The sequence below is a fragment of the Microbulbifer sp. ABF4_143 genome, from assembly GCF_056160225.1.
The window spans coordinates 170,655-228,160 of record NZ_JBSWWT010000003.1 but is presented as its reverse complement, the minus strand read 5'-3'; the positions used below and the strand labels follow the sequence as shown (position 1 = coordinate 228,160).

The 57,506-nt window shown below is 63.9% G+C and carries 53 protein-coding genes (2 of these 53 cut by a window edge); 24 read left to right on the top strand and 29 right to left on the bottom strand.

Annotation, left to right across the window (positions count from 1 at the left end; all coding sequences use genetic code 11):
* A protein-coding gene (locus ACXAF3_RS04035) for an HlyC/CorC family transporter (RefSeq protein ID WP_475111002.1) crosses the window boundary here: on the top strand, positions 1-419 show its end. It extends 853 nt beyond the left edge of the window; 419 of the gene's 1,272 nt are visible here — the last part of the coding sequence; its start codon lies off the left edge, out of view; its stop codon occupies positions 417-419.
* Positions 420-427: 8 nt separating this feature from the next.
* On the opposite strand, the gene rnhB is transcribed toward ACXAF3_RS04035, so the two are convergent.
* The 15 genes from rnhB to rpsB form a co-directional block, all read right to left on the bottom strand.
* Positions 428-1,039: a ribonuclease HII gene (rnhB, locus tag ACXAF3_RS04030; protein ID WP_475111001.1), complete on the bottom strand. Its 612-nt coding sequence runs from the start codon at positions 1,037-1,039 to the stop codon at positions 428-430.
* Positions 1,040-1,041: 2 nt separating this feature from the next.
* Complete coding sequence (lpxB, locus tag ACXAF3_RS04025) at positions 1,042-2,223, bottom strand: lipid-A-disaccharide synthase (protein WP_475111000.1); 1,182 nt, start codon at positions 2,221-2,223, stop codon at positions 1,042-1,044.
* Between the two features lie 67 nt (positions 2,224-2,290).
* On the bottom strand, positions 2,291-3,070 hold the full coding sequence (gene lpxA, locus ACXAF3_RS04020) for an acyl-ACP--UDP-N-acetylglucosamine O-acyltransferase (protein WP_475110999.1): 780 nt from the start codon (positions 3,068-3,070) through the stop codon (positions 2,291-2,293).
* A 125-nt stretch (positions 3,071-3,195) separates the two neighbouring features.
* On the bottom strand, positions 3,196-3,633 hold the full coding sequence (gene fabZ / locus ACXAF3_RS04015; protein WP_475110998.1) for a 3-hydroxyacyl-ACP dehydratase FabZ: 438 nt from the start codon (positions 3,631-3,633) through the stop codon (positions 3,196-3,198).
* 97 nt (positions 3,634-3,730) lie between these two features.
* Positions 3,731-4,792: a UDP-3-O-(3-hydroxymyristoyl)glucosamine N-acyltransferase gene (gene lpxD, locus ACXAF3_RS04010; RefSeq protein WP_475110997.1), complete on the bottom strand. Its 1,062-nt coding sequence runs from the start codon at positions 4,790-4,792 to the stop codon at positions 3,731-3,733.
* A 15-nt stretch (positions 4,793-4,807) separates the two neighbouring features.
* Positions 4,808-5,278, bottom strand: a complete 471-nt coding sequence (locus tag ACXAF3_RS04005; RefSeq protein WP_475110996.1) for an OmpH/Skp family outer membrane protein — start codon at positions 5,276-5,278, stop codon at positions 4,808-4,810.
* Positions 5,279-5,393: 115 nt separating this feature from the next.
* Positions 5,394-7,970, bottom strand: a complete 2,577-nt coding sequence (bamA, locus tag ACXAF3_RS04000) for an outer membrane protein assembly factor BamA (protein WP_475110995.1) — start codon at positions 7,968-7,970, stop codon at positions 5,394-5,396.
* Positions 7,971-8,027: 57 nt separating this feature from the next.
* Entirely contained in the window at positions 8,028-9,383 is a 1,356-nt protein-coding gene (gene rseP / locus ACXAF3_RS03995) for an RIP metalloprotease RseP (protein ID WP_475110994.1), read from the bottom strand.
* Positions 9,384-9,507: 124 nt separating this feature from the next.
* A complete protein-coding gene (ispC, locus tag ACXAF3_RS03990; RefSeq protein WP_475110993.1) occupies positions 9,508-10,710 on the bottom strand; it encodes a 1-deoxy-D-xylulose-5-phosphate reductoisomerase in 1,203 nt (400 codons plus the stop codon).
* Positions 10,711-10,819: 109 nt separating this feature from the next.
* Positions 10,820-11,665, bottom strand: a complete 846-nt coding sequence (locus ACXAF3_RS03985; protein ID WP_475110992.1) for a phosphatidate cytidylyltransferase — start codon at positions 11,663-11,665, stop codon at positions 10,820-10,822.
* Positions 11,666-11,794: 129 nt separating this feature from the next.
* Positions 11,795-12,550: a polyprenyl diphosphate synthase gene (uppS, locus tag ACXAF3_RS03980; RefSeq protein ID WP_475110991.1), complete on the bottom strand. Its 756-nt coding sequence runs from the start codon at positions 12,548-12,550 to the stop codon at positions 11,795-11,797.
* Positions 12,550-13,107 (bottom strand): ribosome recycling factor, encoded by a 558-nt coding sequence (gene frr / locus ACXAF3_RS03975; protein WP_475110990.1) that lies wholly within the window; start codon positions 13,105-13,107, stop codon positions 12,550-12,552. Before frr ends, uppS begins: the two co-directional genes overlap by 1 nt.
* Complete coding sequence (gene pyrH, locus ACXAF3_RS03970) at positions 13,104-13,841, bottom strand: UMP kinase (protein ID WP_475110989.1); 738 nt, start codon at positions 13,839-13,841, stop codon at positions 13,104-13,106. Before pyrH ends, frr begins: the two co-directional genes overlap by 4 nt.
* A 153-nt stretch (positions 13,842-13,994) precedes the next feature.
* The gene (tsf, locus tag ACXAF3_RS03965) at positions 13,995-14,858 is read right to left on the bottom strand and encodes a translation elongation factor Ts (RefSeq protein WP_475110988.1); all 864 of its coding nucleotides are present in this window, start codon (positions 14,856-14,858) and stop codon (positions 13,995-13,997) included.
* Between the two features lie 123 nt (positions 14,859-14,981).
* The gene (gene rpsB, locus ACXAF3_RS03960) at positions 14,982-15,731 is read right to left on the bottom strand and encodes a 30S ribosomal protein S2 (protein WP_475110987.1); all 750 of its coding nucleotides are present in this window, start codon (positions 15,729-15,731) and stop codon (positions 14,982-14,984) included.
* A 354-nt stretch (positions 15,732-16,085) separates the two neighbouring features.
* Here rpsB and map point away from each other — a divergent pair, with 354 nt between their 5' ends.
* The 8 genes from map to ACXAF3_RS03920 all read left to right on the top strand — a co-directional run bounded on the left by map (position 16,086) and on the right by ACXAF3_RS03920 (position 26,934).
* Positions 16,086-16,856, top strand: a complete 771-nt coding sequence (gene map / locus ACXAF3_RS03955) for a type I methionyl aminopeptidase (RefSeq protein ID WP_475110986.1) — start codon at positions 16,086-16,088, stop codon at positions 16,854-16,856.
* 350 nt (positions 16,857-17,206) lie between these two features.
* Entirely contained in the window at positions 17,207-19,927 is a 2,721-nt protein-coding gene (locus ACXAF3_RS03950) for a [protein-PII] uridylyltransferase (protein WP_475110985.1), read from the top strand.
* A 60-nt stretch (positions 19,928-19,987) separates the two neighbouring features.
* Positions 19,988-21,160, top strand: coding sequence for a succinyldiaminopimelate transaminase (gene dapC, locus ACXAF3_RS03945; RefSeq protein ID WP_475110984.1), 1,173 nt, complete (start codon positions 19,988-19,990; stop codon positions 21,158-21,160).
* A gap of 41 nt (positions 21,161-21,201) precedes the next feature.
* On the top strand, positions 21,202-21,870 hold the full coding sequence (gene nth, locus ACXAF3_RS03940; protein WP_475110983.1) for an endonuclease III: 669 nt from the start codon (positions 21,202-21,204) through the stop codon (positions 21,868-21,870).
* 2 nt (positions 21,871-21,872) lie between these two features.
* The gene (locus ACXAF3_RS03935) at positions 21,873-22,214 is read left to right on the top strand and encodes an ArsC family reductase (RefSeq protein WP_475110982.1); all 342 of its coding nucleotides are present in this window, start codon (positions 21,873-21,875) and stop codon (positions 22,212-22,214) included.
* 118 nt (positions 22,215-22,332) lie between these two features.
* Entirely contained in the window at positions 22,333-23,364 is a 1,032-nt protein-coding gene (dapD, locus tag ACXAF3_RS03930; protein ID WP_475110981.1) for a 2,3,4,5-tetrahydropyridine-2,6-dicarboxylate N-succinyltransferase, read from the top strand.
* A gap of 399 nt (positions 23,365-23,763) precedes the next feature.
* Entirely contained in the window at positions 23,764-24,894 is a 1,131-nt protein-coding gene (dapE, locus tag ACXAF3_RS03925) for a succinyl-diaminopimelate desuccinylase (protein WP_475110980.1), read from the top strand.
* Between the two features lie 81 nt (positions 24,895-24,975).
* Complete coding sequence (locus ACXAF3_RS03920; RefSeq protein ID WP_475110979.1) at positions 24,976-26,934, top strand: alpha/beta hydrolase family protein; 1,959 nt, start codon at positions 24,976-24,978, stop codon at positions 26,932-26,934.
* A gap of 36 nt (positions 26,935-26,970) precedes the next feature.
* On the opposite strand, the gene ACXAF3_RS03915 is transcribed toward ACXAF3_RS03920, so the two are convergent.
* From ACXAF3_RS03915 to ACXAF3_RS03905, 3 genes are all read right to left on the bottom strand, one after another.
* Complete coding sequence (locus ACXAF3_RS03915; RefSeq protein WP_475110978.1) at positions 26,971-27,336, bottom strand: hypothetical protein; 366 nt, start codon at positions 27,334-27,336, stop codon at positions 26,971-26,973.
* Between the two features lie 19 nt (positions 27,337-27,355).
* The gene (locus tag ACXAF3_RS03910) at positions 27,356-27,907 is read right to left on the bottom strand and encodes a flavodoxin (protein WP_475110977.1); all 552 of its coding nucleotides are present in this window, start codon (positions 27,905-27,907) and stop codon (positions 27,356-27,358) included.
* Positions 27,908-28,126: 219 nt separating this feature from the next.
* Positions 28,127-28,591, bottom strand: a complete 465-nt coding sequence (locus ACXAF3_RS03905) for a Spy/CpxP family protein refolding chaperone (protein ID WP_475110976.1) — start codon at positions 28,589-28,591, stop codon at positions 28,127-28,129.
* A 168-nt stretch (positions 28,592-28,759) separates the two neighbouring features.
* Between ACXAF3_RS03905 and ACXAF3_RS03900 the strand changes: the two genes are divergently transcribed.
* The 3 genes from ACXAF3_RS03900 to ACXAF3_RS03890 all read left to right on the top strand — a co-directional run bounded on the left by ACXAF3_RS03900 (position 28,760) and on the right by ACXAF3_RS03890 (position 31,719).
* Entirely contained in the window at positions 28,760-29,458 is a 699-nt protein-coding gene (locus ACXAF3_RS03900; protein ID WP_475110975.1) for a response regulator, read from the top strand.
* A 6-nt stretch (positions 29,459-29,464) separates the two neighbouring features.
* The gene (locus tag ACXAF3_RS03895; protein ID WP_475110974.1) at positions 29,465-30,838 is read left to right on the top strand and encodes an ATP-binding protein; all 1,374 of its coding nucleotides are present in this window, start codon (positions 29,465-29,467) and stop codon (positions 30,836-30,838) included.
* A gap of 203 nt (positions 30,839-31,041) precedes the next feature.
* On the top strand, positions 31,042-31,719 hold the full coding sequence (locus tag ACXAF3_RS03890; protein WP_475110973.1) for an SRPBCC family protein: 678 nt from the start codon (positions 31,042-31,044) through the stop codon (positions 31,717-31,719).
* 102 nt (positions 31,720-31,821) lie between these two features.
* Here the strand turns inward: ACXAF3_RS03890 and rluB are convergent, their stop codons facing one another.
* From rluB to ACXAF3_RS03865, 5 genes are all read right to left on the bottom strand, one after another.
* Positions 31,822-32,673, bottom strand: coding sequence for a 23S rRNA pseudouridine(2605) synthase RluB (gene rluB, locus ACXAF3_RS03885; protein ID WP_475110972.1), 852 nt, complete (start codon positions 32,671-32,673; stop codon positions 31,822-31,824).
* A complete protein-coding gene (gene scpB / locus ACXAF3_RS03880; RefSeq protein WP_475110971.1) occupies positions 32,670-33,674 on the bottom strand; it encodes an SMC-Scp complex subunit ScpB in 1,005 nt (334 codons plus the stop codon). Before scpB ends, rluB begins: the two co-directional genes overlap by 4 nt.
* Before the next feature lie 20 nt (positions 33,675-33,694).
* Positions 33,695-34,657, bottom strand: coding sequence for a segregation and condensation protein A (locus tag ACXAF3_RS03875; RefSeq protein WP_475110970.1), 963 nt, complete (start codon positions 34,655-34,657; stop codon positions 33,695-33,697).
* 70 nt (positions 34,658-34,727) lie between these two features.
* Positions 34,728-35,351: an L-threonylcarbamoyladenylate synthase gene (locus tag ACXAF3_RS03870; protein ID WP_475110969.1), complete on the bottom strand. Its 624-nt coding sequence runs from the start codon at positions 35,349-35,351 to the stop codon at positions 34,728-34,730.
* A 147-nt stretch (positions 35,352-35,498) separates the two neighbouring features.
* Positions 35,499-36,380, bottom strand: a complete 882-nt coding sequence (locus ACXAF3_RS03865; protein ID WP_475110968.1) for a PHP domain-containing protein — start codon at positions 36,378-36,380, stop codon at positions 35,499-35,501.
* Positions 36,381-36,627: 247 nt separating this feature from the next.
* Here ACXAF3_RS03865 and ACXAF3_RS03860 point away from each other — a divergent pair, with 247 nt between their 5' ends.
* From ACXAF3_RS03860 to ACXAF3_RS03825, 8 genes are all read left to right on the top strand, one after another.
* Entirely contained in the window at positions 36,628-37,353 is a 726-nt protein-coding gene (locus ACXAF3_RS03860) for a VC0807 family protein (protein ID WP_475110967.1), read from the top strand.
* 72 nt (positions 37,354-37,425) lie between these two features.
* A complete protein-coding gene (locus ACXAF3_RS03855; protein WP_475110966.1) occupies positions 37,426-37,725 on the top strand; it encodes a YciI family protein in 300 nt (99 codons plus the stop codon).
* A gap of 37 nt (positions 37,726-37,762) precedes the next feature.
* Positions 37,763-38,443, top strand: coding sequence for a TIGR04211 family SH3 domain-containing protein (locus ACXAF3_RS03850; protein ID WP_475110965.1), 681 nt, complete (start codon positions 37,763-37,765; stop codon positions 38,441-38,443).
* 350 nt (positions 38,444-38,793) lie between these two features.
* Complete coding sequence (locus ACXAF3_RS03845; protein WP_475110964.1) at positions 38,794-39,381, top strand: peptidylprolyl isomerase; 588 nt, start codon at positions 38,794-38,796, stop codon at positions 39,379-39,381.
* 3 nt (positions 39,382-39,384) lie between these two features.
* Positions 39,385-40,143, top strand: a complete 759-nt coding sequence (locus ACXAF3_RS03840) for a pyridoxine 5'-phosphate synthase (protein ID WP_475110963.1) — start codon at positions 39,385-39,387, stop codon at positions 40,141-40,143.
* Positions 40,143-41,039, top strand: coding sequence for a Rossmann-like and DUF2520 domain-containing protein (locus tag ACXAF3_RS03835; RefSeq protein ID WP_475110962.1), 897 nt, complete (start codon positions 40,143-40,145; stop codon positions 41,037-41,039). Before ACXAF3_RS03840 ends, ACXAF3_RS03835 begins: the two co-directional genes overlap by 1 nt.
* Positions 41,040-41,053: 14 nt before the next feature.
* Positions 41,054-41,839, top strand: coding sequence for a TrmH family RNA methyltransferase (locus ACXAF3_RS03830; protein WP_475110961.1), 786 nt, complete (start codon positions 41,054-41,056; stop codon positions 41,837-41,839).
* 208 nt (positions 41,840-42,047) lie between these two features.
* The gene (locus ACXAF3_RS03825; protein ID WP_475110960.1) at positions 42,048-43,097 is read left to right on the top strand and encodes an OmpA family protein; all 1,050 of its coding nucleotides are present in this window, start codon (positions 42,048-42,050) and stop codon (positions 43,095-43,097) included.
* Between the two features lie 483 nt (positions 43,098-43,580).
* Here the strand turns inward: ACXAF3_RS03825 and guaA are convergent, their stop codons facing one another.
* Together guaA and guaB are read right to left on the bottom strand one after the other, a co-directional pair.
* The gene (gene guaA, locus ACXAF3_RS03820) at positions 43,581-45,158 is read right to left on the bottom strand and encodes a glutamine-hydrolyzing GMP synthase (RefSeq protein WP_475110959.1); all 1,578 of its coding nucleotides are present in this window, start codon (positions 45,156-45,158) and stop codon (positions 43,581-43,583) included.
* A gap of 112 nt (positions 45,159-45,270) precedes the next feature.
* Positions 45,271-46,758, bottom strand: a complete 1,488-nt coding sequence (gene guaB / locus ACXAF3_RS03815) for an IMP dehydrogenase (RefSeq protein ID WP_475110958.1) — start codon at positions 46,756-46,758, stop codon at positions 45,271-45,273.
* A gap of 171 nt (positions 46,759-46,929) precedes the next feature.
* Between guaB and xseA the strand changes: the two genes are divergently transcribed.
* Positions 46,930-48,282: an exodeoxyribonuclease VII large subunit gene (xseA, locus tag ACXAF3_RS03810; protein ID WP_475110957.1), complete on the top strand. Its 1,353-nt coding sequence runs from the start codon at positions 46,930-46,932 to the stop codon at positions 48,280-48,282.
* A 75-nt stretch (positions 48,283-48,357) separates the two neighbouring features.
* Entirely contained in the window at positions 48,358-50,616 is a 2,259-nt protein-coding gene (locus ACXAF3_RS03805) for a transporter substrate-binding domain-containing protein (RefSeq protein WP_475110956.1), read from the top strand.
* Positions 50,617-50,682: 66 nt separating this feature from the next.
* Here the strand turns inward: ACXAF3_RS03805 and ACXAF3_RS03800 are convergent, their stop codons facing one another.
* The 4 genes from ACXAF3_RS03800 to pdxH form a co-directional block, all read right to left on the bottom strand.
* A complete protein-coding gene (locus ACXAF3_RS03800) occupies positions 50,683-51,660 on the bottom strand; it encodes an NAD(P)H-quinone oxidoreductase (RefSeq protein ID WP_475110955.1) in 978 nt (325 codons plus the stop codon).
* Between the two features lie 117 nt (positions 51,661-51,777).
* On the bottom strand, positions 51,778-54,066 hold the full coding sequence (locus ACXAF3_RS03795; protein WP_475110954.1) for a TonB-dependent receptor: 2,289 nt from the start codon (positions 54,064-54,066) through the stop codon (positions 51,778-51,780).
* 436 nt (positions 54,067-54,502) lie between these two features.
* Entirely contained in the window at positions 54,503-54,778 is a 276-nt protein-coding gene (locus ACXAF3_RS03790; protein ID WP_475110953.1) for a cupin domain-containing protein, read from the bottom strand.
* A gap of 23 nt (positions 54,779-54,801) precedes the next feature.
* Positions 54,802-55,440, bottom strand: coding sequence for a pyridoxamine 5'-phosphate oxidase (gene pdxH, locus ACXAF3_RS03785; protein ID WP_475110952.1), 639 nt, complete (start codon positions 55,438-55,440; stop codon positions 54,802-54,804).
* A gap of 219 nt (positions 55,441-55,659) precedes the next feature.
* On the opposite strand from pdxH, the gene ACXAF3_RS03780 reads away from it, so the two are divergent.
* Positions 55,660-57,264, top strand: a complete 1,605-nt coding sequence (locus ACXAF3_RS03780) for a 5-guanidino-2-oxopentanoate decarboxylase (protein WP_475110951.1) — start codon at positions 55,660-55,662, stop codon at positions 57,262-57,264.
* Positions 57,265-57,338: 74 nt separating this feature from the next.
* A protein-coding gene (locus tag ACXAF3_RS03775; RefSeq protein ID WP_475110950.1) for an aldehyde dehydrogenase family protein crosses the window boundary here: on the top strand, positions 57,339-57,506 show its start. The gene runs 1,266 nt beyond the window's last position; 168 of the gene's 1,434 nt are visible here — the first part of the coding sequence; the start codon lies at positions 57,339-57,341; its stop codon lies off the right edge, out of view.

Genomic DNA, 57,506 nt, shown 5'->3' with positions numbered 1-57,506 from the left:
CCGAGGCGACCCCGCTGCCGACCCTGCTGATGAATTTCCAGAAGAAAAAGCGCCGCATGGGCCTGGTGGTGGACGAGTACGGCGAGGTGATGGGCATCGTGACCCTGGAGGACCTGCTGGAGGAGATCGTCGGCGATTTCACCGCCAGCCCGGTGCCCAGTGAGGAGGAGGAGATTGTCGCCCTGGAAGACGGCTGGTACAGGATCGAGGGCGGCACCTCGATTCGCGATATCAACCGCACCCTGCACTGGGAGCTGCCCACCGACGGCCCCAAGACCTTCAACGGCCTGGCGATGGAGCACCTGGAGAGCATTCCGGACGGCAATATCAGTTTCTATATCCTGAACTACCTGGTGGAGATAGAGGAAGTCTCAGACAAGATGATTACCCGCGCGCGGGTCAAGAAGATCGATCGATAACCCCGCCGTCAGGCGAAATCCATCGCCAACTGTTTCACCGGCGCGAAACTCCGCCGGTGGATCGGGCTGGGGCCCAACCGCTCCAGCGCCTGCAGATGGGCTTTGGTCGGGTACCCCTTGTGGCCGGCCAGACCGTAGCCCGGATATTTTTGATCCAGCGCCACCATCTCCCGGTCGCGGGTGACCTTGGCCAGTATCGAGGCCGCGGCTATGGCCTCCACGCGGCCGTCCCCCTTGACCACCGTATCGCAGGGATAGCGCCAGTCCGGTTTTTTGTTGCCGTCCACCAGCACGAATTCCGGCTGAACCGACAGCTGCTCCACCGCGCGGCGCATGGCCAGCAGGCTCGCCTGCAGTATGTTCAACCGGTCTAACTCCTCCACCGTCGCGCGCGCCACCGCGAAGCTCAGGGCCCGCTCGCGTATCAGATCGAACAGCAGATCGCGCTTTTTCTCACTCAGCTTTTTCGAGTCCGCCAACCCCTCGAGCGGCCGCGACGGATCGAGAATCACCGCGGCGGCGACCACGTCACCGGCCAGCGGGCCGCGCCCCACCTCGTCGACACCGGCGAGCAGATCGCCGCCATAGGGGCAGACATAGGGCGGCAACGCTTTTTTCATACTCAGCGGGCCTCCACCAATTTGCACACCGCATCGGCGGCCCGCTCAGAGGCATTCCTGCGCAGCTGCTGGTGGATATCATCGAATTCGCGCTGTAGCTGGTCGCACAGCAGCGGGTCATCGAAGAACTGCAGCAGTGCCGCGCCGAGGTTTTCCGGCGTGGCGTCGTTCTGCAGGATTTCCGGCACCAGCTCCCGCTGCGCCAACAGGTTCGGCAGGGATACCCAGGTGGTGTGCAGCATACGGGAGAAAATCGCGTAGGAGAGTGCCGCCATCTTGTAGGCGACCACCATCGGCTTTTTCAACAGCATCGCTTCCAGCGTCGCAGTACCCGAGGCGATCAGCACATTGTCGGCGGCGGCCAGGGCCCGGTGGGAGTCGCCGTCGAGCAGTGTCACCGGCAGCTCCGGAAACCGCTCGAGCTGGCTTCTCAGCTCCGCGAGCCGCTGCGCATTGGCCGCCGGCAAGACAAACTTGAGTTCCGGGCGCCGCTGGTGGCACCAGCGCGCAGTCTGCAGGAACAGGGGCCCCAGCATTTTCACCTCACCGCCGCGGCTGCCGGGCAGCAGCGCAATCACGCGGTCGTGCTGCGCGAAGCCCAGCTCGCGGCGCGCCTCGGCCATATCCACCTGCAGCGGAATCTCATCCGCCAGCGGGTGGCCGACAAAGGTGACCGGTACCTGGTGTTCGCGGTAGAAGCTCGCTTCGAAGGGCAGAAGTGTCAGCATATGATCCACCGCGCGGGCGATTTTCTTGATGCGCCCGCGGCGCCAGGCCCAGACGGACGGGCTGACGTAGTGCATCGTCGCGATCCCCTGCTCCTTCAGGGATTCCTCCAGGCCGAGATTGAAGTCCGGCGAGTCTATGCCGATAAAGAGGTCGGGGGGATTATCGCTAAAGTGCTGGCGCAGTGTCCGGCGGATACCCAGCAGCTCCGGCAGGCGCTTGAGCGGCTCCACCAAGCCCATGACCGACAGCCGCTCCATCGGAAACAGGGACTCGGCCCCCAGAGCCAGCATGCGCGGGCCGGCAATACCCTCAACCTGCAGCTGCGGACAGCGCTTTTGCAGCGCCGCAGTCAGGCCGGCGCCGAGGATATCGCCGGAAGCCTCACCGGCGACGATTCCGATACGCAGTGGTTTTTCCCGTGATATCACGCGGTAGTGTCCTCTTCTGGGCGCCACTTCGGCGCGCCCTGCCCGGCCCCCACCCGCGGGAGGGGGCCGCATTCGCAAAGTTTTTTCGTTCGGATCAGCGCACTATGCCGCGCGTCGAGGACTGCAGGGAGTCGATCCAGGGCTGTATCACCGGTGACTGCTCGCGCAGTTCGGTCAGCGCCTCCAGCGCTTCCTGCATGGTGAGGCCGCGACGGTAGACGATCTTGTAGGCCTTGTTGATCAGCGCGATTTCGTCCCGTGAGAAACCGCGCCGGCGCAGCCCCTCGGCGTTGATGGTTTTCGCCTCGGCCGGATTGCCCGCGACCATCACGTAGGCGGGCACGTCCTTGCCGATGGCGGCGCCCATGCCGGTAAAGGCGTGTTCGCCGATGGTGCAATACTGATGCACCAGACTGAAGCCGCTGAGGATCGCCCAGTCCCGTACAACCACATGGCCGGCCAGGGCCACGTTGTTGACCAGGATGGTGTTGTTGCAGATGACGCTGTCGTGGCCGACGTGGGCATAGGCCATGATCAGGTTGTCATTGCCGATGGTGGTTTCGCCGCGATCCTGCACCGTGCCGCGGTGGATGGTGACCCCTTCGCGGATCACGTTGTTGTCGCCCACCACCAGGGTAGTGTCCTCGCCGCGATACTTCTTGTCCGGAGTATCCTGACCGACCGAGGAGAACTGGTAGATGCGGTTGTTCTTGCCGAGTTTGGTGGGGCCGCTCAACACCACATGGGAAGCGATTTCGCAGCCGTCACCTATCTCGACACCCGGCCCCACCACCGAATAGGGCCCGATACTCACCCCGGACCCGATAACTGCCGATTTGTCGACAATGGCGGTGGGGTGGATATTCGTCTGCATTCTGCGCCCTACTCCTCGGAAGCTGGAAGGTCCGGGTACTTTAAACTCGAATCAAAAATAGTTGAACCGAATTGGTCACAGAGTTACCGCGCGTATTCCGACCCGGGAGTCGCCGCGGCAACCGATCAAACTTTCTTAACCGCGCAGAGCACGTCGGCGGAAGTGGCGAGCTCGCCGTCCACACTGGCCTTACAGGCGAACTTCCAGATACCGCGACGCTCGGACACCACCTCGGACTCCAGCTGCAGGCGGTCGCCCGGCACCACTTGGCGCTTGAAGCGCACATTGTCGATGCCGCCAAAAAGGTACAGGTAGCCGTCCTCGGGTTTCTGCCCCAGGGTCTTGAAGCCGAGGATACCGGAAACCTGCGCCAGCGCCTCCACGATCATGACGCCGGGAAAAATCGGCACCTCGGGAAAGTGGCCGTTGAACACCTCCTCGTTGACGGAGATATTCTTGTAGCCCTTGATATATTTCCCCTCTTCCAGCTCAACAACGCGATCCACCAGCAGGAACGGATAGCGGTGCGGCAGATATTGGCGAATTTCGCGTACGTCCATCATTTAAAATATCCCCAGAAACCACTTCGGGGCGTAAGCGCACAGCTGCGCGCCTAAGCCCCGAAAAAAAATAAATCCAATATGAGCGACTAAACGTCGGTTAATCTTCCGCCCCGCCCCGGTGCGCCAGTGCATCCAGTTGCTTCTCCAGCTCCTTCAGGCGGCGCGCCATCTGCTCCAGCTGACCGTAACGCACCGCGTTGCGGCGCCAGCTGCGGCTGTCGGAAAAAGGGGTGCCGCTGGAATAGGAGCCGGCGCTGTCAATGGACTTGGTCACCAGTGTCCGCGCGGTAATGTGACTGCCATCCGCCACCGTCACATGCCCCACTACGCCGGCGCCGCCGGCCAAGGTGCAGTGCTTGCCGATAACGGCGCTGCCGGCCACCGCCGAACAGGCGGCCATGGCCGAGTAGTCACCAATGCGCACATTGTGCGCGATTTGCACCTGGTTGTCGATCTTGACCCCGCGGCCAATCACAGTATTGCCCAGCGCACCGCGGTCGATGCAGGAGCAGGCCCCGATCTCCACCTCGTCGCCTATCTCGACACCGCCGAGCTGGTGGATCTTGGTCCACTGGCGCCGGTGGGGCGCGAATCCGAAACCGTCCGCGCCGATCACCGCCTGGCTGTGAATGATACAGTCGCGGCCGATACTACAGCCGTGATACACGATGGCGCCCGGGTACAGGCGGCTGCCGGCGCCTATCTCGCTGCCCTCGCCGACCACGCAATTGGCACCGATGCGGACCCCGGCGCCGATACGCGCGAAAGCCTCGATCACCGCGCCGGCGGCGATGCTGGCCGAGGCGTCCACCTCGGCGTCGGGGTGCACCGTTGCGGCCGGATGGATCCCCGGGCCCGGCTGCGGCGCCATGTCGAAAAGCGCAGTGGCGCGGGCGAAGGCGTGATAAGGGTTTTCCACGACCAGCACCGACACCGGGCACTCGCCGGCGACATCGTCGCTGAGCAGCACCGCGCAGGCGCGCGTACTGGCGAGGAAACGGCGGTAGTTGGCACTGGCCAGGAAGGATACCTGGCCGGAGTCTGCGTCCTGCAACGTATTGAGCCCGGAAACCAACTGTTCGGGATCGGCTCCGGGCGCAAGGCGCAGCTCGGCGCCCAGCTGTTGTGCCAGTTGGGCAAGCGTCGGTTTGTCTGTCATTAACGGTCGACGGCGTTACTTGTCGGCGTTCATGCGCTTGACCACGGCGGCGGTCAGGTCAGTGTTCGGACCGGCGTAGTAGGCGCTGTTGGAGTCCAGAACCAGGTCGAGCTTCTGCTCTTTGATGATCGCCTCCAGGGCGGTCTTGGCCTTGGGCGCCATGGTTTTCTGGATCTCCTGGCCGACCTGTGCCTCCATCGCGCGCAGTTTCTTCACTGTGGTTTCAAAGTCAGAGCGCTTGAAATTCATCTTGCGCTGGTGCTCCGCCTTCTGCTCATCGGACCAGGTGACGCCGTTTTTCTGTGCGTCTTCCGCCAGCTTCTGCACCTCGGCGCGGATGGACTCGGCGCTGCTCTGCAGCTTGGAGTATTCGGAGCTGGTTTTCAGCGCATTGACTTTGGACTTGGCGGCCTCGGTGCTCATGATGGCAGCCTGCAGGTTGAATACCGCCACCTTGGTCTGCGCTACAGCGGCGCCGGACAGCAAGATTCCTGCGAAAAGGACTGCGATGATTTTTACATTTTTAAGCACGTCGGTTTCTCCATATTGCTTTATTTTTACTTCGCGGCGATCACACCCTGAGTGTTTTCTCCAGCCGGACTCAGAAGCTGTTCCCCAGTGAGAACTGGAAGACTTCCACTTCGTCTTCATCGTTCTTCTCCAGCGCCTTGGCCAGACTGAAGGTCAGCGGGCCGAAGCCGGTGATCCAGGTCAGGCCGATACCGGCGGAGACGTTGATGTGATCCAGGTCGACATCGTAGCAGTTGAGCTGTGAAATGCCACAACTGGAATCGAACACATTGCCCGCATCGATAAAGAAGGCGGACTGCATGGAGCGCTGATCCTTGACGAACGGAATCGGGAAAATAATCTCCGCGCTGCCCTCCACCAGGATGTTGCCGCCGAACGGATCCGGATCCCGGGCATCGATAAAGCGGTTGTCTGTCACCAGCGCTCCGGTATCCGGGTCGAGTACATAACAGCTCTTGGAGAAGAGGCCGTCTTCGGTCGCACACACAGTCGTTATATAGGGCTGCGGGGGTGTAGAGCGCGGACCGAGGGTATTGCGCTCGAAGCCGCGCACCGAGCCGAAGCCGCCGCCGTAGAAATTCTCGAAGAAAGGCAGCTCGGTGGTGTCGCCATAGCCATCCGCATAACCGAGACGGGTGCGCAGGCGCAGGGTCAGATCCTTGGTCAGCGGGCGGAAGTACTGCCCCGTATAAATAAATTTGTAGTACTCGAGATCGCCGCCGGGCAGAGCCACCTCCAGCGAGAGGCGCTGCGAGGTGCCGCGGGTGGCGAGGATGCCGCGGTTCAGGGTCGAACGCGCATAGGAAGCGGTGACCGAATAGGAGTCAAACTCGTTGCCGTTCTTGTCGACGAAACCGTCCAGATCCATGTTGACCAGTCCCGGGCCTACGGGGCTGCTCAGGTCCAGACTCTCCCCTGCCGCGCGCGCCGCTTCCAGCTCCTCATCGATCTGCTCCAGGTCGGTGGAGAGCACCAAGCCGTCCACGCCCTCGATCGGGCGCGGTGTCTCGCGGATCTCTTTGACCGAATTGGTCTGCGTGCCAAGTTCCAGGTGATTGAAACCGATACTCAGGCCGACCCGGGAAATTTCCGATATCGGGTAACCAAAATTCAGGCCGGCACCGTAGGTGGTGGTGTTGTAACTGGCCAGGTTGATCTCGGAGTAGTCGCGCTCCTGATAGAAGACGTTGAAACCGCGGCTCACGCCGTCCGGCGTGAAGTAGGGATCCGTGTAGGAGAAGTTGGCGACGGACTGGTAGCGGGAGGTGTTCACCGCAAAGCCGACGGACTTGCCGGTACCCAGCCAGTTGTTCTCCTGCACGTTGGCGCCGAGCACCAGGCCGTTGGTCTGCGCGTAACCCACGGTGCCGCCGATGGTGCCGGAGGGCTGCTCCTCCACCGTGTACTCGACGTCGATCTGGTCCGAGGTGCCCGGCACCTCGGTGGTCTCCACCTCGACCTCTTTGAAAAAGCCGAGGCGCTCCAGGCGCACTTTGGACTGTTCGATGCGCGCGGAGGAGGCGGAGGCGGCCTCCATCTGGCGCATCTCCCGGCGCAGCACTTCGTCGGAGGTGCGGGTGTTACCGCGGAAATTGATCCGGCGCACATAGGCGCGCTTGCCCGGGTCGATAAAGAAGGTCACCTTGACCGTCTTGTCTTCCTCGTTCGGTTCCGGAATGCCGTTGACTTCGGCAAAGGTATAGCCCTCGTTGCCGAGGCGCTTGGTGATGTAGTCGGAGGTGGTGGTCATCAGCACCTGGGAGAAGGTCTGGCCCTCGCGCACCAGCAGCAGGCGTTTGATCTCCTCCTCCGGCACCACCGGATCGCCGGCCAGATCCACCTCGCTGACCTTGTAGACGTCGCCCTCGGTGACGTTCACAGTGATGAAGACGCTGCGCTTGTCGGGGCTCAGGGAAACCTGGGTGGAGTCGATCTTGAATTCCAGGTAGCCGCGATCCAGGTAGTAGGACTCGAGGCGCTCCAGGTCGCCGGTCAGCTTCTCGCGGGAATACTTGTCGTCACTTCTGAGCCAGGACAGCCAGCCGGTGGTCTGCAGCTCGAAGATGTCCGCCAGCTCCTCATCGGAGAAGGCCTCGTTGCCGACGATATTGATATGCTTGATCGCGGCGACGGACCCTTCATCCACCACGACCTTGAGCTCGACCTGATTGCGCGGCAGCTCCTTGACCTCTGTCTTGACGCTGGCGCCGTAGCGCCCCTGGGCCACATACTGGCGCTGCAGCTCCTGGGCCAGCCCCTCGAGGGTCGCGCGCTTGAAGATCTGCCCCTCGGCGAGGCCGTTCTCCTCCATGCCCTTGAGCAGGTCTTCGGTCTTGATGGCCTTATTGCCGGTGATCTCTATCTTGGAGATGGCCGGGCGCTCGCGCACGGTGATCACCAGTACGCCGTTCTCCCGACCTATCTGTATATCCTGAAAATAGCCGGTGCGAAACAGCGCGCGGGTGGCGCTCTGGATTTCCAGGCTCTCGATCTGGTCGCCCACACGCACCGGCAGCGCCGCGAAAACCGTACCGGCGGAAACCCGCTGCAGCCCCTCCACGCGAATGTCGTTGACCACAAACGACTGCGCCACGGCACTGATCGGTAGAGCCAGGCCGAGAGAGGCCGCTTTCAGGAAATCTTTCATCTACTGGTTCCGAGTTTCTTATTCGCAATTCCAATTGGCAGGAGGGCCAGGCCGCTCCTACAGGCGTAGTATGTCGTTGTACAGCGCCAGGCCCATAATGCCCAGCACCAGGGCCATGCCCACCTGCAGGCCGATCATCTGCACCCTCTCAGAAACGGGCGAGCCCTTGATGGCCTCAATGCCGTAATAAAGCAGGTGGCCGCCGTCGAGGACGGGGATGGGCAGCAGGTTGAGCACACCGAGACTGATACTGAGCAGCGCCAGCAGCGACAGGAACGACTGCCAGCCGGCCTCCGCCGAAGTGCCGGCCACTTTAGCAATGGTGATAGGGCCGCTCAAGTTCTTGGTCGACAGCTGCCCGAGCACCAGTTTCTTCAGGCTGTTGAGGGTAAAGAGCGTCTTTTCCCAGGTCTCCTGCAAGCCTTTGACGAAGGCGCCGGCGACGCCGTAGTGATAGGTGCGCACCCGCTCCTCGGGCCAGGATTCCACCACCGGTAGAACACCGATGCGTCCGATTCGCTCACCGCTATCCAGGGTCACCGCCTCGGGGGTCACCGGCAGCAACAGGCGCCGACCGTCCCGCTCGACCTCAATCCGTATCTCCTCTCCGGCGCGGGCGCGCACATAGCGGGTCCAGCTGTCCCAGTCTTCGAAAGCCCTGCCGTCGGTGGCCAGGATTCTGTCTCCCGCGCGCAGGCCCGCCTTGTCCGCCGCGCTGTCCGGAGTCACCTGGGAGAGGGTCATGGTAATCGGCGGCGTCCACAGCGCCAGCCCCACTTCCGCCAGCGGATCCGGCACCTCCTGCCCCGCCAGCCAGCGGTCGATATCCGCCACCATATGGTATTCGAGCGCCGAGTCCGGATAGCGCACAGAGAACTCGATGGTACCGCTGTCGCCGAGGCGGTTCGCGAGACGCCAGTTCAACGCCTGCCAGGTGGGCGTCTCCTCGCCGTCGATGGCGATAATCTCCTGCCCGGGCTCCAACCCAGCGCGCGCCGCGATACTGCCCGGCTCCACGGACTGGACTATCGGCACAGGTCCGGCGGTACCGCCCATAAACACCGCCCAGAAGAGCACTATCGCGAGCAGGAAATTGGCCAGGGGGCCGGCGGCGGCGATGGCGATACGCGCCCACACGCTCTTGCGGTTGAAGGCCATATGCAGCTGGTCCTCCGGCACCGCGCCCTCGCGCTCATCGAGCATCTTGACGTAGCCGCCCAGCGGAATCGCGGAGATGGTAAATTCTGTGCCGTGGCGGTCGTAGCGGGACAGCAGGCGGCGGCCGAATCCCACGGAAAAGCGCAGCACCTTGACCCCGCACAGGCGCGCGACCAGGAAGTGGCCGTACTCGTGGAAGGACACCAGTACACCGAGGGCGACCAGGGCCCAGATTACCGTCTGAATGAAATCCATACTCGCTTAATTCGTCTGTTGTGCGATTTAACCGCCGGCCCGCTCATTCCAGTAGGAGCCCAGCCCATCTGTTACAGATGATGGGCACGTCGCTGCGCTCCTTTGCCCATCCTACAGGGCCCACCTAGAGCGCCCCCAGCACCTCCTGCGCCAGCAGTCGCGCACTGCGATCCGCTGTTTCGACTGCGTCCAGGCCGGTCAGTTCAACCGCTTGCGCGCGATTCATGACCCGCTCGATCACCGCCGCAATACTAGTAAACGCCAGCCGCCCCTGCAGGAAGGCTTCCACCGCCACCTCGTTGGCGGCATTCAGCACCGTCGGCGCGCTGCCGCCGGCATCCATCGCCTCCCGCGCCAGGCGCAGGCAGGGGAAGCGCTGCAAGTCCGGCGCCTCGAAGTCCAGCCGCCCCTGACGGATCAGGTCCAGTGCCGACACGCCGCTGTCGATGCGCTCCGGGAATGCCAGCGCGTGGGCGATGGGCGTGCGCATATCCGGATTGCCCATCTGCGCCAGCAGCGAGCCGTCCCGGTACTGGACCATCGAGTGCACGATACTCTGCGGGTGCACCACCACGTCTATCTGCTCCGGGCGCGCGCCGAACAGCAGGCAGGCCTCGATAAACTCCAGGCCCTTGTTCATCATGGTGGCAGAATCCACCGATATCTTGCGCCCCATGGACCAGTTTGGGTGGGCGCAAGCCTCATCCGGAGTGACCCGGTGCAGCTCGTTTGCGGCGCGGGTGCGGAAGGGACCGCCGGAGCCGGTCAGCAGTATTTTCTCCACCCCGGCGCCCTCGAGGCCGCCGGACTGAAAGTGCCCCCAGGGCTGTGGCAGGCACTGGAAAATCGCGTTGTGCTCACTGTCGATCGGCAGCAGCTGCGCGCCGCTCGCGGCCAGCGCGCGCAGGAATACCGGTCCCGCCATCACCAGCGCCTCCTTGTTGGCGAGCAGCACCTTCTTGCCCGCCTCCACCGCCGCCAGTGTCGGGCGCAAGCCGGCAGCGCCGACGATGGCCGCCATGACCGTATCCACCTGCGGGTCCGCCGCCACCTGGCAGAGCCCCTCGACACCCCACAGGACCTCCGTCTGCAGGTCGCCGCCGGCGAGCAGCTGGCGCAACTCATCGGCTTTCTGGGCGCTCGCCACCACCGCAAAACGCGGCGCGAAGCGACGGCACTGCTGCGCCAGCTCGGCCACGCGCTCGCGCGCGGTCAGTGCGTAGATTGAGTAGCGCTGCGGGTGGCGCGCCAGCACGTCCAGGGTGCTGACGCCGATGGAACCAGTTGAACCGAGGACGGTAACGGATTGCGGTTGCGTGGATTGCATAGGCTCGTGTTATACCTCTCGGGCCCCTGTCTGTATCGACCCTTGGTGGCGGGTATCGCGCGGCAATGCGCAGTTACAAGCGCCGCTATGGAGGTCTCTAAAGGTGTTGTTACAGATACTTGGGTAGCTCACTGGCCAGCGCGGCCATGGTGAAAACCGGCAGCGCGGCGGAGAGGCTGTCCAGCCTGTCCAGAATGCCGCCGTGACCCGGCAGTATGCGGCTGCTGTCCTTGATGCCGCGATGGCGCTTGAACATGCTCTCCACCAGGTCGCCGATCACCGACGCCAGCGCGGTGACCAGAATGCCGAAGGAGAAGAGCAGCGTGTTCTTGAGCGGCAGGCCGAGCAGCGCGGAGACCGCCAGCGCCAGGATCAGGCAGGCGCCGAGACCGCCGAAGAATCCCTCCCAGGACTTGCCCGGACTCACTTCCCGCGCCAGCTTGTGCTTGCCGAATCTGCGCCCGACGAAATAGGCTCCCACATCGGCGGACACCACCACCGCGACCACGAACAGCACCAGCCAAGCGCCGTGCTCCTGGCCGCGCAGAATCACCACCGACAGCCAGGCGGGCACCAGCACCACCAGGCCGATCAGCCCCCGCGCCCAGCGGTTGCCCCACAGCATGGCGCTGGCCGGATAGCCCTGCACCCACAGGAACGCCAGCGCCCACCAACCGCAGGCGACGGCCAGTATCTGGCGCGCGCGGTCGGTATCCGGATTGGCGAAGTCCATCGCGAACACATACTGGGCCGCGCCGATCAGCGCGGCGCCAAGGGCGGCGAGAAACACGAAGCGCAGCGCGCGGTTCAGGTTGGACAGGTTGGCCCACTCCCAGCCGCCGAGCAGGATGACCGCGACAACGGTCATCGAAAACCATTGAATGGGAAGCAGAAACAGGGCCCCCATAAACAGAGCCACCAAGACCAGCGCAGTAATTATTCTTTGTTTTAGCACCGTAAAACCCTTTTATCTGATTCCCGCACCCCATCCCGCTTCTTCCGGGGCGGCTCTAGAGTACAAGATATTGTTATCCCCGAGAATTTCCGTCCTGGCGGCGAACCGCCACCCCGCGGAGCGCGGGCGTCAGGCCTGCACCGCCAGGCCGCCAGCACCGCGGCCACCGAAACGGCGATCGCGCTGGCAATAGGCCGCGATAGCGGCATCCAGCGCCTCCTCGTCAAAATCAGGCCACAGTGTATCCGTGAAATAGAATTCGCTGTAGGCCGCCTGCCACAAAATAAAGTTGCTGATGCGCTGCTCACCGCTGGAGCGGATCAGCAGGTCCACCGGCGGAAGATCCGCCAGCTGTACATAGTCCCCGAGCACCTGCTCGGTGATGGATTCCGGAGATCGCGTGCCTGCCGCGACCTCCTCGGCGAGCCTGCGCGCGGCCTGGGTGATATCCCACTGGCCGCCGTAGTCCGCCGCGATAACCAGATTGCCGCGATCGCCCTCGCGGGTGATCTCCTCCGCCTCCTCAATGGCCCCCTGCAGCCGCGGGGAGAAGCGGTCGCGCCGCCCGATAACCCGCAGGCGCACGCCCTCCTCCCGCATGCGCCGGGCCTCCTTGCGCAGGTAGGAGTGAAACAGGCTCATCAGCAGCTCCACCTCCTTGGGCGGGCGCTGCCAGTTCTCGCTGGAAAAGGCGAACAGGGTGAGCGCTTCAACACCGCGGTCCCTGCAGGCAGACAGCAGGTCGCGGATACGCTCGACGCCGGCCTTGTGGCCGGCGGATGGAGGAAGGCCCCGGCGGGCGGCCCAGCGTCCGTTGCCATCCATGATGATGGCGATATGGCGCGGGCCCTGCGGCGCTGCTTCTGCGGTACCTCCGGAAACCATTAAATTTCCATCAGGTCTTTTTCTTTCGCCGCCAGCGCCTTGTCGACGTCCGCCACGAACTGATCGGTGATCTTCTGGATTTCGTCGCCGGCGCGGCGCTCGTCGTCCTCGGAGATCTCCTTGTCCTTGACCAGCGCCTTGACCTCAGCCAGCGCGTCGCGGCGGATATTGCGGATGGAAACGCGCGCAGTCTCCGCCTCGCTCTTGGCTTGGCGGATAAAGTTCTTGCGGGTTTCCTCGGTCAGCATCGGCATCGGGATGCGAATCACCGCGCCGGCGGTGCTGGGGTTCAGCCCCAGGTCGGACTTCATGATGGCCTTTTCGATTTCCGGCACCAGGTTCTTTTCCCACGGGGTCACGGACAGGGTGCGCGCGTCCTCCACGATAATATTGGCCACCTGTGACAGGGGCGTGTCGGTGCCGTAGTAGGACACCTGGATGCCGTCGAGAATGCTCGGGTGTGCGCGACCGGTGCGGATCTTGTTGAAGTTGCTACCCAGCGCGTCGAGCGCCTTGCTCATGCGCGCCTTTGCGTTTTTCTTGATATCTTCAATCACTGTTTCACTTCCTCTTCGATTAGCGTGCCCTCTTCACCGCCCACAACTATGTTGAGCAGCGCGCCGGCCTTGTCCATGCGGAACACCCGCACGGGCATATTGTGTTCGCGGCAAAGGCAGATAGCGGTCAAATCCATTACACCGAGCTTCTTGTCCAGCACCTCGTCGTAGGTGAGCTTGTCGTAGCGGGTCGCGGTCGGATCCAGCACCGGGTCGGCGGAGTAGACACCGTCCACCTTGGTGGCCTTCAGCACCAGCTCGGCCTCGATTTCGATACCGCGCAGACAGGCGGCGGAGTCGGTGGTAAAGAACGGGTTGCCGGTACCCGCGGCAAAAATCAGCACTTCGCCCCGCTCGAGAAAGCGGATGGCCGCGCGGCGGTCATAGTGGTCGACAATGCCGCTCATCTGGATGGAGGACATGACCCGCGAGGAGATATTGGAGCGCTCCAGCGCATCGCGCAGGGCCAGGGCGTTCATGACCGTGGCCAGCATGCCCATATGGTCCCCGGTCACCCGGTCCAGGCCCGCCGCGTTCAGCGCCGCGCCGCGAAACAGGTTGCCGCCGCCAACCACCAGACCCACCTGAACACCGATACCCACCAACTGGCCTATCTCCAGCGCCATTTTGTCCAGCACCTTGGGGCTGATCCCAAAGCCCTGGTCGCCCATCAGCTCCTCGCCGCTGAGCTTTAACAGGATTCGCTTGTACTTGCGGTCTTTGACACCGGGCATCCATCGGTCCTCTTGAGTGCAGGCAGAGTTTGCCGCCGAACATTACAACAATTTCGGTCATTTACACAGAGGGGTGCCCCACTGCAGCCCTCTCGAGCCCAGCGGAAGCACCCCACTGCGATTGGGCGCCCGAGGGCGCCCGGCCAAAAGCGATTAGGACGAGGATTTGACCTGCGCCGCAACCTCCGCGGCAAAATCCACCTCTTCCTTCTCGATGCCTTCGCCCACTTCGAAACGGACAAAAGAAACCACGTCCGCGCCGGCATCCTTGACCAGTTTACCGACGGTCAGGTCCGGATTCTTGACGAAAGGCTGTTCCACCAGGCTGTTTTCCTTCAGGAACTTCTTGATGCGGCCCCCCATCATCTTCTCGACGATCTCGGCCGGCTTGCCTTCCATATCCGGCTGCGCCTTGATGATCTCCTTTTCTTTCTCCAGCACGTCCGCCGGCATATCTTCCGGCTTGTTCACCTGCGGGTTGACGGCGGTAACGTGCATAGCCACATCTTTGGCCAGATCCGCCTCACCACCGCTCAGGGCGGCCAGGGCGGCGATGCGGTTATTGGAGTGCACATAGGCACCGACAACCGGCGCTTCCACCAGCTGAACGCGGCGCACGCCGATGTTCTCGCCGATCTTCTGCACCAGCGCCTCGCGCGCGGACTCCAGCTCACCTTCCATCAGCGCGGCAACATCCTGCTGGCGCTCGGCGAAAGCCTTGTCTACAACCTGGGCGACGAAGGCCTTGAAGTTATCGTCGCGGGCGACGAAGTCGGTTTCGGAGTTGACCTCCACCAGCACGCCGTAGCTGCCGTCTTCGGCCACTTTTGCCGCAACGACACCGTCGGCGGCGGTGCGGCCAGCCTTCTTGGCCGCCTTCAGGCCGGAGGCTTTGCGCAGATCTTCAATCGCCTTCTCGATATCGCCGTCCGCCTCGGTCAGTGCTTTCTTGCACTCCATCATCGGCAGGCCGGTGCGCTCGCGCAGTTCTTTTACCATAGACGCGGTAATCGCCATGATTCAATCCTCGGAGTTCTGTCACTAGAAAATTAGAAAAAAGGGGCCGGTTATAGGGCCCCTTTTCGAGTTCGCGGCGCAACGGCTCAGCGCTACGCCACTATGCCCTGCGACCCTCAGTGATTAGGAGTCCGCAGCGGCCTCGTCGTCGCTCGCCTCGACGTACTCATTCTTGGCCGCGCTGCCACCCGCTTCGGCGAGACCGGCTACCACGGCGTCCGCCACGGCGGTGGTGTACAGCTTGATGGCGCGAATGGCGTCATCATTACCGGGGATCACGTAGTCAACACCTTCCGGATCGCTGTTGGTGTCCACAACACCGATAACCGGGATACCCAGCTTGTTGGCTTCCTGGATAGCGATACGCTCGTGCTCCACGTCGATCACGAACAGCGCGTCCGGCAGGCCGCCCATATCCTTGATACCACCGATGGAGCGCTCGAGCTTCTCCATGGTGCGGGTGCGCATCAGCGCCTCTTTCTTGGTCAGTTTGTCGAAAGTGCCGTCCTGGGACTGGGTCTCCAGGTCGCGGTAGCGCTTGATGGAGGCTCGGATGGTCTTGTAGTTGGTGAGCATACCACCCAGCCAGCGGTTGCTGACGTAGGGCATGCCACAGCGCTCAGCCTGCTCCTTGATGGACTTCTGCGCGGCGCGCTTGGTGCCGACGAACAGGATCTTCTTCTTCTGAGCGGCCATCCCCTTGATCACCTGCAGGGCTTCGTTGAAAGCCGGTACAGTGTGCTCCAGGTTGATGATGTGAATCTTGTTGCGGGCGCCAAAGATGTATTGACCCATCTTCGGGTTCCAGTAGCGGGTCTGGTGACCAAAGTGGACACCAGCCTGCAGCATATCGCGCATGCTGACTTGCGGCATAAGTAAAACCTCAATCTGTACGGGTTAGTCCTCCACACATCCCATGTATCAACCCCACTGTCGCCGGATACTAAGGAGGCGAAGGGGGCACCCAGACACATGTGCCGATGCGTGTGCGGCATTGATCAAGCCCCGGGAGCACCCCGAAGCGGCGCGCTTTATACCACAATCGGCGCGGCGCGTGAAGGGCTTCTCTCGAATCCCCGCCGACATTGTGACGCACCTGCTGCTGCGAATCTGCATCGCGAAATGGGGACGCTTTCGCCCCCGCGAGCATGCCCCCCGGCGCCCATTCCGCTACAATAGCGCGCCTCGCGGGCCTCCCCGCCACCAGCCATCAACACAGGGATACGCATGACCTCAGCCATCAAGACACCGGATCAGATCGCCAAGATGCGCATCGCGGGCCGCCTGGCCGCGGAAGTATTGGAAATGATAGGCGAATATGTGGTTCCCGGCGTCTCCACCGAGGAGCTGGACCGCCGCTGCCACGACTATATAGTCAATGTGCAGAAGGCCGTCCCCGCCTGCCTCGGCTACCGCGGTTTTCCGAAATCCATCTGCACCTCGGTCAACGAGGTGGTCTGCCACGGCATCCCCTCCGAGAGCAAGATCCTGAAGAAGGGCGACATCATCAATATCGACGTCACCGTGATCAAGGACGGCTGGTACGGCGACACCAGCAAAATGTTCTTCGTCGGCGAGCCCGCCCCCCACGCCGAGCGCCTGGTGCGGGTGACCCAGGAGTGCCTGTACAAGGCCATCGAAATCGTGCGCCCGGGCACCACCCTCGGCGATATCGGCCATGTGATCCAGCAGCACGCGGAGAAGAACTACTACTCGGTAGTGCGCGACTTCTGCGGCCACGGTATCGGCGACGTCTTCCACGAGGACCCGCAGGTGCTCCACTACGGCAAGCCCGGCACCGGTGAGGTATTGAAGGAAGGCATGACCTTTACCATCGAGCCGATGATCAACGCCGGCAAGGCCGCCACCCGCGTGCTCGGCGACGGCTGGACCGCAATCACCAAGGACCGCCGCCTGTCCGCGCAGTGGGAGCACACCCTGGCGGTGACCAGTGACGGGGTGGAAGTGCTGACGGCGCGCAGTGAAGAGAATTTTTAGGGAACCTCTGAATAAGTCCGTGATGTCTCTGGCTTTCAGAGCGGTTCACAATCAAGGCGCGGCTTCGCAGGAATGTCTAGACCTTTCAAGAAGTCGCAACGCAGAGTGTGAATCGTTCTGAAAGCCCCGCAGAGACATTACGGACTTAATCAGAGGTTCCTTTAAGGCACGGGCCGCACAAGCAAGGTTGCGCCGTAGGAGCCTGCTTGCAGGCGAAAAGGGGCGGAGTGCATAGCCATTCGCCTGCAAGCAGGCTCCTACGGCCAAAAAGGAATACCCGAGCCTGATGCGAAGGCCCTGCCGCCCCAATCTCTCCTATAAAAGACAGAAGGCTCGAAACGGACAAACTGATGCAGCCGGCCAATACCCCCTACTTCGAACGCCCCCTGTTCTTCTTCGACCAGACCCGCTTCCGCAGGGCCCTGGCGGAGGGAGCCAAGCCGGCGCTTACGATCTTCAAGGACGCCGCCGGCGCCGCCGAGCGGCAGATGGCGGAGCGCTTCCGCGAGGGCGAGGATGTGCGCACCCTGGTGCACGAGCGCGCCCTGTTTATCGACTGCCTGCTGCACTACGCCTGGCACCAGTACGACTGGCCGACCGGCATCAGCCTGCTGGCGGTGGGCGGCTACGGCCGCGGCGAGCTGCACCCCCACTCGGATATCGACCTGCTGATTCTGACCGACGGCAGCACCGCTGCCGGCACTGTCGACAATATCGAGCGCCTGGTGGCCTTCCTGTGGGATTTGGGCCTGGATATCGGCCACTCGGTGCGCACCATCGACCACTGCCTGGAACTGGCCGCCGAGGATATCACCGTCGCCACCAACCTGATGGAGTGCCGCACCGTCGTCGGCGACGACCAGCTGCGCGCACGGCTGGCAGAACGCATGACCCCGGACAAACTGTGGCCCGCGGAGGACTTCTTCACCGCCAAGTACGCCGAACAGCGCGAGCGCCACAGCCGTCAACAGGCCGCCGAGTACATCCTCGAGCCCAATATCAAAAACGCCCCCGGCGGCCTGCGCGATATCCAGACCATCGCCTGGGTCGCCAAGCGCTACTTCAAAGTGCGCACTCTCAAACAGCTGCAGGGCAAGGGATTCTTCACTGAAGAGGAGTTCGCGATACTGCAGTCCGGCGAGGACTTCCTGTGGCGCGTGCGCTACGGCCTGCACCTGCTGGCCGGACGCGCCGAGGAGCGACTGCTGTTCGACTACCAGCGCGAACTGGCGAAGCAGTTCGGCTACGTGGACAGCGGCACCCAGCTGGCCGTCGAACAGTTCATGCACAACTACTATCGCGTGGTGATGGCGCTGCGCGAACTGAACGACGTACTGCTGCAGTTCCTCGACGAAGCCATACTGCAGCGCGGCAAGCGGCAGACGGTGACACCGATCAACGAGCGTTTCCAGCTGCGCGACAACACCATCGAGGTCACCCAGACCCGCGTCTTTGTCGAACAGCCCTCGGCACTGCTGGAAATCTTCGTGCTGATGGCGGAAAACCCACAGATCGAAGGCGTGCGCGCGGCCACTATCCGCCTGATCCGCGAGCACCGCCACCTGATCGACGACCGCTTCCGCGCCGACCCGCGCAATGCGGAGCTCTTTATGCAGCTGCTGCGCTCGCGCCGCGGCCTGTCCACCCAGCTGTCGCGCATGACCCGCTACGGCATTCTGGGCCGCTACCTGCCCGAATTCGGCCGCGTCACCGGGCAGATGCAGCACGATCTCTTCCATATCTACACCGTGGACGCGCACACGCTGCAGGTAGTGCGCAATATGCGCGCCTTCCGCGGCCCCGAGGCCTGGCAGAAATTCCCGATCGCCGCCGAGATACTGTCGCGCATGCGCAAGCCGGAACTGCTGTATATCGCCGGCCTCTACCACGATATCGCCAAGGGCCGCGGCGGCGACCACTCCAAGCTCGGCGTCGTGGATGCCGACGCCTTCTGCCGCCGCCACCAGCTGCCGGCCCGCGACCGGCGCCTGGTGTGCTGGCTGGTGGAACAACACCTGCTGATGAGCCAGGTGTCGCAGAAGCAGGACATCACCGACCCGGAAGTCGTGCACGAATTCGCGCGCACCGTCGGTGACCGCGAACACCTGGACTACCTCTACGCGCTGACGGTCGCGGACATCAACGCCACCAATCCGGAACTCTGGAACAGCTGGCGCGCCAGCCTGATGCGCCAGCTCTACCAGGCCACCCAGCGCGCCCTGCGCCGCGGCCTGGAAAACCCCATCGACCGCGAGGAGATCATCGAGGAGACGCGCGCGCAGGCGCGCAATATGCTGCGCGCCATGGGCCTGCCGATGGCCTCGGTGGAAAATATCTGGGCGCAGATGGGCGAGGACTACTTCGTGCGCGAGAGCGCCGACAACATCACCTGGCACACCGCCGCTATCCACCAGCTGCACAATGCCGGCGACAGCGGCGAGCGCAGCGACACGCTGGTGCTGACGCGCAACTCCGGCCCCGGCGAGCACGACGGCGCGACGGAAGTGTTCGTCTACACCCCGGACAGGGCCAACGTCTTCGCCGCCGTGGTCACCGGCCTCGACATGCTCAACCTGAACATCCACGACGCGCGCCTGTACAGCTCCGCCTCCGGCTACACCCTGGACACCTTCTATGTGCTGGACGAATCCGGTCAACCGCTGCTGGACGAACCGCAGCGCCTGGAGCAGATTCGCAACACCCTGCAGCGGGAACTGGCGCTGGTGGAGGACTACTCCAAGGTCATCAAGCGCAGGACCCCGCGGCGCCTGAAGATGTTCGAACTGGAGAGCCGCGCCCAGCTGTCCACCGAGCCCGGCGCCAGCTACAGCACATTGGAAGTAACCAGCGCCGACAGGCCCGGCCTGCTGGCGCGCATCGCGCGCATCTTTATCGACCACGACCTGCGCCTGCACAACGCCAAGATCTCCACACTCGGCGAGCGCGTCGAAGATATATTCCATATCACCGACGCGGCCGGGCAGCCGCTGCTGGACGAGGCCGCCAACCGCGCGCTGGAAGAGGCCATCTGCCGCGAGCTGGACGCGCACCAGGTCAAACACCAGCAATAGTGACCCAAAAATAACGCCCCTCTCCCGCTTGCGGGAAAGGGACTGGGGGAGAGGGAATCAATGAACCCGAATATCGAAAAATTACAGCCCTACCCATTCGCCAAACTGGCGGCACTGAAGAAAGGCCTGGCCCCGGCGGACAAGCCCCATATCGCCCTGTCCATCGGTGAGCCCAAACACGAACCACCGGCATTCGTGCGCGACGAGCTGATCGACAACCTGGACAAGCTCTCCGCCTACCCGGTCACCAAGGGTATAGATCCGCTGCGCGAGGCCATCGCCCGCTGGCTGCGCGAACGCTTCCAGCTGCGGAGCGTCTGCGCCGACAGCCAGGTGCTTCCGGTCAACGGCACCCGCGAGGCGCTGTTCGCCTTCGCCCAGGCAATGGTGTCACCGGGCACCAAGGTGCTGATGCCGAACCCCTTCTACCAGATCTACGAGGGCGCCGCGCTGCTCGCCGGGGCCAGCCCGCACTTTATCAACTGCGGCGCGACCACGGCTTTCAAACCGGATTTCGCCTCGGTGCCGGACCAGGTTTGGCGCGACTGCGAACTGCTGTATATCTGCACCCCCGGCAACCCCACCGGCGCGCTACTGGAGACGGAAGACCTGCGCGCGCTGATCGAACTTGCGGACCGCTACGACTTCACCATCGCCTCCGACGAGTGCTACTCGGAACTCTACTTCGACGAGGAGCAGCCGCCCAGCGGGCTGTTGCAGGTGTGCGAGCAGATGGGCCGTACGGACTTCGCCCGCTGCGTGGTGTTTCACAGTCTTTCCAAGCGCTCCAACCTGCCGGGGCTGCGCTCCGGCTTCGTCGCCGGCGACGCCGAGATACTGAAAAAATTCCTGCTCTACCGCACCTACCACGGCTGCGCCATGCCGCTGCCGAGCCAGTACGCCTCCATCGCCGCCTGGCAGGACGAACAACACGTGCGGCATAATCGCGCGCTCTATAAAGAAAAATTCACCGCAGTGCTGGATATTCTCGACGGCTGCCTGGAGGTACGACAGCCCCAGGCGGGCTTCTACTTGTGGCCGCGGGTCGGCAACGGCGAGGAATTCGCCCGCGAGCTGTTCCGCCAGCAGCACATCACCGTATTGCCGGGAGCCTTTCTCGCCCGCGAGGCGGATGGCACCAACCCCGGGCGCGAGTATGTGCGCATGGCTCTGGTCGCGACACTGGATGAGTGTATCGAGGCGGCAAAGCGCATTAAAGAATTTTGCCGGTAGATACACCCACAGCCGCGATCGAAAGCAGAAAAACACAGAAAATGGCAGTAAGAAACCTACTGAAAAAAGAGCGGGTCGAGTTCATCCTACAGAAACTGGAGGAACTCTACCCGGAAACCCCGGTGCCCCTGGACCACAAAGACCCCTACACACTGCTGGTGGCAGTGCTCCTCTCGGCCCAGTGCACCGACGAGCGCGTCAACCAGGTCACCCCGGCGCTGTGGGAGCTCGCAGACAACCCGGCGGATATGGCGAAGGTGCCGGTGGAAAAAATCCGCGAGGTCATCCGCCCCTGCGGCCTGTCGCCGCAGAAGTCCAAGGCCATCAGCAAGCTGTCGCAGATACTGGTCAACGAATACCACGGCCAAGTGCCGGAAAATATGGCCGCACTGGAGACCCTGCCCGGCGTCGGCCACAAGACCGCCAGCGTCGTCATGTCCCAGGCCTTCGGCCACCCGGCCTTCCCGGTGGACACCCACATCCACCGCCTGGCCCAGCGCTGGGGTCTGACCAGCGGCAAGAATGTCGCGCAGACCGAAAAGGACCTGAAGCGGCTCTTTCCGCGCGACAAGTGGAACAAACTGCACCTGCAGATTATTTTCTACGGCCGCGAATATTGCACCGCGCGCGGTTGCGACGGCACCGTGTGCGAGATCTGCACCACCTGCTACCCGAACCGCAAAAAACCGAAGATAACCAAGAAGGCCTGACTGTGATCACTCTCTACGGCATCAAGAACTGCGACACCGTCAAGAAAGCCCGCAAGTGGCTGGAAAAGAACGGCATCGAATACCGCTTCCACGACTTCCGCGAGGACGGCATGGCGTCGGTGCCCCTCGAATCCTGGCTGCAGAAGTTCGGCTGGCAGGAGGTACTGAACCGCCGCTCAACCAGCTGGCGCGCACTCGGCGACGAACAGAAAAACGGCATGAATGAAGCCGCCGCGCTGGCGCTCGCCACCGAGACGCCGACGCTGATCAAAAGGCCCGTCACCGTCTCCGGCGAAACCGCCCTGTTCGGCTTCAAGGAAGCCGACTTCTCCAAACTGGTTTAAGAAGTTTCGTAGGATGGGCAAAGCGCAGCGTGCCCATCAAACTGCACTGGATGATGGGTACGCTGCGCTTTGCCCATCCTACAAGAAAACGCAAGACATCGAGTAAACGGGACGAGTCATGAGCGACATTTACAGCATCGGTTTCGGCGTCGGCACCTGCAACAGCAAGGGCGAGTGGCTGGAAGTCTACTACCCGCAGCCGCTGTTCAAGCCCAGTGCGGACATAGCCGCCGCGGTCACCGAGACCCTGAATATTTCCGGCGGCAACCACAGCCTCGCGCTGGACCCGGCGCAGCTGCAGCCGCTGGCGGACAGGCTCGCCGGCGCGGGCGCCGGCGGGCAGGCGCAAATCCTCAAACAGTTCGCCACCAGCCAGCGGCCGCTGGTGGCCGTGGTCCTGTCCACTGACGAGGCGCCGCAGTCGGTGCCCGAGGCCTACCTGAAACTGCACCTGCTGTCCCACCGCCTGGTGAAGCCGCATCAGACCAACCTGGACGGCATCTTCGGCAAGCTGGTCAATGTGGCCTGGACCAACCAGGGCGCCATCGACCTGGAGGAACTGCCGCAGCGCCAACTGGAGGCGCGCCTGAAAGGCGAGCACCTGGAGGTGGCCTGCGTGGACAAGTTCCCCAAAATGACCAACTACGTGGTACCCACCGGCGTGCGCATCGCGCACACCGCGCGCGTGCGCCTCGGCGCCTATCTGGGCGAGGGCACCACCATCATGCACGAGGGCTTCGTCAACTTTAACGCGGGCACCGAAGGCCCGGGCATGATCGAGGGCCGCATCTCCGCCGGTGTCTTCGTCGGCGCCGGCTCAGACCTCGGCGGCGGCAGCTCCACCATGGGCACCCTGTCCGGCGGTGGCAACATCGTCATCTCCGTTGGCGACAACTGCCTGCTCGGCGCCAACGCCGGCATCGGCATTCCGCTCGGCGACCGCTGCACCGTCGAGGCCGGCCTCTATATCACCGCCGGCACCAAGGTGGCGCTGCTGGACGACAGCGGCAAACTGGTGGAGCACGTCAAGGCGCGCGACCTGGCCGGCAAGTCCGACCTGCTGTTCCGCCGCAACTCCACCAATGGCGCGGTGGAGTGTTTGACCAACAAGAGCGCTATTGAGCTGAACGAAGCGCTGCACAGCAACTGACAACACTGGCTCCGAAACAGGAGCGCTGTAGCCGTTTCCGGGGCGGCCCTCTGCCGGGGGCCTTTAGCGGGACACGCCGTGAATACATCCCTGTAGGCTTGTCGGCCGGGTCCCTCCGGCCGACAGTCCCGCCAAAGGCCCCCGGCATCAGTACCTTCGCCTTGGTTCCATATGACTTCCGACCTTTCAATCGAAGGTCATAAGAACACGAAAAGCGAATGCGAAGGCGCTGATACCGGGATTCGTGCGGGACTGTCTGCGAGAGGGACCTCGCAGACAAGCCCCCAGGGATGGGTTTACGGCGTGTCCCGCAAACGAATCCCGGTAGCAGTGCCGCCCCATAATCCACTACGAAGCTCCGACCTAGAAACCCGCCATTGGCACAAAGGAATTACCGCAATGACTCCCACAGTAAAACTGGCCAGCGACTTGATCCGCCTGAGGTCCGTCACCCCCGAAGACGCCGGCTGCATGCCGCTGATGATCGAGCGCCTGGAAAAGATCGGCTTCGAGACCACCTGGCTGCGCCGCGGCGACACCGACAACTTCTGGGCGGTGCGCAACGGAAAAAGCGACGGCCCGCTGTTCGCCTTCGCCGGTCACACAGACGTGGTGCCCACGGGCCCCGAGGAAAACTGGCAGCGCCCGCCGTTCGAGCCGGTGATCGAAAACGGCTACCTCCACGGCCGCGGCGCCGCGGATATGAAGGGTTCGCTGGCGGCCATGGTGGTAGCCTGCGAGGAGTTCGTAGCCGCTCACCCGGACCACAGGGGCCGCATCGCCTTCCTGATCACCAGCGATGAAGAGGGTCCGGCCCACAACGGCACCGTCAAGGTGGTGGAGTGGCTGGAGGAACAGGGCGAGAAGATCGACTGCTGCCTGGTCGGAGAGCCGTCGAGCACAGAGCGGGTCGGCGACGTGATCAAGAACGGCCGTCGCGGTTCGCTCGGCCTCGAACTCACCGTCTACGGCGTGCAGGGCCATGTGGCCTACCCGCACCTGGCGGAAAACCCGATCCACAAGCTCGCGCCCGCACTGGCGGAACTCGCCGCCGAGGAGTGGGACAAGGGCAACGACTTCTTCCCGGCCACCAGCTTCCAGGTCTCCAATATCAACGGCGGCACCGGCGCCACCAACGTGATTCCCGGCGAAGTGAAAGTGGTCTGCAACTGGCGCTTCTCCACCGAGACGACCGCGGAGGAACTGGAGGCGCGCGCGCGCAAAATTCTCGACAGGCACGGGCTCAAATACCAAGCCGACTTCAAGCTCTCCGGCCAGCCCTTCCTGACCGCAGAGGGCGCGCTGGTGGAAGCGGCCCAGGCCGCGATTCGTTCCGTTGCCGGCTTCGATACCCAACTGTCCACCGCCGGCGGCACCTCGGACGGCCGCTTTATCGCGCCGACCGGAGCCCAGGTGGTGGAGCTGGGCCCGGTCAACGCAACCATTCACAAGGTGGACGAGTGCGTAAAGGCGGAAGACCTGGACACGCTGAAGGATATGTACCGCGAGATACTCGAGCGGCTGCTGTAATAAGCTGTAATCGCGCGCGCCTGGCCCGGCGCGCGCGCTTTCGACATAATAATTAAAAAACAAATAGAAGCGGGCCTTTCAATGCTGCGAAATCTGATTATCAGCCTTCTGTTGCTCCTCCCATCCGGCGCCTACAGCGCGAGTCGCATTCCGCTGCAGGATCTGGTCAAGCACGAAGATATCCAGCAAGTCAAAATTTCCCCCAAGGGCACGCACCTGGCCATACGCAAACTGTACAAGGGTGAGCGGATACTGGTCTTCATGTCCTTGAAGCCGCAGGAAATCACCGGCGTGCTGCGATTTCGCGGCAAGGAAGAGGTGGGAAACTTCTACTGGGCCAACGACGAGCGGGTAGTCGCTGAGGTCATTTCCCGCAAAGCCGCCCTGGAAGCACCGGTCAATTACGGCTCCCTGTTCGCCATCGATTACGACGGCTCCAGGGGCAAAAATATTTTCGGCTGGGCCGCCGGCGAGCGGCAGACGGGCTCGCGCATAAAGAAGGCGGAGAGCACTTACGCCCACGCCACCATCATCGACGCGCTGCGCGACAACGACAAAGAAATATTGGTATCCACCTATCCCTGGGCACGGGATTGGGAGACTCACGGAGATGTCTACCGGATCGACATCTACACCGGCGTCAGGGACAGGGTAGCCAGCCTGCCCCAGGTTGGCGGGCGAGCCTTTACCGACGGCCGCGGGAATCTGCTGTTCGCAAACGGCACCGACCGCGACGGCAATTTCCAGCTCTACCGCAAAGCCAAGGTGGGCTGGAGCCGGGTCGAAGATCCGCTTCTGGACCGCGCCACCCCGGTGGGCTTCGACGCGGACAGCGGCGACGCCTATCTGGTGCTGGACCGCAAAGGGCAGACGGAACAGTTGATCAAGCTGGACCCCGCCGGCAACTACTCGACGGTATTCCAGCACGATATCTCCGACATCAGCGGCATCATCCACCACCCGGTAACCGAGAAGCCGCTGGGCACCTACCTGCATCCGGACTACCCGGAGGAACACTTCTTCGACGAGGGCGACGGCTTCGCGCCCTTCTTCCGCGGTCTCAAAAAGGCGTTCCAGGGCTACCACATCGCGTTTACCAGCTTCACCGAGGACGGCTCCATGGGCGTGCTGAAAGTGCACGGCGACCGCCTGCCCGGCGACTATTTCCTGGTAAATATGCGGTCGAAGAAAGTCGACTTCCTGCTCTCCTCCGCCGAGTGGCTGGATCCGGACCAACTCAACCCGATGCGCGCCGACGCCTTTACGACGGAAGACGGACTGCGCATCGGCGTCTACCTGACATTTCCGCGCGAGCAGACGGAGGACTTGCCGATGGTGGTGATACCCCACGGCGGCCCCCACGCGAGGGACTACTGGGGCTACGACCGCCAGGCGCAGATACTGTCCCAGAACGGCTATCTGGTGCTGCAGGTCAACTTCCGCGGCTCCACCGGCTACGGCGATCACTTCTATTCCGCCGGCGTGCGCCAGTGGGGCGGAAAAATACAGCGGGATATCGCCGATGCGGTCCACTGGGCGGTGGAGAAAGGCTACGCGGACCGCGACCGCGTGTGTATTTTCGGCGGCAGCTTCGGCGGCTATTCGGCGCTGATGAACCCGATCCGCTACCCCGATCTCTACCGGTGCGCCGTCGGCTATGTCGGCGTCTACGACCTGGAAATGATGTACCGCAAGGGAGATATCCAGCGCCGCGACCGCGGCATCTCTTACCTGAAGAGGGAATTGAGCGAAGACAGAGACTTTCTGCGCGAACACTCGCCGCTGTACAACACCGAAAAACTCGATCTGCCGCTCTTTATCGTCCACGGCGGGCAGGACGAGCGGGTGCCGGTAGAGCACGCGGAGGCGCTGCTGGAGAGGCTCGAGGAGGACGGCAAGCAGGTTAAAAGCCTGATAGTGCCGACTGAGGGGCACGGCTTCTACAGCGAGGAAAACAATCTGCGCCTCTACACCGAGCTACTCGGCTTCCTGGACCGGCATATCGGCGTCGGATCCGCGGAAAATACGCGGGACAACTGACCCGGGGAGCGGCCGGCGTTTCGCCGGCCGGGGCAATCAGTGCAGGCGGCCGTGGCTGCCGCCGTTGCGCTCCACCGCCTCGTAGGCGTGGGTCAGCACAAAGTAGTAGATCACCTGCGGCTGCCCCTGAACCTCGGCCACCAGGTCGAAATTGTATTCCCCCTTCTCGCCGGGAGTGACCTGCACCGAGGCCACATGCTCGGGCTCGATAAACAGCTCCGCCACCGGGCGCTTGCCGCGCATCACCTGCACCAGCAGCGTGCGCACATCCTCCTCGCTGAAGCGCCAGTGGTAGTCGTCGTCATCGTAGATGACGGAGTCGGCGGTGCCGGCGCGCACTATGCAGTTGGGGTGCTCCGTCAGCCAGGGCCAGAATTCCTTGAAAGAGAGGGCGTTTTTCATAGATCGATCGGCCGTCCGCTCAGTCATCCAGCTGCACCACACTGTCGGCGCCGCCCTCGAGGCCGAACGCCTCGGCGATCTGCCGGCACCAGCGGTTCAGGCGCTCGCCGGTCAACTCCTCCTGCTGGTCTTCGTCGATGGCGAGGCCGACAAACATGCCCTGCCCTTCGATCTCCGCCTTGGAGGCTTCGAACTCGTAGCCCTCGGTGGACCAGTGGCCGACGATGGTCGCGCCATTGGCGACGATCACATCGTGCAGCATACCCATCGCGTCGAGGAAGTAGTCGCCGTAGCCGAACTGGTCGCCGAGGCCGAACAGCGCCACCGTCTTGCCGCTGAAGTCTATCTCCTGCACATCCTCCCAGAACTCCTCCCAGTCCGACTGGATCTGGCCGAAATCCCAGGTGGGAATGCCGAAAATCAGCTGATCGTAATCGGCGATCTCCAGCTGGGTGACGTCGGCGATATCGTGCACATCCACCCGATCCTCGCCCAGGCGCGCGCGGATGCGCAGGGCCACCGCCTCGGTGTTGCCCTCGTCACTGCCGTAAAACAAGCCGATTTTTCCCACAATCACTCCTCTTCGCCTGCGAACTCTATGAGCGGCGGCGTATTCTCCCAGCAATGGCGGGGCGCGGCAAGCGAGGGGTAGTCGGCAGGGATTGCAGGGGTGGGTCCTGTGCGCGCCCGGCTAAAAAAGCCCCCGCGGCGCGGGGGCAAGGGGCTATGAATCCATCGGGCCGTTGGGGTAGAAAGGCGCCCGATCGATCGCACAGGAGGAGGGGTTTGACTACTGGTCGTCGAGCCCGCGCTCGCGGTGCGCCTTGCGACGCTCTTTGCGCTCGGCCTTCAGCTGCGCCAGCTTGGCCTTCTGCGCATCGGTCAGAATGGCCTCGAACTGCTGGCGCTGCTGGTGCATCCGCTGCATCTTGGCCACCTTCAGTCTGCCGAGCTCAGCGCCGAGGCTATCCAGGGTGGCCTGGTCGGCACCCGACTCTATAGCCTCGCGCAGCTGTTTGTGCAGTTCGCGCATCTGCTGGCGCTGCGCCCTGTGCTGGGCCCGGACGGCCTCGCGGTTGGCCTTGAGCTGCGCCCTCTGGCCCTCGGTCAGGTCCAGTTCCTCGGCCATGCGCTCAAAAAAATGTCCCTTGGCGTGGTCGGGGCCGTGCCCGCCGCCGTGGGCCATAGTGACGCCCGGCGCCGCCAGTGCGCCGGCCAGTACCAGGGTGCCCGCGATTGCTTTCCAGTTCTTCATCGACCTTTCCTCTCGCTTGGTGTCGGTAGATGCATACTAGGGTCGCGCCGCGTAAAGGGGGGCAAACCGCGGTAAACATTTGTTAAGAACGGTTAAAGGCCGAAGCGCGGGGCGCAAATGGCGCCGGGGCTTTGCATATAATGACCGCACGCAATCCGAGAGCACACCATGAGCCGTATCCTACTGGTCGACGACGACACAGAACTGACCGATCTGCTGCAGGAGTTCCTCACCGGCGAGGGCTTCGAGGTGACCGTGGCCAACGACGGCGGCCGCGGCCTGGAGCTGGCCCAGAGCCAGAGCTTCGATGCGCTGGTGCTGGATGTGATGCTGCCGGTCTACAACGGCTTCGACCTGCTGCGCAAACTGCGCGAGGAGGCCGGGCCCGCGAGCCGCTCGCTGCCGGTGCTGATGCTGACCGCCAAGGGCGACACCGTGGACCGCATCGTCGGCCTGGAGATGGGCGCCGACGACTATCTGCCCAAGCCGTGCAATCCCCGCGAACTGGCCGCGCGCCTGCGCGCCGTACTGCGCCGCGGGCGCCCGGCACCGGAGGGGGCGGACGGCAGCCTCTGCAGCGGCCCGCTGCGCCTGCTGCCGTCCGAACACCAGGGCTACTGGAACGAGCGCCTGCTGTCGCTGACCGGTGCTGAGTTCTCGGTGCTCAAGGTACTGGTGCAGAACGCCGGCGAGGTGGTCAGCAAGGAGGTGCTGACCGAGACGGCCCTGGGGCGCAAGCTGATGCCCTACGACAGATCCATCGATGTGCACGTCAGCAATATCCGCAAGAAACTCGCAGAACAGGGCGCCAGCCGCGACCTGATCATCAATATCCGCGGCGCCGGCTATATGCTGACCAAGAGCTAGGGGCCGATGCGCAGCCTCTTCTGGAAGATGTTCGTGGGGGCCTGGTTCACCGCCATGGTGATGGTGGTGACCACCGTCTACGTCACCCACGTGCGCGAGTTCGGCGATCCACGCCACGAGGACCGCTGGGAAAGCCAGGCGATTTTCCGCGACCTGATGCGCAACTTGAGCCGCACCCGCCGCCACGGGCCCGAGCACTTCCGCTTTTGGCTCGAGGGGCAACCGGCAGAGGTGCAGGAGCGCATTTTCGCCCTCGACGTCGACGGGCGCGAGATGCTCGACCGCCCGATTCCGCGCGATATGGCGCCGCTGTTTGCGAACCTGAGTTACCGCAACCGCGAGTCCCACGCCCTGGTGGAAAACAAACCGACGGTGGGCCTCTTTATGCCACAGCGCGGCGGCTCCAGCCTGAGGATCGCCTTTATCGCCGGCAAGAGCAAAGAGGAACTGCTGCTGAGCTTCCTGTGGCGCAACTTCTGGCCGATCCTGCTGCTGTCCATGCTCGCCTCCGGCGCCGCCTGCTACTGGCTGGCGCGCTACCTGAGCCGGCCGCTGGACCAGCTGCGCGCGGCGACCCGCCGCGTCGCCGCCGGTGAACTCGACTACCGCGTCGCCCCCGCCCTGCACAGCCGCGGCGACGAGCTGGCCGATCTGGCGGGGGACTTCGACTCGATGACCGCGCAACTGCAGGAATCCATGGCCGAGCAGCGCCGCCTGATCAAGGATGTATCCCACGAACTGCGCTCGCCGCTGGCGCGCCTGCAGGTGGCGCTGGGCATCGCGCGGCAGAAGAAGGTCCCGGGGCTGGACGCGGAGCTGGACAAGATCGGCAAAGCCGCCGACTACCTGGAGGATATCATTGCCGACGTCCTCTCCCTTCCGGTGGCCAGCCAAGACCGCAGGCCGCTGGACGACGTGGTGGAAATCAACAGCCTGGTGGAGGCCCTGCTGGAGGATCTGAAGGGAGAGGCCCGGGAAAAAGACCTGCGCTTCGAACTGAGCGCCAGCGGCGGGGAACTGTTGGTCGCGACCCGCGGCAGCTCACTGACCGCGGCGCTGGAAAATATCCTGCGCAACGCCATCAAATACAGCCCCGCCGGCGGCAGCGTCGCTATCGACATCGATACCGCGCAGGGGTTTTGCCGAATCCGCGTCACCGATTCCGGCAGCGGCGTCGCCGAGGAGGAGCTGGAGGCGATCTTCCGCCCCTTTTACCGCACCGACAGCGCGCGCACGCGCGAAAGCGGTGGCTTCGGCCTCGGCCTCGCGATAGCCCAGCGCACCATCCTGCACCACGGCGGCAGCATCAATGCGAGCAACGCCCCCGCCGCCGGCCTCTGCGTGGAGATAAAACTGCCGCTGTTGCTGATCGGCGACTAGCGGGCTGCTGAGTCCATCCCCGCCCTTTTTCCAGCCGGATTTGCGGCGCAAGCCCGCAAACCCTCCGCGACAGAGCGGGCACTGGCGCGCTCGGTCTGCACTCCGAGCATCCCGGCCAGGGCATTGATAATTGCCGGGCGATCGCTGAATATTGCCATGCGGCTGCGGTTTGAGCCTCCCTTCCACAACAAAAGGGCCCCGCTATGCGCTGGATACTCTACATTCTTGTTTTTCTTGCCCTGCTGCTGCTCGCCGGTTTTCTGTTTCCGCGCGAGGTGACACTGGAGCGCAGCGTCTATATCGCCAAGCCACCGCAGGTGGTTTTCCCCTACGTCAACAACTTCCGCAATTTCAACAACTGGTCGCCCTGGTATCAGCTGGATCCGGACACGGAATACGAATACACGGGCCCGGAAGACGGCGTCGGTGCGAAAATGCGCTGGAGCAGCGATAACCCCAATGTGGGCAGCGGCAGCCAGACCATCAGCGCCAGCGAGCCCTACTCGCTGGTGCGCACCGAACTGGATTTCGGCGAGCAGGGCAATGCCACCGCCGAGTTCCAGCTCCAACCCCAGGGCAGCGGTACCAATATCACCTGGCAGTTCCGCAGCGATATGGGCGGCGGTCCCATTGCGCGCTGGATGGGGCTGCTGGTGAAAAAAATGGTGGGCGACTCCTACCAGCAGGGGCTCGAGAAACTGAAAAACCTGGTGGAGTCCGAGGCCGCCGCGCCGGCGGAGGACATCGACAACGGCTCGGATGCGGAGCTGCCGTCGGATACCGACGACGCCATGGGCGCGGATCCGGGCGGCGTGGAGTCGGATATGGAGGATCACACACTCGAGGAGGAGGGCGAGGAGCCTATCGAGGAGAGCCACTGAGGCGAGCTGCGAAAAGAACAGCGAAACTCGAAGCGAGGACCCCGCTGCCGGGACAGCCTTGCGGGGCTGTCTGCGACAGGGACCTCGCAGACAGCCTACCGGCTAGCGCCTGCGCGGCGCCGGTGCCGGCGACTTGCGCAGCTTGCGCCGCTGGCGCTGCAGGCTCTGTTTTTCCGCCTGGGTCAGCGGGCGCTGTCCCAGCTTCGGCAGCCCCGCGGTCACGCACAGATCGTCGATTTCCCGCGGCTCCATCTCTATCCACTGGCCGACGCGCACGTGGGACGGAATAAACACGCTGCCGTAACGCACCCGCTTCAGGCGGCTGACGCGCACGCCCTGGGATTCCCACAGGCGCCGCACCTCGCGGTTGCGCCCCTCCATCACCACGCAGTAGAACCAGCGGTTGTTGCCCTCGCCGCCGCTCTCGACGATATCGGTAAAGCGCGCGACACCGTCGTCCAGCAGCACACCGGTCAGCAGGCGCTTCTTCATGTCGTCGTCCACCTGCCCCTGGATTCGCACCAGGTACTCGCGATCGATCACCGATGACGGGTGCATCAGCTTGTTCGCCAGCTCGCCGCTGTTGGTAAACAGCAGCAGGCCGCTGGTGTTGAAGTCCAGGCGGCCGACGGAAATCCAGCGTCCGGAGCGCAGGCGCGGCAGGCGGTCGTAGACAGTGGGGCGCCCCTCCGGGTCGTGGCGGGAGCAGATCTCACCCACCGGCTTGTTGTACAGGATCACCCGGCAGCGGTTTTCCTCCGCCGTCGGCAGGCGGCGGCCGTCGAACTCGATGCGGTCCTCCGCGGTCACCCGCTCTCCCAGTTCCGCCACCCGGCCGTTGACCGTCACCCGGCCCGCCTCTATGGCGCGCTCCATCTCACGCCGCGAACCCAGGCCGGTGCGCGCGAGGACCTTCTGCAGTTTTTCGCCCTGAGGCGAAGTATCTTCACTCATGAGGTGGTGTTTTCCACTTGCGACTCTTGCCGGGCCTCACCATCGGATTGCCCGGAATCCATCTCTTCGGCGGCCGCCATTTCGTCGGCGCCCGGGCTCTCCCCGGCGCCGTCGGTTTCATTGTCTGGCGCAAACAGACTGCTCGGCGGCAGCTCTGCGGACAGGGAGGGCGCGGCCTCCTCGCCGCCGTCTGCGGCTTGCGGGGACTCCCGTTCGAGCGCCTCTTCCGCTTCGATCTCTTCCGCTTCGATCTCTTCCGCTAGGGCCTCCGCTGCCTGCGGCTCCTCGGACTGCGCGTCCGCCGCTGCTTCGGGGTCATCCTGTTCGGCGGAGGCGTCTTGCCCCCCGTCCGGATCGGCGGCTTCGGCCGCATCCGCCCGCGGCTCGCCGGAATCCGCACCGCCGTCCGCGCCCTCGCCCCGCTCGGGCCCCGCCTGCTGGTCCAGGTCCAGCGCCTGGTTCAGGCTTTCGATATCGCGGATCTCCGCCAGGGTCGGCAGATCGTCCAGGGTGCGCAGGTTGAAATAGTCGAGGAATTCCTTGGTGGTCGCATAGAGGGACGGCTTGCCCGGCACATCCCGCTGCCCCACGACCTTGATCCAGCCGCGCTCGGACAGCGTCTTGACGATATGGGAGCTGACCGCCACGCCGCGAATCTCCTCGATATCGCCGCGGGTGATCGGCTGGCGGTAGGCGATAATCGCCAGTGTCTCCAGAATCGCGCGGGAGTACTTCTGCGGCTTCTCCTCCCACAGGCGATTGACCCAGGGCGCCAGGTCCTCGGGCACCTGGAAGCGCCAGCCGCTGGCCACCTGTTTCAGTTCGAAGCCGCGCTCGCCGCAGCTTTCCGCTATCTGATCCAGCACCGCTTTCAGCTCGGACTTTTCCGGGCGCTCGCCCTCGTCGATCAGCGACAGCAGCTTGTCCTCGGAGAGCGGTTGACCCGCGGCCAGCAGGGCGCCCTCGACGATACGGCGCAGTAATTCCGGAGCGATTGTCATCTTCTTTCTAATTTCTAACCTTACAGGGGGGCCAATTCGGCCTCCGACTCTTCCGCCGCCTCGGCGGCTTCCTCGCCCTGGCCGGCGGCGCGCACATGGATCGGCCCGAAGGCCTCGTTCTGCACCAGCTCCACCAGGGACTCTTTCACCAGTTCCATCACCGCGAGGAAGGTGACCACGACGCCGAGACGCCCCTCCTCCACCGTGAACAGGCTTACGAAGGGTACAAACTGGCGGTGGCGGATTCGGTCCAGTACCTGGGTCATGCGCTCGCGGGTGGAGAGTTTCTCCCGCTCCACCTGGTGGCTCTCGAACATATCCGCGCGCCTGAGCACCTGGGCCAGAGCGACCAGAACCTCTTTCAGGTCCACCTCCGGATCCGGGCGGGTGATGCTGCGATCGGGCCCCTGGGCGCTGGCCTGGTGGATATCGCGGCCCATGCGCGGCATCTCGTCGATATCCTCGGCGGCGGTCTTGAAGCGCTCGTACTCCTGCAGGCGGCGGATCAGGGCCGCGCGCGGATCCTCGCCCTCCTCTTCCTCCTCCTGGGGCGGGCGCGGCAGCAGCATGCGCGACTTGATCTCCGCCAGCATCGCGGCCATCACCAGGTATTCCGCCGCCAGCTCGAAACGCATCGCCGTCATCATCTCCACATAGGCCATGTACTGGCGGGTGATATCGGAGACGTTGATCTCGAGAATATCGAGGTTCTGGCGGCGGATCAGGTATAGCAGCAGGTCCAGCGGGCCCTCGAAGGCCTCCAGAATCACCTCCAGCGCGTCCGGCGGGATATACAGGTCGGAGGGCAGCTCCGTGAAGGCCTGCCCCTGAACCACCGCAAAGGGCATCTCCCCCTGGCGCGGGGATGGGTCGGCGGCGGACTCCGCGGGCGGGTCGGCGGTGTCTTGCTGCGCCTCGGCGGCGGCCGCGACTTCCGCCAGCACCTGCGCTTCCGCCTCGGCTAGTAACTCTTCACTGGACACCCTGCCCACCCTCGCTGATCGTCGACGTCAAAAGTGCAAACGCGCGATTATACATCGGTGCGCGGTCTTTTTAGCCGATTATTTCATCGATAGCGCCGCAGCCCTGACGGATCAGCACCGGCTCGTCGCCGGTGAGGTCCACCACGGTGGTGGCCTCCAGGCCGCAGAAGCCGCCGTCGATCACCAGCTCCACCTGGTGCTCCAGGGTGTTGCGGATATCGTAGGGATCCGTCAGCGGCTGCTCGTCGCCGGGCATGATCAGGCTGCAGCTCATCAGGGGTTCGCCGACCGCCTCGATCAGCGCCAGCGCGATGGGGTTGTCGGGCACGCGCAGACCGATGGTCTTTCGCTTCGGGTGCAACAGGCGCCGTGGCACCTCGGCGGTGGCGGGCATGATAAAGGTGTAGGGCCCCGGCGTGTGGTTCTTCAGCAGGCGGAACATCTGGTTGTCCACCTTGGCGTAGCTGGCCAGCTCCGACAGGTCGCGGCACATCAGGGTGAAGTTGTGCTGCTTGTCCAGCTGGCGCAGCGCGCGGATGCGCTCCACCGCCAGCTTGTCACCCAGGCGGCAGCCGATCGCGTAGGCGGAATCGGTCGGAAACACGATCACACCGCCCGCGGCGACGATTTCCGCCGCGTGACTGATCAGCCGCCCCTGAGGATTGTCCGGGTGAATCTGGAAAAACTGCGCCACAAATGCTCCCCCTTGCATCGATCTTTCTCGCGGGCTCCCGGCCCGTACAATTGGGGCTAAGTGTGCCACAGATACACAGTGCAAGGCAGCCATCTCCGGAACCTCTACCGGCCCGGCCTGGCGCATTTGCGCGGCGCGCAGTGCCCGCTAACCGCGCCAGAGCGCCCACACCGGCCGGACGCCCTCGGGCAGTCGCGCGCAGCCCAGTTCCCGCCACGGCTGCTCCGGCTGGTGAAAGTCGCTGCCGACCGAGCAGTAGGGCACCGGCCGCCCGGTCTCCACCGCCACCGACTCCAAAAGCGCGCGCAGTTCGCGGGTCTGCACCGGGTTCTGGCGGCCGCACAACAGCTCGACCGCCTCGCCACCGGCCTCCAGAAACGCGCACAACAGGCGTTGCAACTGGGTCCGTGTCAGGCCGTACTTCAGCGGGTGCGCCAGCACCGCGGTGCCCCCGGCGGCGCGGATGCTGGCGATGGTTTCCGCCAGCTGCGGCCAATCCACCGGTACATCCCCCGCCTTGCCCGCGCCGAGATACCGCTTGAAGGCGCGCGCGCCATCCGCCACATGGCCCGCCTCCACCAGCCAGCGGGCGAAGTGCGGGCGGCCGATAACCCCGCCGCCGGCCAGTTTGCGGGCGCCGTCGAGCGCGCCTTTGAGCCCGCGCTTCTCCAGCCGCGCGGCGATCCGCTCGGCGCGCTCGCGCCGCAGCCGGTCGCGCAGCGCAATGGCCGCGCGCAGATCGGTGGATGCGGGGTCGATATTGAGGCCGACGATATGCACCTGGCGCCTGCCCCAGCGGCTGGAAAACTCGATTCCCGGAAGAACCAAAACGCCCAACCGGTCACCGGCCTGGCGCGCTTCGGCCAGCCCGCCGGTGGTGTCATGGTCGGTGAGCGCCAACAGGGTCACGCCCTGACACTTCGCCCTCGACACCAGCTGTGCAGGGCTTAAAATACCGTCTGATGCGGTGCTGTGGCAGTGCAGATCCACCAGATCGGCGTCCGCATTCACTGACAGGGCTTTTCTCAAAGGGCTCTCGCTCAGATTCACACGCATCGGGTAGTGAAACCCGGTTTGAACAATTGCCGGATGCCGCTGTCACAAGGGCACCCGGCGGATTCAGGGATAAGGCCCCAAGCGAAGGCTTGCCGGTGCAGGCCCCGGGGAAGCCAGAGTCTGACAGCGGCACCGTCAGCCGGGAGGCTATTTTGAATATAGGGTCCAGTTTTGCGGCCCTGCAATGCGCTTCCCGCGGGCATTATCACCGGAACCAGGCATGACCGAAACCAACCCGACGACTCCAGTTTCCGAGCAGCAGCCGAAAAAGCGCGAGAGCCTCCTCGCGAATCTGCTGCTCAACATAGTGATCCCGACGCTGATCCTGACCAAGCTGTCCGGCGACGACTGGCTGGGCACCAAGTGGGCCATTGTGGTCGCCCTGGCCTTCCCGCTGATCTACGGTCTGCGCGATCTGCAACAGTCCGGCAAAGTCAACTTCTTCTCCGCACTGGGCGTGATCAGCATACTGCTGACCGGCGGTATCGGCCTGCTGGAGCTGGACGCCGAGTATATCGCGATCAAGGAGGCGGCCATTCCGGGCCTGCTCGGCATCGCCACCGTGGCCTCCCTCTACACCCGCTGGCCGCTGGTCAAGACGCTTCTGTACAACGACAGGATTCTCGACACCGGCAAGATTGCCCGGGCCCTGGCCGGCAACGGCAACGAGGGCGCCTTCGAGCGCACCCTGCAGCAGGCCTCCTGGATGATTGCCGGCTCCTTCTTCCTGTCCTCGGCCCTGAATTACCTCCTGGCCAAGCTGCTACTGCAGAGCCCGCCCGGCACCGAGGCATTCAACGAGGAACTGGGCAAGATGACCGCGCTCAGTTTCCCGGTGATCGCCCTGCCGGCCACCGCAATCCTGATGCTGGTCCTCTTCTTCCTGTTTCACCGCATCGGCAAACTGACCGGCCTGAAGCTCGAAGAAATCATCGTCCAGCAATAGAGCCGAAATTCCAACAACAACAGTTCCGACAACAACAGTTCCGACAACAACAGATAAGAGCACGAGTGACACATGTGGTACGCGATCATCAGTGAAGATGTAAAAGACAGTCTGCCGCTGCGCAAGGGCGCGCGCGCCGATCACCTGGCGCGCCTGAACCGCCTCAAAGACGAGGGGCGGCTGCTGATCGCCGGCCCCCACCCGGCGATCGACAGCGAAGACCCGGGTGAGGCCGGCTTTAGCGGCAGCCTGGTGGTCGCGGAGTTTCCGTCGCTGGAAGAGGCAAAAGCCTGGGCGGACGCAGATCCTTACGTGGCCGCGGGTGTCTACGAATCCGTCACCGTAAAGCCGTTCAAGCTGGTGCTCCCCTGATTCTCAACCACTTACCGATAAAAAAAGCTGTATCACAATGATGAAACAACTGACCGGCCTCACTGCCGCCGCCCTGCTCGCCACCTGTGCGCCGTCTATTGCGCTGGGCGAAGAGATCCGCTATATCACCGACCAATTGCATGTACCCATGCGCTCCGGCAAGGGCAACGAATTCCGCATACTGCACCGCGGCCTGCCCAGCGGCACCAAGCTGGCCCTGCTGGAAGACGCCCCGGACGAGGGCTGGGCCCGCGTACGCACCCCCGGCGGCGAGGAGGGCTGGGTGCGCCGCCAGTATCTGGTGTCCGAACCCGTGGCCGAGATCAAGCTGAAAAAGGTGCAGGCCGACCTGGCCCGCTTCGAGGAGATGGACCTCGGCGGCGAGGTGCGCCGCCTGGAAGAGGAAAACCGCAAGCTCAACAGCGCGCTGAGCGCGCAGCAGGAGAGATCGCAACAGCTGGAAAAAGAGCTGAAAGAACTGAAGACCCTGTCCGCAGACGCCATCGCATTGAACCAGCGCCACCAGAAACTGCTGCATCAGCACGAGCTGCTGAAGCAGGAGCAGATAATGGCGGAGGCGGAAATACAGCGCCTTTCCGGCAGCGAGACGCAGAAGTGGTATATGTACGGCGCACTGTCCGTGGGCCTGGGCGCTATCCTCGCCATGATCGCCCCGCATATGCGTCCGCGCCGGCGCCGCTCCGAGTGGGCCAACTGATTTATTAACCCGGCAAATGAAATTTGCGCGGGTTAATGCGGTACAGGGATGTGCCGCCGCCGGCCGCCGGCCGGCGCGAGCCCTTGAAATTCAAGAAGATCCGCGCATCTTCGCCAGTATTTCAAGGGCGACAATCAAATATTTCAGGGCCGAAGGCGCCGCGGAAGCGGCTGGACCGAAATATCTGATTACCAAGTTAATAGTGCGGAATCCATTCACGCCCCCTGGGGAACCTCTGAATAATTCCGCAATGCCTCTGCGGGGCTTGCAGAGGTATCGCGGAATTATTCAGAGGTTCCCTAGACTGGGGGGCGCCTTGCGGACCCCAAACGAAAAAAGAGACAAGGACGATGCGCAGACTATTCGCCATTTTCTTGAACTGCCTGCTCGCCATACCCGCGCTGGCCGACAATCCCCGGGTCGAGCTGAAAACCGACCTGGGCAATATCCAGGTCGAGCTGTTCCGGGACGAGGCGCCGGCCACGGTGGAGAATTTTCTCGCCTACCTGGACAGCGGCTTCTACAACGGGGTGATTTTCCACCGCGTGATTCCCGGCTTTATGGTGCAGACCGGCGGGCACACCTTCGATTTCCAGCTCAAAGAAACCCGCGCGCCGGTGGTCAACGAGTCCTCCAACGGCCTCAAAAACCTGCGCGGCACCCTCGCCATGGCGCGCAAGAATGACCCGGACAGCGCCACTTCCCAGTTCTTTATCAACCTGAAGCACAACCGTCACCTGGACGCGACCGAAGACAAGCCCGGCTATACCGTATTCGGCAGGGTGACCCAGGGCATGGACGTGGTGGAAAAGATCCTCGAGGAACCGCGCGGCCTCTACCGCGCCTTCCCGCAGGCGCCGAATGTACCGGTGCGCATCCTCAGCGCGAAGCGCATTGACGACAACGCCGTTGCCGGCGGCAAAGACCAGGGAGAGTGATCGGTGATAGCCCTCAGTGTGAACCTCAATAAAATCGCCCTGATTCGCAACTCCCGCGAGGGCAACTACCCGGATGTCGTCGCTCACGGCCGCATCTGCCTGGATGCCGGCGCCCAGGGGCTGACGGTGCATCCGCGCCCCGACCAGCGCCATATCCGCCCCGGCGACGTGCGCGACCTGGCCGGGCTGTGCCGGGAGCGGGAGGGCATCGAATTCAATGTCGAGGGCAACCCCTTCGCCGAACCCTTGCGGGACTACCCCGGTCTGATGCCGCTGGTGCTGGAGACGCGACCCGATCAGTGCACCCTGGTACCCGACAGCAACGACCAGCTCACCTCGGACCACGGTTTCGATCTGAAGCGCGACGGCGCCCGCCTGGAGCCGCTGATCGCCAGACTGAAGGACGCCAACATCCGCGTCAGCCTGTTTATGGACCCGGATCTCGAGCAGATAAGCCTCGCCAGGGAAGTGGGCGCGGACCGCATCGAACTCTACACCGGCCCCTACGCGGCGGCGGTGGCCGGGCAGAGCGCCGATGTGGAATCCATTTTTGCCGCCCACTGCGCCGCCGCCGAACACGCGCGCCAGTTGGGGCTGGGAATCAACGCCGGCCACGACCTGAATCTGATCAACCTGCCCCGCTACCGCACCCTACCCGGCCTGCAGGAGGTCTCCATCGGCCACGCGCTGACCGTGGACGCCCTCAATATGGGGCTGGACAACGCGGTGACCGCCTATCTGAACTGCCTGTCCGGCAACTGATGGACAGCGCCGAAAACCCACCGCCCGGCCTGAATATCATCGGCGCCGGCAAGCTGGGCAGGACCCTCGGCCGCCTGTGGCAACAGGAAGGCGTTTTCCAGATCCGCTCGGTGTGCAACCGCAGCGAGCGGAGCGCCGCCACCGCGGTCGCGTTTATCGGCGCCGGCACCCCCTGCCCGTCGGTGGACGCCATGGCGGACGCGGACTGCTGGCTGATCGCATGCGGCGACGGGCAGATTGCCCCCGTCGCCGGGCAGGTCGCCGCGACGCTGACCCGGCGGCAGGCGCGAAACGCCGTTGTATTCCACTGCAGCGGCGCCCTCGGCTCCGAAGTTCTGACCCCCTGCCGGCCGGCCGCCATCGCCAGCGCCCATCCGGTGCACAGCTTCGCCGACCCGGCCGCGTCCCTGCGCAGCCTGCCGGGCAGCAGCGTCGCCCTGGAGGGGGATGCGCGCGCAGTGGCGACTCTGCAAAGCGCATTTTCCTCAATCGGCTGCGAGACGCTAACCATCGCGCCGGAAAACAAATCCCTCTACCACGCAGGTTCGGTGTTTGCCTGCAATTATCTCACCGCGCTGATGGACCTGAGCCTGCGCACATTTTCCGCCGCGGGCATAGACGCGCGGCAGGCGCTGGCGCTGCTGAAACCCATAGTGCTGCAGACGGCGGAAAACAATATGCGGCTCGGCCCGGAAAAGTCCCTCACCGGCCCCATCGCCCGCGGCGACCTGCAGACGGTCGCCTCGCAACTGGACGCGCTCCAACAGACCGACGCACGGCTCGCACAATGCTATCGCCAACTGGGCCTGGCCTGTGTAGAGTTGGCCCGGCGCGGCCAGCTGTCCGAGCGGGACGCGGCCGAACTGACCCAACTGCTGAGTGAACCGCCGCAGTAAAAGGCTCTCGATCCATGGCTAAAGGCTCCCCCCAAGACTCGAAAACATACCTGCAAAAGCGCGCCTTCTACGACAGCCTGCTGACCATCTATGGGCGCAAGCCGGTGCTCGAAGCGCTGGAGGACCTGTCGCTGCCGGTCTACAAGCTGCACCTGGCCGAGAGCAACCGCCGCGACCAGTTGATCGCCCGCATCGAACAGCTGGCCACGGAACGGCAGATCGAAATCGCCCACTGGGACCGCAAGGCGCTGTCGCGGATATCCCGCAATGCCCGCCAGGACCAGGGCGTCGCACTGGATCTGGCCCTGCCCCACTACGGCACCACCGACGCCTTCCTGAAGCGGGGCAGCGACAAGAACTACCAGATGCTCGCGCTGGACGGTATCACCAACCCGCAAAACCTCGGCATGATCATCCGCTCCGCCTGCGCCGGCGGCATGGACGGCATCATACTGCCGCGCAAGGGCTGCGCGCAGATAGATCCGCTGGTCATCAAGGCGAGTACCGGCACCCTGTTCCGCATGCCCCTGCTGCGCTGCGAGCGGCTCGCCCCGGCACTGGCCGAATTCAAACGGCGGGGCGCGCGCATCTGCGGCCTCTCCTCCCACGCGCAGATGTCCCTGGCGGAGCTGGACGGAGACGCGCCCACCATCTTCGTGCTGGGCAACGAAACCCGCGGCGTCAGCGAGGACGCGGCCGAACAGTGCACCCAGCTGCTGCGCATCCCGATGCACAACGATGTCGAGAGCCTGAACGTCGCGGTGACCGCCGCGCTGATCAGTTTCAGGCACCAGATCTGACGCAGGCCGGCAGCCACCCCGCTCCGCTCGAGCGCCGATTGTCATAAATCCCCACCCGAAAGAAGCTTTTCGCGTCAATCTTGTGAAAAAGTTGACTCGATAAGCTACAAGTTGTTTGGGAACAAAATACCCGTCTACGAATGGCGCTTGGGATGAATTCCCCGTACGAGCCGCGTATCCAATAAAATTCGAATAAGGATGTTTCTCTATGCGACTGCTTCTCTCCCTGATTGCGTCGGCGGGACTCGCCGCTGCACTGCCGGCCGCGGCCGAGGGCCCTGAAGACGGCTACTTCGATCTGACCCCCTACATCAGCCGCGTCGACAAAGACCGCAATACCGAACGCCAGGCCGGCGGTCTGCGCGCCGCCTACGGCTGGGGCTGGACCGGTCCCTGGTACTCCGAGGTGCAGGTCTTCGGCGCCATCCTGGAGACAGAGGACTTTGCCAAAACCCAGGGCTTTTCCGACCAGACGGACTTCTACATGTACGGCGTCGGCTTCGATGTGGTGTACAACTTCGGCGACCGGGACGGCTATACCCCCTACCTGCTGGGCGGCCTCGGCGCCGTCTACGACGACGTGCTGCCGGACAAGGACGACACCACCAGCGCCTTTGTCAACTTCGCCGCCGGTATCACCACCCAGGAGATATCCCGCCGCGGTGTGCGCCTGCGCGGAGAGGTGCGCTACCTGCACGACTACTTCGAGAGCGGCATGAACGACTGGCAGCTGGCCTTCGGTATCAGCATTCCGCTGCGCTGCCCGCCACCCACTATCGCCGCGGCGCCGCCGCCGGATCGCGGCCCGGTGGAGGTCAAGCTGACGGACTCCGACGGCGACGGCGTACTCGACCGGGACGATCGCTGCCCCGACACACTGCCCGGCGCCCAGGTGGACAGCGAGGGCTGCGTCATCGCCGATCAGGTGATCACTCTGGAAAATATCCACTTCGAGTTCAATTCCGCCACCCTGACGCCTATGGCGCAGAATGCTCTGCTGCGCGTGGTCCGCGCCCTGCGCAACCAGCCCGACAGCGCAGTCGAAATCGCCGGCCACACCGACAGCCAGGGCAACGATAACTACAACCTGAGACTCTCCCAGAGCAGGGCCGACTCGGTGCGCGCCTTCCTGATCAAAAACGGCATTGACGCCGCCAGGCTCACCGCCAACGGCTACGGCGAGCAACAGCCGGTCGCCTCCAACGCCACCGAAAGCGGCCGCGCGCAGAACCGGCGGGTGGAGATGCGCTTCCGCTAGGGTCCGCTCACAGCAAACTCAACGACCGCGGCCCGGCCAGCGCCGGGCCCTCCCCTCTCCCCGCACCGCCCCTGTCGCCACGGAACAAAAAATGGTCCCCGCTTGGACAAAACCCCATTCCTGGTCTACCCAGTCCACAGAAACTGTGGATATCTCTGTGAACAATACGCGGGAAAATGCCGCCAGGGCCCGTGGCGCCGTTGTAACCCTTTTGTGAAGAAATTTTAATCAAAGCGAGAAGTGTTTAAAAATCAATGGGTTACAAACCGTAGTAAATCGGTCTTGACAAAAAGCAGGGCTAAATGCCGCCCGTAATCGCCTGTAATTTGTCTGTGGAAAGCGTCGCCGCAGCAGCCCAGCGGATCTCTTGTGCCGGGCCGCCGGAAGCCTGCGCCCGCTCGCGGGGACGCGGGAAAGATAGTGGCCAAAAAAAAGCCGCAGTCCGGGGACTGCGGCTTTTTTATCACCTCTCGTCTGTGCGCCTTATTCCCACTCGATGGTGGCCGGCGGTTTGCTGGACACGTCGTAGACCACGCGGGAGATATGTTCTATTTCGTTGATAATGCGGTTGGACACCTTCTCGATCAACTCGTAGGGCAGGTGCGCCCAGCGCGCGGTCATAAAGTCCACGGTTTCCACGGCGCGCAGCGCGACTACGTATTCGTAGCGGCGGCCGTCGCCGACCACGCCCACGGACTTGACCGGCAGGAAGACCGCGAAGGCCTGGCTGGTCTTGTGGTACCAGTCCGCCTTGTGCAGCTCCTCGATAAAGATCGCATCCGCCTCGCGCAGAATATCCGCGTATTCCTTCTTCACTTCGCCGAGAATACGCACCCCCAGACCCGGGCCCGGGAAGGGGTGGCGGTAGACCATATCGTAGGGCAGGCCCAGCTCCAGGCCGATTTTGCGCACCTCGTCCTTGAACAGCTCGCGCAGCGGCTCCACCAGTTCGAACTGCATATCCTCCGGCAGGCCGCCCACATTGTGGTGGGACTTGATCACATGCGCCTTACCGGTCTTGGCCGCGGCGGACTCGATCACATCCGGGTAGATGGTGCCCTGAGCCAGGAACTTCACGTCCTCGAGCTTGGCCGCCTCCCGATCGAACACCTCGATAAAAGTGTTGCCGATAATCTTGCGCTTGGCCTCCGGATCGCTCTCACCGGCGAGGCGCGACAGGAACAGCTCCTCGGCATCGGCGCGGATCACGCGCACCCCCATGTTCTCGGCGAACATCTGCATCACCTGGTCGCCCTCGTTCTTGCGCAACAGGCCGTTGTCGACGAAGACACAGGTCAACTGGTCGCCGATGGCCTTGTGCAGAAGCGCCGCCACCACCGAGCTGTCGACGCCGCCGGACAGGCCCAGCAGCACCTTGCCGCTGCCCACCTGCTCGCGCACCTTGGCGATGGAGTCCTCGATGATATTGGCCGGCGTCCACAGCTTTTCGCAGCCGCACAGCTCGATCACGAAATGCTCGTAGATACGCATGCCCTGCAGGGTATGGGTCACCTCCGGGTGGAACTGCACACCGTAGAAATTCTTCTCGGCACAGTACATACCGGCAATCGGGCAGGACTCGGTGGAAGCCATCAGCTCGAAGCCCTCCGGCATCTTCACCACCTTGTCGCCGTGGCTCATCCACACGTCCAGCAATGCGCTGCCGTCTTCGTCGATATGGTCCTTGATATCGTGCAGCAGCTTCGACTCGCCCTCGACCTTTACCTGGGCGTAGCCGAACTCGCGGATATTACTGCCCTGCACTTCCCCGCCCAGTTGATGCGCCATCGTCTGCATGCCGTAGCAGATACCGAGCACCGGCACGCCCAGCTCGAACACCACCTGCGGCGCGCGCGGCGAGCCCGCCTCCGGCACCGACTCGGGGCCGCCGGCGAGAATGATGCCCCGGGGGTTGTACGCGCGTATCTCCTCCTCGCTCATATCGAAGGCGCGGATCTCGGAGAAGACACCCAGCTCGCGCACGCGACGGGCGATCAGCTGGGTGTACTGGGATCCGAAGTCGAGGATCAGGATGCGGCTGGCGTGGATATCTTGGCTCATGGCTCTCTCGATAACATTGTGAAAAAACAGCAAACGGACCCCGAAAGGTCCGTTTGCGGCTTAAAACTGCGTATCCGTCATCCCGGTCTGTGCCGGGATGACACGAACAAACTTATCGCCCGCCCACCGGATAGTTGGGCGCCTCCTTGGTGATCTGCACGTCGTGTACATGGGACTCGCCCATCCCCGCGGCAGTCACGCGCACAAATTCCGGACGGGTGCGCATGGTTTCTATATCCACGCTGCCGGTATAGCCCATGGCGGAGCGCAGGCCACCCATCATCTGGTGCACGATCACCGACAGCGGCCCCTTGTAGGGTACGCGGCCCTCGATGCCCTCCGGCACCAGTTTTTCCGCGCCCTTGCTGGCGTCCTGGAAGTAGCGGTCGGAGGAACCCTGGGTGCGCGCCATGGCGCCGAGGGAGCCCATGCCGCGGTAGGACTTGTAGGTGCGGCCCTGGTACAGCTCCACCTCGCCCGGCGCCTCTTCAGTACCGGCAAACATGGAGCCCATCATCACCGAGTGGGCGCCGGCGGCGATCGCCTTGGAGATATCGCCGGAGTAGCGGATACCGCCATCGGCGATCAGGGGCACACCGGTGCCCTCCAGCGCCTTGGCCACTTCCGCGATGGCGGTGATCTGCGGCACGCCGATACCGGTGACGATGCGGGTGGTGCAGATGGAACCGGGACCTATGCCCACTTTTACCGCGTCGGCGCCGGCCTCCAGCAACGCGCGCGCCGCCTCGGCGGTGGCGATATTGCCGCCGATCACATCCACCTGCGGGTGCATCTGCTTGATACGGCGCACCCGCTCGATCACATTGCGCGAGTGGCCGTGAGCGGTGTCCACCACCAACACGTCCACGCCTGCTTCCACCAGCGCCGCGACCCGGTCGTCGGTATCCGGGCTGGTGCCCACCGAGGCGCCGACGCGCAGGCGGCCATCGCTATCCTTACAGGAATTGGGGTACTGCTCCGCCTTGTTGAAGTCCTTGACGGTAATCAGGCCGCGCAGTTCGAACTGGTCGTTGACCACCAGCACCTTCTCGATGCGGTGCTTGTGCAACAGTTCCTGGACCCGCTCCGGCGCCGCGCCTTCCGGTGCCGTCACCAGGCGCTCGCGCGGGGTCATGATGCTGGCGACGCTGGCGTCCAGGTCGGTCTGGAAACGCACGTCGCGACTGGTGACTATGCCCACCAAGTTGCCCTTGTCCATCACCGGCACGCCGGAGATATTGTGGTGCGTGGTCAGCGCGATCAGCTCGCGCACCGTGGCATCGGACTCGATGGTGATCGGGTCCTTGACCACACCGGCCTCGAACTTCTTCACCGCGCGCACCGCCAGCGCCTGATCCTCGATGGACATGCTCTTGTGAATAATGCCGATACCGCCTTCCTGGGCCAGGGCGATGGCCAGGCGCGACTCGGTCACCGTGTCCATGGCGGCGGACACTATCGGGATGTTCAGGGTGATATTGCGGGACAGTTTGGTCTTCAGACTCACGTCTTTGGCGGTCACCTCGGAATAGCCGGGCACCAGTAGGACGTCGTCAAAAGTGAGAGCTTCGCGCGCGATGCGCAGACCGGAATCAGACATGGACACTCAAACCTCGAAAGAGCGGGATTGGGTATCGGCGCGATTATAGCCGCAACTTCGCCGTCCGCAAAAGGTTATTTGCCGGAAATAGCGGGATAACCGGCAAATCACTTTACGCGGGCAAGCGTTGCTGCAATATTGGCCCGCCAAATCCACTTACGCGAGACTGAAATGCTCACCAGTGCCCCCAAGCCCAACGCCAACCGCAGTGTCCTGTCGGTCAGTGATCTGAACCGGGAGGTCAAGCAGCTGCTGGAGAGCAGCGTGCCGCTGCTGTGGGTCGGCGGGGAGATCTCCAACTTCGCCGCGCCCAGTTCCGGGCACTGGTATTTCACGCTGAAGGACGCCCGCGCCCAGGTGCGCTGCGCCATGTTCCGCGGCCGCAACCGGGCCGTGGCATTCCGCCCGGGGAACGGCCGCGAGGTGCTGATCCGGGCCAGGGTCAGCCTCTACGAGGGGCGCGGCGAATTCCAGCTGATCGTCGAGCACATGGAGGAAGCCGGTTTCGGCGCCCTGATGCGCCAGCTGGAACAGCTGAAGGCCCGGCTGCAGGCCGAGGGGCTCTTCGACCCGGCGCGCAAGAAGCCGCTGCCGTACCTGCCCGCCAATATCGGCATAGTCACCTCCCCCACCGGCGCCGCGATCAGGGACATGATCCAGGTGCTGGGGCGCCGCTACCCGGCCGCCACTATCGAACTCTGGCCGGTGCAGGTGCAGGGCCAGGGCGCCGCACAGCAGATCGCCGACGCGATTGCCAGCGCCTCCCGCAGCGGTCGCCACGACCTGCTGATCGTCGGCCGCGGCGGCGGCTCACTGGAGGATCTCTGGCCCTTCAACGAGGAGGTGGTGGCGCGCGCGCTGGCCGCCTGCCCCATTCCCACCATTTCCGCCGTGGGCCACGAGACGGACACCACCATCGCCGACCTGGTCGCCGACCTGCGCGCACCGACACCATCGGCCGCGGCGGAAATCGCCAGCCGCCACGCCGCCGAACTGCTGCAGACCCTGGATACCTACCGGCGGCGGCTCGTCCGCGCCGCCCAGCTGCAGCTGCGCCACCTGCGCCAGCAGGTACAGCTCACCGGCAACCGCCTGCGCCACCCGCGAGAGCAGCTGCACAACCGCGCCCAGCGGCTCGACCACCTGGAACTGCGCCTGCGCGCCGCCGGCCGCCAGCACCTGCAGTCCCGCCGCCGCGAGCTGCGGGCGGCGCTGCGCGCCTTCGCCCACTGCCACCCGGAGCGCAGCCTGCAGGCGGGCCGCGACAGGCTGGCGCAGGCCAGGCAGCAGCTGCAGCGCAACCTGCGGCTGCTGCTACAACAACGCGGCGAACGGCTCGACCACACAGCCCAGTTGCTGCACAACGTCAGTCCGCTGGCGGTACTGCAGCGGGGCTACGCGATTGTCCGCGACCGCGACGGGCAGGTCGTCAAAAGCACGCGGGAGATTCGGGCGGGGCAGGCACTGGAGGTGCGGCTGGCGAGCGGCGAATTTACCGCGAGCGTGGAAAAAATATCCCGCTGAACACCGGTAGCGCGCAACTGCGGCGGGATAACGCCACACTATAATTCCGGGCGTAGATGGCTGACGGAGCGGTCTATGCTGAGTCGTTACACTGGTATCCGCCTCCTCAACGCGACGCTGCTCACAGCAGCCGCGCTGATTCTGGTGCTCGCCACCGCCTGCGGCAAGCCCGAGCGCAAGATCGGGGAAACAGCGCCGGCGGAGGCGCCGGAGCCCCCGCCCGCTGAAGAGCAGCGCAGGTTCACCAACTACACCGAGACCGGCGATCTGGGCGCCCTGAAAAAGCGCGGCATCATTCGCTTTGCCAGCTTTTCGTCCCCCCTCGTCGATCAACTGCCGCGCTCGGCCATCGTCACACAGCGCCATATGCAGTTGGCTACAGATTTCGCGAAAAGACTCAAGCTGGAAGCCGTTTGGATCGATGCCGAATCCCCGCTGCACGCCATCGCGCTGGTGGAGAGCGGCAAAGCGGACATCGTCGCCGACAACTTCACCGACACAGAGGAGAGGCGCGAGCGGCTGAATTTCTCCCAGCCGATATTCCATATCGAACAGAAGCTGATTACCGGCCCGCGCGGGCCGGAGATCGACGATCCGGAAAATTTGCGCGATCTGAAACTGATCGTTCTCGAGGGAACCACCCACGAGGCCACCGCCAAACGGTTGATAGCGGAGCACCCGGAATCCAATCTGACACTGCAGGTGACCCCCTACAACGACGACCTGGACCGGTTGATGGACCTGGTCAACGAGCAACCGAGGCAGGTGGCCATTTTGGACAGCAACGAGGCGGAAGGGATGCGCGAGTATCGCGACGACGTGCGCATCGGCGCCGCCGTCTCCGAAAAAGAGAGTATTGCCTGGGGCCTGCGCAAAGATTCGAAGCGCCTGCTCACAACCCTCAACAACTTTCTGACCCGACACCTGGTTACCGGGCGAGAGGACCGTGTCACTGACTGGAAACAGATCAAGAAATCCGGGCTGGTGCGGCTGCTCACCTATAACGGCCCCAGTTCCTATTTCCTCTGGAAGGGGCTGCTGATGGGCTTCGACTACGAACTCGCCAAGGCCTTTGCCGACAAGCACAAACTGCAACTGCAGGTGGTGGTGGTCCCCTACGACGAGGACCTGACCGACTGGCTGAAGGCCGGGCGCGGCGACTTCGCCGGCGCCTCCACGACCATCACCGACCGCCGTATACAGGAAGGCGTGAGGTTCACCACCCCCTATATGGAGACCCCGGAACAGGTCGTCAGTCACAAGGACAAACCCAAGATAGAGAAGGTTCAGGATCTCGCCGGGCGCACCCTGACCCTGCGCGCCTACTCTCCCTTTATCGATACCGCCAAGGCAATCCGGGACAGCGGCATCGACGTCGAGATCAAAATAGCCCCGCCCCAGATGTCGCAGTCACAGATTTTCAACATGATCTCGGACGGGCTGCTCGATGCCACCATTGCCGACAGCGACGCGGTGAAGATCGAGGCCTCGCTGCGCCCCAACCTGGTCGCCGGCACCCTGCTCGGCGACCCGCAACCCCAGGGCTGGATGGTCCTGCCGCAAAACTGGGAACTGCTGCGGAAACTGGACGACTTCCTGAAGGAATACCGCAAGACCGACAAGTACCAGCGGCAGCTGAAGGCCTATTTCCAACCCAACAAACGCTTCACGCAGCGGGTCAAGGCGCGGGTGATCCCGGGGGAGAATCTCTCTCCCTACGACAAGCTGGTCAAGGATTACTCCGTGGATTACTCGTTTGACTGGCGCATGGTCGTGGCGCAGATGTGGCAGGAGAGCAACTTTAACCCCAAGGCCGTCTCGCCGGTGGGCGCCCAGGGACTGATGCAACTGATGCCCGCCACCGCCGAAGAGATGGGCTTTCCGCCGCCGGTGTTCGAGCCGGACCGCAACATCAATGCCGGCGTCAAATATCTGAATTGGGTCAGAAACAGATTCGACCCCACGCTGCCTACGGCGGACAAACTCTGGTTCACCCTCGCCTCCTATAACGCCGGCTACGGGCACCTGCTGGACGCGCAGCGGCTGGCGAAAGAGCTGGGTCTGGATCCGAATGTCTGGTTTGGCAATGTCGAGGTGGCCATGCTGAAACTGTCGGAACCGCGCTATTTCAAGAAGGCCCGCTACGGCTATGTGCGCGGCGCTGAGCCGGTGCAGTATGTGCGCAATATCAGCAACCTCTACAAGGCCTATGCCGAAGTGGCGAGCGGAGAAATCAGCGCGCGCCCGCCGCTGCGGAAAAAAACGCCCGAGGAAGTCACCGAGCGCCGCGACGGCGGCGGCAACAGCGCGACCGGACAGGGGAACGCGCCATAATTGCAGAAATCGCGCTCTCCGCATCCACCGAGCGGAAAAGCGCCTTCGGCCGGCGCGCAAACGCGGTTACAGGGTCAGCACAATCTTGCCGATATGGGAGCTGGACTCCATCAGCCGGTGCGCGTCGGCAACCTTTTCCAGCGGAAAAGTGGCGGCAATCTGCGGGCGGATCTCGCCCGCTTCGATCAGCGGCCACACCCTGGTCTCGAGCGCGCGGGCAATCGCCGCCTTCACCTCCGGCGGCTGCGGCCTCAGCGTGGAGCCGGTGAGCGTCAGGCGCTTCAGCATCACCGGCAGCATATTGACCTGCACACTGGCCCCCTGCAGATAGGCGATATTGACGATGCGCCCGTCCCGGGCGGCCAGTTGGATATTGCGGTCGATATAGTCGCCGCCGACCATGTCCAGTATCACATCGGCGCCGCGGCCGCCGGTGGCCTCGCGCACCACCTCGACGAAATCCTCGCACCTGTAGTTGATCGCCCTTTCCGCCCCAAGTTTTTCACAGGCAGCACACTTCTCCGCGGAGCCGGCGGTGGCGAATACGCGCGCGCCGAAACTGCTCGCCAGCTGGATTGCGGTGGTGCCTATACCCGAGGAGCCGCCGTGCACCAGAAATACCTCGCCCGCCTGTAGCTGCGCGCGGTCGAACACGTTGCTCCACACGGTAAAGCAGGTCTCCGGCAGTGCCGCCGCCTCGACGTCGGACAGGCCCCGGGGAATCGGCAAACACTGATCCGCCGGCACGGCGACGTATTCCGCATAGCCGCCGCCGTTGGCGAGCGCGCAGACTTTGTCGCCCGGCCGCCAGCGCGCCGCGCCATCGCCGACGGCTGCTATCTCCCCGGCCACCTCTAGCCCCATGATCGGCGATGCGCCGGGCGGCGGCGGGTAGAAGCCCATACGCTGAACGATATCCGGCCGGTTGACACCCGCGGCGGCCACCCTGATCAACACCTCGCCCGCCGCCGGCGCAGGCTTTTCTCCCTCCGCCAACCGCATTACCTCGGGGCCGCCGTGTTCCGGCAAGTCGATAAAACGCATGAATTGCTCCGTTACAAATAAGATCGCGGCCAACGGCCGCTCCTACAAAGTCTGATCAGATATTGTAGGAGCGGCCGTTGGCCGCGATCAAAGTTTCCGCAGGGAGGCGGGACTGAATTACAACTCGTAGGTCAACTCAACCCCCAGGACCCGCCCCTTGTTCAGCGGCGTGAAACTGGCGCCGACACCGCCGAGTGTCGGCGGCAGCTGGGTGTTGTTGCCCTCGCTGACCTCGTCGAGCATGTTTTTGCCGAACAGCGCCAGGCGGTAATTGCCGGCATCCGGTGCGAAGCCGATGCTGAAGTCGAGCATATCCACTTCCGACAGCATACCGCGGTTGTTGTCCGTATAGGGGGACGCGTCGCGGTGGTTGAAGTTGATGCGCGAGGTCAGGGTGCCGGCGGAGCCCAGGGCCAGGTCGTGCACCAGACCGACGCCGTAGGTCCAGGGCGCCAGGCGCGGTATATCCAGACCCAGATCGACTTCGTTCACGAGGCCATCGCCGCTGATATCGCCGTTGATGCTGTCGTAGTCGCCGTCGACATAGCCGAGGTTGACGGAGAACAGCAGGCTGTCGCTGACCGCCGCCAGGGCCTCGAACTCGGCGCCGCGGATAGTGGCGTCGGCGGTGTTGCGGATAATCTGCGCCACACCGGTCTGGGCGTCCGGCAGATTTTCCTCGCGCTGCATATCGTCGACGGTGTTGTGGAAGACCGCCATATTGGTGCGCAGGCGGCCGTCCAGCCACTCGGCCTTGGCGCCTATCTCGAAGCTGGTCTGCTCCTCCTGGTCCGTGACCTGCGGCAGGTACGGCATGCCGGTCGCCGGATTGATACCGGCGTTGCGGAAGTTGTAGCCGCCGCTGCGGAAGCCCTTGGTCCAGAAGCTGTACAGCTGGGCCTCGTCGCTCAGGTTCCACTGCAGGCCGATCTTGGGCGTAAAGGCACTCCAGGATTCGCTGTCCTCGAAGTCGTAGGCGGCGCAGCCGTCGAGGGTGCAGAAGTTGAACGGAATCGAGGCGATCTTCGCATCCTTGTCCTCGGTGGAGTAGCGGCCGCCGAGCGTCAGCACCCAGGCCTCATTCAGGTCGATATCCGCCTGGGCGAAGACACCCAGCGCCTGGTGATCCTGTACCCCGCCGCCGGTAATGTCGATCGTTCCACCCGCCAGCAGCCGGTTCTCCAGATAATCTATCTCCTGACTGAACCAGTAGACGCCGGTGGTCAGCGCCGTGGCGCCGAAGCGGCCGGCGTAGCGCAGCTCGTTGGAGAGCTGGCTCTGTTCGATAGCGGTGTTGGCGTGGAAGCCGAAGACCGGCAGCGAATCGATATCGCCGAGACCAATGGCATCGTACTCACGCCAGGCGAGGATATTGGTGATGGTGCCGTTGCCGAAGTCGACATCCTGGTTGAACTCGGCGATCACCTGGCTCCACTCGTCTTCCTGGTAGCCCTCTTCGTCCTGGGCCACCTGGAAGGAGTCCTCGCCGTTGTCCCAGTCGCTGATACCGAAGGCGCCGGCAATCTGAGTCGCGCTCGCAGCCGGCACCGGTCCCATTGGGGTCGGGATAACAGTGGGCGCAAAGCCGCGGTTCTGCGCCACCACCCCGTCGGAGTCCATCTTGCCGTGTTCCATCCGCACCAGCAGCTCGGCGCTCTCGCTCAGCTGCACACTGAAGCTCGGGCGCACAAACCAGGTGTCCGAGGCGCCGGCGTTGTCGTTGCCGGTGGCCAGGTTCTCAAACCAGCCCCGGTCGTTGTTGTAATAGGCGGTCAGGCGCCCGTTGACGCTGTCCGAGAGGGCGCCGTTGACGGTCATCGCGGCGATACTGTCGAGGTTGTCGGTGGTGGACACCTTGAAGCGGCTGGAGAAGTCGTCGCTGGGTTTCGCGGTTCGGATCACCACCGCGCCGCCAGTCACATTGCGGCCGAACAACAGCCCCTGGGGGCCGCGCAGCACCTCGATCCCCTCGAGGTCAAACAGATCCGTCACCACGCCGGCGTTGACGCCCAGGTACATGCCGTCGACGAAAACCCCGACGGTGGGGTCGATGGACGGAATGGAGCTGTTCACTCCCAGGCCGCGCACGGTGAAGTTGGCGGTGTTCTTGACGGTGCCCACATCGTCCAGTTGAACATTGGGCATCTTGAAGGCGAGGCTCTGCAGGTCTTTGGTCTGCAGCGCGTCGAGCTGATCACCGGAATAGGCGGTGGCGGCGACCGGCACCTCCTGCAGTTTCTCCGCCTCGGCGCGCTTGCGCGCAGTGACTTCCACCTCTTCCATAATGGTGCTCACCGCACCCTCGGCGGCGTGGACCGCGCCGATACCGCTGGCCAGCCACAGGGTGGCGACCGAGCAGGCGGAAACCAGCGTCGAGTGACCTATCGAATTGAACGGACGTCCCATCTTTCTCTCTCCATTGCTTTATTTTTTTATCGTCAGCAACGGACCTACGGCGATCGGTACCGCCTCCCCCGGCTCTATATTTTTGTTTTCCGGGGAATCTAACCCTAAGACCGCGCTGATACCGCGTCACCGCCCCTTTCGCAACGGCGGTGACGTTTGAAGGTTACAGGGTCACCCCCAGCAGCGAAAGTCAATTTGTCGTGAACGGCGGTATAAATAGCCCGGTTAGTGCGGTTAGAGAGAAAAATTCCTGACACGGGATGGTTGCCGTTTGCGGTGGAAAATCGGCTGCACCTTTTGCGTGCATATCCGGGGACATTCGGCGGCGCACAGGCGCCCTCATTCGGTGCATCCGGCAATACACTTTTCGCCGGAGCAACAAATCCGGCAGCCGGGGGAATCGATCACCTATTTATCGAAACGGAAAGCCCCAGGACTACCCGGCCCTGTACCCGTACAACCAGCGCGCCGTCCCCGGGCCGATATTGCGCACCGAGTGGCGCGCGCCGGCCGGGATAAACACCTCCTCGCCGACACCCGGCCGCGAGGCACACCCGTCGATCTCCACTTCCAACCATCCCTCCACCGGCATCAACAGCTCGTCCTCGCGGTGTACGAAATCCTCCCAGCGCTGTCCGGGCGGGTCCACCCACAAGTCGCAGCTGAAGCCCCGCTCGGACCAGGCGGCGGCGACGGTCTGTGTGTCGATCATCGGACTTCTCCGCAGTCGCGCGATCAGGGGGACAGCCTCTCCACCTGCCACTGGCCCGCCTCCCCGGCGCGGTAGATAAAGCGGTCGTGCAGGCGGCTGGCGCCGCCCTGCCAGAACTCCACCGCGTCCGGTATCACGCGGTAGCCGCCCCAGTAGTCCGGCAGTGGAATTTCCCCGTCGCCGTACTGGGATCTGGCCGCATCGAACTGCTGTTGCAGCAGCTCCCGCGACGCCAGGGGTTCGCTCTGCCGCGAGGCCCAGGCCGCGAGCTGGCTGTCGCGCGGGCGGGTGCGGAAGTAGGCCTCGGCCTCCTCCCGGGGTACCTGTACGGCGCGGCCGTAAACGATGACCTGGCGCTCCAGCGACTGCCACGGGAACAGCAGCGAGACCTTCTCGTTGGCGGCGATATCCCGCGCCTTATGGCTTTGCAAGTTGGTGTAAAAGACGAAACCGCGCTCGTCGAAGCCTTTCAGCAACACGATGCGCTGTGACGGCTGGCCGCTGGCGTCAGCGGTGGCCAGGCACATGGAACTGGGGTCTGGGAGCTCCGCCTCCACCGCCTCGGCCAGCCATTGGCGGAACTGCTCCACCGGTGTCGTTTTCAGATCCGCGCGGCGCAGGCCGCCGCGCAGGTATTCCCGGCGCCATTGATCGATTTCCATCGCGATACTTCCTTGGTTGCTCGAAAGCCAAGTGTACTTAGTCTGCCCTCTTTTCCCAATGACCTCCGCTGTCGCACAAATTTCCTTTCGCGCACCGCCGCCATTTTCAAAATTTTCTGCGATTTCGCCGCCCTGAATGCAGACTCTGCGGGCGCTTGCAGCCCTTCCCACGGCCCGCTAGGCTCGTTGCATTTTCGAGCGAACAAGGAATCAGCGGATATGTCCTCTGCCCCCACTTGCGCCCAGGTATTGATGCGGCTGCTGCGCGAATACCAGGTGGAAAAAGTCTTTGGAATTCCCGGTGTACACACCATCGAGCTCTACCGCGGCCTGCCCGGTAGCGGGCTGCAACACATCACCCCGCGCCACGAACAGGGCGCCGCCTTTATGGCGGACGGCTACGCCCGCGCCAGCGGCAAGCCCGGTGTCTGTTTCCTGATCACAGGCCCGGGGCTGACCAACGCCGCCACCGCCATGGCCCAGGCCTACTCCGACTCGGTGCCGATGCTGGTGATCACCGCGGTCAACCGTCGCGAGGATCTGGGGCTCGGCCGCGGACGCCTGCACGAGCTGCCACGCCAGAGCGACATCAGCCGCGGCTTCTGTATCTGGCAGCACTCGCTCACCGGAGCGGAGCAGCTGCCGGAAGTGATGGCGCGCGCCTTCCAGCTGCTGACCTCCAGCCGCCCGGGCCCGGTGCATATCGAGATCCCGATCGACCTGTTCCCGGCGCCCATGCCGGGGCGACTGGACGACTACCGCGCCTGCCCGCCGGCGCAGCCGCCCGCCGCCGCACCGGCGGCGGTAGAGACAGCCGCAGACTGGCTGCAGAAAGCCGAACGCCCGGTCATCCTGCTCGGCGGCGGCGCCCAGGCGTGCGGCGCGGAGGCCACCCTGATCGCGGAAAAACTGGCCGCGCCGGTGTTCCTGTCCCTGGCCGCCAAGGGCATCGTCGACGAGCGCCACCCGCTGTGTGGCGGCGCCAACCTGAGTTTCGACTGCGCCCGCAAACGGGTGGAGAACGCCGATGTGGTGCTTGCCGTGGGCACCGAACTGGCGGAGACGGACCGCAACCTGGTGCGCGACAACTACCACTTCAAGGGCAAGCTGATCCGCGTCGACATAGACCCGGCGCAACTGGTCTGCAACGCCAACCCGGACCTGGCCATCTGTGCCGACGGGGCGCAGACGCTGGCGCAGCTGAACGCCGCACTGACACCCCGGAGCGAATCCGCGCGCGCCGCGGCGGAGCGGGAAGTCGCGCAGATAGTGCAGAGATGCCGCAGCGAATGGTGGCCCGGCTCCGAGGAGCGCTTCCCCTGGGTCGAGGCGCTGCGCGCCGCGCTGCCGGAAGACGGCATACTGGTGACCGACTCCACCCAACTGGCCTATAACACCAACCACGCGCTGCCGCTGTACAGCGCGCGCAGCCATATCACCTGCACCACCGGCTACGGCACCCTGGGCTTCGCCCTGCCGGCGGCCATAGGCGCAAAACTCGCCGGAGGGCGCGACGTACTGGCGCTGATCGGCGACGGCGGCCTGATGTTCACCCTGGGCGAGCTGGCGGTGGCGGTGGAGCAGCAGCTGCCGCTGCCGCTTCTGGTGTGGAACAATGCCGGCTACGGCGAGATCCGCGACTTTATGGACGAGGCCGAGGTGCCCCAGGAGGGCGTGAACCTGCGCACACCGGACTTCGTCGCCCTGGCCAAGTCCTTCGGCGCCGAGGGCTGCCGCATCGACCGGCCGGAACAGCTGGCGGGCGCGGTGGCCGAAGCCCTAAAGCGGAAGACGCCGACCCTGATCGAAATCACCGCGCCGTAAAAACGCCCCTGGGCAGGAGCGGCCGCTGGCCGCTCCTATAAAAACCCGATTTGAGCCCTGAACAGAGAGCAACCATGACAGATTTCAGCAAACTGCACACCGACAAACTGTATATCAACGGCGAGTGGCGCGACTCGCTCGGCGGCGACAGCCACCCGGTGATCAACCCGGCCACCGAGGAGGTCATCTGCGATGTGGTGCAGGGCTCCGCCGCGGATGTGGACGAGGCGGTGAAGGCGGCC

Bases quoted from the DNA above. Each gene is read 5' to 3' on its own strand.
- ACXAF3_RS03835 (WP_475110962.1), top strand. From the start codon at position 40,143: ATGGACAGCGCCGAAAACCCACCGCCCGGCCTGAATATCATCGGCGCC.
- ACXAF3_RS03920 (WP_475110979.1), top strand. From the start codon at position 24,976: ATGCTGCGAAATCTGATTATCAGCCTTCTGTTGCTCCTCCCATCCGGC.
- ACXAF3_RS03890 (WP_475110973.1), top strand. From the start codon at position 31,042: ATGCGCTGGATACTCTACATTCTTGTTTTTCTTGCCCTGCTGCTGCTC.
- xseA (WP_475110957.1), top strand. From the start codon at position 46,930: ATGCTCACCAGTGCCCCCAAGCCCAACGCCAACCGCAGTGTCCTGTCG.
- bamA (WP_475110995.1), bottom strand. From the start codon at position 7,970: ATGAAAGATTTCCTGAAAGCGGCCTCTCTCGGCCTGGCTCTACCGATC.
- dapE (WP_475110980.1), top strand. From the start codon at position 23,764: ATGACTCCCACAGTAAAACTGGCCAGCGACTTGATCCGCCTGAGGTCC.
- lpxA (WP_475110999.1), bottom strand. From the start codon at position 3,070: ATGCAGACGAATATCCACCCCACCGCCATTGTCGACAAATCGGCAGTT.
- dapC (WP_475110984.1), top strand. From the start codon at position 19,988: ATGAACCCGAATATCGAAAAATTACAGCCCTACCCATTCGCCAAACTG.
- ACXAF3_RS03950 (WP_475110985.1), top strand. From the start codon at position 17,207: ATGCAGCCGGCCAATACCCCCTACTTCGAACGCCCCCTGTTCTTCTTC.
- ACXAF3_RS03915 (WP_475110978.1), bottom strand. From the start codon at position 27,336: ATGAAAAACGCCCTCTCTTTCAAGGAATTCTGGCCCTGGCTGACGGAG.
- dapD (WP_475110981.1), top strand. From the start codon at position 22,333: ATGAGCGACATTTACAGCATCGGTTTCGGCGTCGGCACCTGCAACAGC.
- map (WP_475110986.1), top strand. From the start codon at position 16,086: ATGACCTCAGCCATCAAGACACCGGATCAGATCGCCAAGATGCGCATC.
- rnhB (WP_475111001.1), bottom strand. From the start codon at position 1,039: ATGAAAAAAGCGTTGCCGCCCTATGTCTGCCCCTATGGCGGCGATCTG.
- rseP (WP_475110994.1), bottom strand. From the start codon at position 9,383: ATGGATTTCATTCAGACGGTAATCTGGGCCCTGGTCGCCCTCGGTGTA.
- ACXAF3_RS03800 (WP_475110955.1), bottom strand. From the start codon at position 51,660: ATGCGTTTTATCGACTTGCCGGAACACGGCGGCCCCGAGGTAATGCGG.
- ACXAF3_RS03855 (WP_475110966.1), top strand. From the start codon at position 37,426: ATGTGGTACGCGATCATCAGTGAAGATGTAAAAGACAGTCTGCCGCTG.
- ACXAF3_RS03805 (WP_475110956.1), top strand. From the start codon at position 48,358: ATGCTGAGTCGTTACACTGGTATCCGCCTCCTCAACGCGACGCTGCTC.
- ACXAF3_RS03795 (WP_475110954.1), bottom strand. From the start codon at position 54,066: ATGGGACGTCCGTTCAATTCGATAGGTCACTCGACGCTGGTTTCCGCC.
- ACXAF3_RS03860 (WP_475110967.1), top strand. From the start codon at position 36,628: ATGACCGAAACCAACCCGACGACTCCAGTTTCCGAGCAGCAGCCGAAA.
- rpsB (WP_475110987.1), bottom strand. From the start codon at position 15,731: ATGCCGCAAGTCAGCATGCGCGATATGCTGCAGGCTGGTGTCCACTTT.
- pyrH (WP_475110989.1), bottom strand. From the start codon at position 13,841: ATGCCCGGTGTCAAAGACCGCAAGTACAAGCGAATCCTGTTAAAGCTC.
- ACXAF3_RS03825 (WP_475110960.1), top strand. From the start codon at position 42,048: ATGCGACTGCTTCTCTCCCTGATTGCGTCGGCGGGACTCGCCGCTGCA.
- lpxD (WP_475110997.1), bottom strand. From the start codon at position 4,792: ATGACAGACAAACCGACGCTTGCCCAACTGGCACAACAGCTGGGCGCC.
- ACXAF3_RS03845 (WP_475110964.1), top strand. From the start codon at position 38,794: ATGCGCAGACTATTCGCCATTTTCTTGAACTGCCTGCTCGCCATACCC.
- nth (WP_475110983.1), top strand. From the start codon at position 21,202: ATGGCAGTAAGAAACCTACTGAAAAAAGAGCGGGTCGAGTTCATCCTA.
- scpB (WP_475110971.1), bottom strand. From the start codon at position 33,674: ATGACAATCGCTCCGGAATTACTGCGCCGTATCGTCGAGGGCGCCCTG.
- tsf (WP_475110988.1), bottom strand. From the start codon at position 14,858: ATGGCGATTACCGCGTCTATGGTAAAAGAACTGCGCGAGCGCACCGGC.
- ACXAF3_RS03780 (WP_475110951.1), top strand. From the start codon at position 55,660: ATGTCCTCTGCCCCCACTTGCGCCCAGGTATTGATGCGGCTGCTGCGC.
- ACXAF3_RS03790 (WP_475110953.1), bottom strand. From the start codon at position 54,778: ATGATCGACACACAGACCGTCGCCGCCGCCTGGTCCGAGCGGGGCTTC.
- rluB (WP_475110972.1), bottom strand. From the start codon at position 32,673: ATGAGTGAAGATACTTCGCCTCAGGGCGAAAAACTGCAGAAGGTCCTC.
- guaB (WP_475110958.1), bottom strand. From the start codon at position 46,758: ATGTCTGATTCCGGTCTGCGCATCGCGCGCGAAGCTCTCACTTTTGAC.
- ispC (WP_475110993.1), bottom strand. From the start codon at position 10,710: ATGCAATCCACGCAACCGCAATCCGTTACCGTCCTCGGTTCAACTGGT.
- fabZ (WP_475110998.1), bottom strand. From the start codon at position 3,633: ATGATGGACGTACGCGAAATTCGCCAATATCTGCCGCACCGCTATCCG.
- pdxH (WP_475110952.1), bottom strand. From the start codon at position 55,440: ATGGAAATCGATCAATGGCGCCGGGAATACCTGCGCGGCGGCCTGCGC.
- ACXAF3_RS03900 (WP_475110975.1), top strand. From the start codon at position 28,760: ATGAGCCGTATCCTACTGGTCGACGACGACACAGAACTGACCGATCTG.
- ACXAF3_RS03895 (WP_475110974.1), top strand. From the start codon at position 29,465: ATGCGCAGCCTCTTCTGGAAGATGTTCGTGGGGGCCTGGTTCACCGCC.
- uppS (WP_475110991.1), bottom strand. From the start codon at position 12,550: ATGGTTTCCGGAGGTACCGCAGAAGCAGCGCCGCAGGGCCCGCGCCAT.
- guaA (WP_475110959.1), bottom strand. From the start codon at position 45,158: ATGAGCCAAGATATCCACGCCAGCCGCATCCTGATCCTCGACTTCGGA.
- ACXAF3_RS03905 (WP_475110976.1), bottom strand. From the start codon at position 28,591: ATGAAGAACTGGAAAGCAATCGCGGGCACCCTGGTACTGGCCGGCGCA.
- ACXAF3_RS03830 (WP_475110961.1), top strand. From the start codon at position 41,054: ATGGCTAAAGGCTCCCCCCAAGACTCGAAAACATACCTGCAAAAGCGC.
- ACXAF3_RS03850 (WP_475110965.1), top strand. From the start codon at position 37,763: ATGATGAAACAACTGACCGGCCTCACTGCCGCCGCCCTGCTCGCCACC.